This window comes from Acinetobacter sp. P1(2025) (assembly GCF_051390655.1).
In the GTDB taxonomy this organism is placed as follows: domain Bacteria; phylum Pseudomonadota; class Gammaproteobacteria; order Pseudomonadales; family Moraxellaceae; genus Acinetobacter; species Acinetobacter junii.
The window spans coordinates 1-46,647 of the sequence record NZ_JBPKBJ010000026.1; the positions used below are offsets into that span (position 1 = coordinate 1).

General features: G+C 39.0%; 40 protein-coding genes and 4 pseudogenes. 22 read left to right on the plus strand and 22 right to left on the minus strand.

Annotated features, from left to right (window positions below):
* Positions 1-135 precede the first annotated feature (135 nt).
* From cybC to dnaA, 5 genes are all read right to left on the minus strand, one after another.
* Positions 136-525: a cytochrome b562 gene (cybC, locus tag ACSC97_RS08290; protein WP_004914578.1), complete on the minus strand. Its 390-nt coding sequence runs from the start codon at positions 523-525 to the stop codon at positions 136-138.
* 21 nt (positions 526-546) lie between these two features.
* Complete coding sequence (gyrB, locus tag ACSC97_RS08295) at positions 547-3,015, minus strand: DNA topoisomerase (ATP-hydrolyzing) subunit B (RefSeq protein ID WP_004950013.1); 2,469 nt, start codon at positions 3,013-3,015, stop codon at positions 547-549.
* Positions 3,016-3,064: 49 nt separating this feature from the next.
* Positions 3,065-4,147: a DNA replication/repair protein RecF gene (recF, locus tag ACSC97_RS08300; protein WP_004914572.1), complete on the minus strand. Its 1,083-nt coding sequence runs from the start codon at positions 4,145-4,147 to the stop codon at positions 3,065-3,067.
* 27 nt (positions 4,148-4,174) lie between these two features.
* Entirely contained in the window at positions 4,175-5,323 is a 1,149-nt protein-coding gene (gene dnaN, locus ACSC97_RS08305) for a DNA polymerase III subunit beta (protein WP_436660390.1), read from the minus strand.
* 90 nt (positions 5,324-5,413) lie between these two features.
* The gene (gene dnaA / locus ACSC97_RS08310; protein WP_004914566.1) at positions 5,414-6,808 is read right to left on the minus strand and encodes a chromosomal replication initiator protein DnaA; all 1,395 of its coding nucleotides are present in this window, start codon (positions 6,806-6,808) and stop codon (positions 5,414-5,416) included.
* Between the two features lie 672 nt (positions 6,809-7,480).
* Between dnaA and rpmH the strand changes: the two genes are divergently transcribed.
* From rpmH to ACSC97_RS08340, 6 genes are all read left to right on the plus strand, one after another.
* A complete protein-coding gene (gene rpmH / locus ACSC97_RS08315; protein WP_000831329.1) occupies positions 7,481-7,615 on the plus strand; it encodes a 50S ribosomal protein L34 in 135 nt (44 codons plus the stop codon).
* Between the two features lie 28 nt (positions 7,616-7,643).
* Positions 7,644-8,039 (plus strand): ribonuclease P protein component, encoded by a 396-nt coding sequence (rnpA, locus tag ACSC97_RS08320; RefSeq protein ID WP_004950005.1) that lies wholly within the window; start codon positions 7,644-7,646, stop codon positions 8,037-8,039.
* 9 nt (positions 8,040-8,048) lie between these two features.
* Complete coding sequence (gene yidD / locus ACSC97_RS08325) at positions 8,049-8,369, plus strand: membrane protein insertion efficiency factor YidD (RefSeq protein WP_004950001.1); 321 nt, start codon at positions 8,049-8,051, stop codon at positions 8,367-8,369.
* A gap of 5 nt (positions 8,370-8,374) precedes the next feature.
* Positions 8,375-10,132, plus strand: a complete 1,758-nt coding sequence (gene yidC, locus ACSC97_RS08330) for a membrane protein insertase YidC (RefSeq protein WP_112986339.1) — start codon at positions 8,375-8,377, stop codon at positions 10,130-10,132.
* Between the two features lie 90 nt (positions 10,133-10,222).
* The gene (mnmE, locus tag ACSC97_RS08335) at positions 10,223-11,578 is read left to right on the plus strand and encodes a tRNA uridine-5-carboxymethylaminomethyl(34) synthesis GTPase MnmE (RefSeq protein ID WP_436660418.1); all 1,356 of its coding nucleotides are present in this window, start codon (positions 10,223-10,225) and stop codon (positions 11,576-11,578) included.
* Between the two features lie 139 nt (positions 11,579-11,717).
* Positions 11,718-12,518, plus strand: a complete 801-nt coding sequence (locus tag ACSC97_RS08340) for a GNAT family N-acetyltransferase (protein WP_436660394.1) — start codon at positions 11,718-11,720, stop codon at positions 12,516-12,518.
* Between the two features lie 52 nt (positions 12,519-12,570).
* Here ACSC97_RS08340 and ACSC97_RS08345 read toward each other — a convergent pair whose 3' ends face one another.
* Complete coding sequence (locus ACSC97_RS08345; protein WP_004914541.1) at positions 12,571-13,746, minus strand: PilT/PilU family type 4a pilus ATPase; 1,176 nt, start codon at positions 13,744-13,746, stop codon at positions 12,571-12,573.
* A gap of 379 nt (positions 13,747-14,125) precedes the next feature.
* On the opposite strand from ACSC97_RS08345, the gene ACSC97_RS08350 reads away from it, so the two are divergent.
* A complete protein-coding gene (locus ACSC97_RS08350) occupies positions 14,126-14,824 on the plus strand; it encodes a DsbC family protein (RefSeq protein ID WP_039047176.1) in 699 nt (232 codons plus the stop codon).
* Between the two features lie 49 nt (positions 14,825-14,873).
* On the opposite strand, the gene ACSC97_RS08355 is transcribed toward ACSC97_RS08350, so the two are convergent.
* The 3 genes from ACSC97_RS08355 to guaD form a co-directional block, all read right to left on the minus strand.
* On the minus strand, positions 14,874-15,125 hold the full coding sequence (locus ACSC97_RS08355; protein ID WP_004949988.1) for a GlsB/YeaQ/YmgE family stress response membrane protein: 252 nt from the start codon (positions 15,123-15,125) through the stop codon (positions 14,874-14,876).
* Positions 15,126-15,353: 228 nt separating this feature from the next.
* A complete protein-coding gene (hpt, locus tag ACSC97_RS08360; protein ID WP_004914531.1) occupies positions 15,354-15,881 on the minus strand; it encodes a hypoxanthine phosphoribosyltransferase in 528 nt (175 codons plus the stop codon).
* Positions 15,882-16,097: 216 nt separating this feature from the next.
* Positions 16,098-17,423, minus strand: a complete 1,326-nt coding sequence (guaD, locus tag ACSC97_RS08365; protein ID WP_436660397.1) for a guanine deaminase — start codon at positions 17,421-17,423, stop codon at positions 16,098-16,100.
* A 185-nt stretch (positions 17,424-17,608) separates the two neighbouring features.
* On the opposite strand from guaD, the gene ACSC97_RS08370 reads away from it, so the two are divergent.
* Positions 17,609-18,082, plus strand: coding sequence for a hypothetical protein (locus tag ACSC97_RS08370; protein WP_004914520.1), 474 nt, complete (start codon positions 17,609-17,611; stop codon positions 18,080-18,082).
* A gap of 61 nt (positions 18,083-18,143) precedes the next feature.
* On the opposite strand, the gene ACSC97_RS08375 is transcribed toward ACSC97_RS08370, so the two are convergent.
* The 3 genes from ACSC97_RS08375 to ACSC97_RS08385 form a co-directional block, all read right to left on the minus strand.
* On the minus strand, positions 18,144-19,304 hold the full coding sequence (locus tag ACSC97_RS08375; protein WP_325802190.1) for a glutathionylspermidine synthase family protein: 1,161 nt from the start codon (positions 19,302-19,304) through the stop codon (positions 18,144-18,146).
* A gap of 14 nt (positions 19,305-19,318) precedes the next feature.
* Positions 19,319-19,693: a hypothetical protein gene (locus ACSC97_RS08380; protein ID WP_017397592.1), complete on the minus strand. Its 375-nt coding sequence runs from the start codon at positions 19,691-19,693 to the stop codon at positions 19,319-19,321.
* Positions 19,694-19,882: 189 nt separating this feature from the next.
* On the minus strand, positions 19,883-20,839 hold the full coding sequence (locus ACSC97_RS08385; RefSeq protein WP_004914511.1) for a TerC family protein: 957 nt from the start codon (positions 20,837-20,839) through the stop codon (positions 19,883-19,885).
* A 392-nt stretch (positions 20,840-21,231) separates the two neighbouring features.
* Between ACSC97_RS08385 and ACSC97_RS08390 the strand changes: the two are divergent.
* Positions 21,232-22,394: pseudogene (locus ACSC97_RS08390) on the plus strand (low temperature requirement protein A).
* Positions 22,395-22,454: 60 nt separating this feature from the next.
* On the opposite strand, the gene ACSC97_RS08395 reads toward ACSC97_RS08390, so the two are convergent.
* On the minus strand, positions 22,455-23,369 hold the full coding sequence (locus tag ACSC97_RS08395) for a LysR family transcriptional regulator (RefSeq protein ID WP_436660401.1): 915 nt from the start codon (positions 23,367-23,369) through the stop codon (positions 22,455-22,457).
* A gap of 106 nt (positions 23,370-23,475) precedes the next feature.
* On the opposite strand from ACSC97_RS08395, the gene ACSC97_RS08400 reads away from it, so the two are divergent.
* The 4 genes from ACSC97_RS08400 to ACSC97_RS08415 are packed head-to-tail and all read left to right on the plus strand — an operon-like array spanning position 23,476 to position 27,298.
* Positions 23,476-24,705 carry an acyl-CoA dehydrogenase family protein gene (locus tag ACSC97_RS08400; protein WP_020899676.1) on the plus strand — a complete coding sequence of 410 codons (1,230 nt, stop codon included), beginning with the start codon at positions 23,476-23,478 and terminating at the stop codon, positions 24,703-24,705.
* A gap of 13 nt (positions 24,706-24,718) precedes the next feature.
* Positions 24,719-25,840: a phosphotransferase family protein gene (locus tag ACSC97_RS08405; RefSeq protein ID WP_436660403.1), complete on the plus strand. Its 1,122-nt coding sequence runs from the start codon at positions 24,719-24,721 to the stop codon at positions 25,838-25,840.
* Positions 25,837-26,535: a histidine phosphatase family protein gene (locus tag ACSC97_RS08410; RefSeq protein ID WP_436660405.1), complete on the plus strand. Its 699-nt coding sequence runs from the start codon at positions 25,837-25,839 to the stop codon at positions 26,533-26,535. The genes ACSC97_RS08405 and ACSC97_RS08410 overlap by 4 nt, the downstream gene beginning before the upstream one ends.
* A gap of 19 nt (positions 26,536-26,554) precedes the next feature.
* Positions 26,555-27,298, plus strand: a complete 744-nt coding sequence (locus tag ACSC97_RS08415; protein ID WP_436660407.1) for an SDR family oxidoreductase — start codon at positions 26,555-26,557, stop codon at positions 27,296-27,298.
* A gap of 259 nt (positions 27,299-27,557) precedes the next feature.
* On the opposite strand, the gene mpl is transcribed toward ACSC97_RS08415, so the two are convergent.
* Both mpl and ACSC97_RS08425 read right to left on the minus strand, forming a co-directional pair.
* Entirely contained in the window at positions 27,558-28,919 is a 1,362-nt protein-coding gene (gene mpl, locus ACSC97_RS08420; RefSeq protein ID WP_436660409.1) for a UDP-N-acetylmuramate:L-alanyl-gamma-D-glutamyl-meso-diaminopimelate ligase, read from the minus strand.
* A 153-nt stretch (positions 28,920-29,072) separates the two neighbouring features.
* Complete coding sequence (locus ACSC97_RS08425; protein WP_125299712.1) at positions 29,073-29,600, minus strand: hypothetical protein; 528 nt, start codon at positions 29,598-29,600, stop codon at positions 29,073-29,075.
* Positions 29,601-29,672: 72 nt separating this feature from the next.
* Here ACSC97_RS08425 and ACSC97_RS08430 point away from each other — a divergent pair, with 72 nt between their 5' ends.
* The 4 genes from ACSC97_RS08430 to ACSC97_RS08445 all read left to right on the plus strand — a co-directional run bounded on the left by ACSC97_RS08430 (position 29,673) and on the right by ACSC97_RS08445 (position 33,707).
* On the plus strand, positions 29,673-30,029 hold the full coding sequence (locus ACSC97_RS08430; protein WP_436660420.1) for a DMT family protein: 357 nt from the start codon (positions 29,673-29,675) through the stop codon (positions 30,027-30,029).
* 136 nt (positions 30,030-30,165) lie between these two features.
* Positions 30,166-30,678: a 5-(carboxyamino)imidazole ribonucleotide mutase gene (gene purE, locus ACSC97_RS08435; RefSeq protein WP_004914484.1), complete on the plus strand. Its 513-nt coding sequence runs from the start codon at positions 30,166-30,168 to the stop codon at positions 30,676-30,678.
* 11 nt (positions 30,679-30,689) lie between these two features.
* Positions 30,690-31,811, plus strand: a complete 1,122-nt coding sequence (locus ACSC97_RS08440) for a 5-(carboxyamino)imidazole ribonucleotide synthase (RefSeq protein ID WP_112986349.1) — start codon at positions 30,690-30,692, stop codon at positions 31,809-31,811.
* 603 nt (positions 31,812-32,414) lie between these two features.
* A complete protein-coding gene (locus ACSC97_RS08445) occupies positions 32,415-33,707 on the plus strand; it encodes a lytic murein transglycosylase (RefSeq protein ID WP_436660412.1) in 1,293 nt (430 codons plus the stop codon).
* A 54-nt stretch (positions 33,708-33,761) separates the two neighbouring features.
* Here the strand turns inward: ACSC97_RS08445 and ACSC97_RS08450 are convergent, their stop codons facing one another.
* The 4 genes and pseudogenes from ACSC97_RS08450 to ACSC97_RS08465 form a co-directional block, all read right to left on the minus strand.
* Positions 33,762-34,133 (minus strand): hypothetical protein, encoded by a 372-nt coding sequence (locus tag ACSC97_RS08450; RefSeq protein ID WP_004914476.1) that lies wholly within the window; start codon positions 34,131-34,133, stop codon positions 33,762-33,764.
* Between the two features lie 128 nt (positions 34,134-34,261).
* A pseudogene (locus ACSC97_RS08455) lies at positions 34,262-35,157 on the minus strand (matrixin family metalloprotease).
* Positions 35,158-35,490: 333 nt separating this feature from the next.
* Positions 35,491-36,405 (minus strand): matrixin family metalloprotease, encoded by a 915-nt coding sequence (locus ACSC97_RS08460; RefSeq protein WP_151690745.1) that lies wholly within the window; start codon positions 36,403-36,405, stop codon positions 35,491-35,493.
* Between the two features lie 324 nt (positions 36,406-36,729).
* Positions 36,730-37,641: a matrixin family metalloprotease gene (locus tag ACSC97_RS08465; protein ID WP_404490681.1), complete on the minus strand. Its 912-nt coding sequence runs from the start codon at positions 37,639-37,641 to the stop codon at positions 36,730-36,732.
* 174 nt (positions 37,642-37,815) lie between these two features.
* Here ACSC97_RS08465 and ACSC97_RS08470 point away from each other — a divergent pair, with 174 nt between their 5' ends.
* Complete coding sequence (locus tag ACSC97_RS08470) at positions 37,816-38,700, plus strand: MBL fold metallo-hydrolase (protein ID WP_436660415.1); 885 nt, start codon at positions 37,816-37,818, stop codon at positions 38,698-38,700.
* Positions 38,701-38,745: 45 nt separating this feature from the next.
* Here the strand turns inward: ACSC97_RS08470 and dnaK are convergent, their stop codons facing one another.
* From dnaK to ACSC97_RS08485, 3 genes and pseudogenes are all read right to left on the minus strand, one after another.
* A complete protein-coding gene (dnaK, locus tag ACSC97_RS08475) occupies positions 38,746-40,689 on the minus strand; it encodes a molecular chaperone DnaK (protein ID WP_004949942.1) in 1,944 nt (647 codons plus the stop codon).
* A gap of 187 nt (positions 40,690-40,876) precedes the next feature.
* Positions 40,877-41,422: a nucleotide exchange factor GrpE gene (gene grpE / locus ACSC97_RS08480; protein ID WP_005158808.1), complete on the minus strand. Its 546-nt coding sequence runs from the start codon at positions 41,420-41,422 to the stop codon at positions 40,877-40,879.
* Positions 41,423-41,581: 159 nt separating this feature from the next.
* A pseudogene (locus tag ACSC97_RS08485) lies at positions 41,582-42,474 on the minus strand (LysR family transcriptional regulator).
* Positions 42,475-42,582: 108 nt separating this feature from the next.
* On the opposite strand from ACSC97_RS08485, the pseudogene ACSC97_RS08490 reads away from it, so the two are divergent.
* The 4 genes and pseudogenes from ACSC97_RS08490 (at position 42,583) to ACSC97_RS08505 (ending at position 46,168) form a co-directional block, all read left to right on the plus strand.
* Positions 42,583-43,436 (plus strand): annotated as a pseudogene (locus tag ACSC97_RS08490) (MBL fold metallo-hydrolase).
* A gap of 388 nt (positions 43,437-43,824) precedes the next feature.
* Complete coding sequence (locus ACSC97_RS08495) at positions 43,825-44,061, plus strand: hypothetical protein (protein WP_004914451.1); 237 nt, start codon at positions 43,825-43,827, stop codon at positions 44,059-44,061.
* Positions 44,062-44,418: 357 nt separating this feature from the next.
* Entirely contained in the window at positions 44,419-45,489 is a 1,071-nt protein-coding gene (locus ACSC97_RS08500; RefSeq protein ID WP_205673191.1) for an alpha/beta hydrolase, read from the plus strand.
* 130 nt (positions 45,490-45,619) lie between these two features.
* Positions 45,620-46,168 carry a peptidylprolyl isomerase gene (locus ACSC97_RS08505; RefSeq protein ID WP_039909150.1) on the plus strand — a complete coding sequence of 183 codons (549 nt, stop codon included), beginning with the start codon at positions 45,620-45,622 and terminating at the stop codon, positions 46,166-46,168.
* Positions 46,169-46,647: the final 479 nt, after the last annotated feature.

Below are 46,647 nucleotides of genomic sequence, written 5' to 3' on the forward strand. Positions count from 1 at the left end.
ATATAAATGGGTAATGTACAAGTTGCTGTAGAAGCATGTTTAGTTCGTCTGATCACAGATACTTTATAAACTATTTTAATACTTTTTTGAATCCGTCAATGCGTAAGTCCTATGATCTTAAAGTTAATCTAAGTATCATTTAAATTGTTGGTGATACTCATTGCGCAATTTAACCAACTCTAGTGCCTGTACTTTGGCTTGTTCGAGCTGCCCCTTTTCAACCAAAGCATTGACTGAATCAATTTGAGCTAACAATAGATCTAAGCCATGTTGATATGCTTTAAGCTGTTCATCATCTTTAGACACACCTTCAAGCTTATGCGGTGAAGAAGCCTTTGATGCAACAGCTGCTTTGCGCATAAGCATCAATTGTTTCTTCGCTTCTGCTAAATCCTGAGTTTGAGCAAAAGCCGTCATACTTTTAGCCAATACTCGCATATCTGTTTCAAGTTGATGAGCAGATACGCCTTGATTGAACATCAACACACTTGCAAATAAAGTAGCTAAGCAAAATCCTTTTTTCATTGAAAATATCCTTTTTAGCGCTTAAGCATCAATATCTGCATTCAAGGCATTCTCTTCAATAAATGCACGACGTGGTTCAACATCATCCCCCATTAAACAAGAGAACATACGATCAGCTTCAATGGCATCATCAATCGTCACTTGGAGCATATGACGGTTTTCAGGATCCATCGTGGTTTCCCAAAGCTGCTCAGCATTCATCTCACCCAAACCTTTATAGCGTTGGATCATCATGCCGCGACGAGAATCTTGCAAAATATGCTGCCATACTTGATGGAAACTATTCACCTGAATACGACGATCGCCCTTCTGCAAATAAGCGCCCGTTTCGAGCAACGTAAACCAGCTCTTCGCATTCTTCAGTAAGCGTGCATACTCAGCAGAGTTTAACAATCCTGCGTCAAGCAAATATGAATGTGGCAAGTTATGTACATACACGGTGACACGTGGCCAATAATGAGCTGATTTCTCGCCGTGTGAGTTCTCACGTTCAAATGATTCTAAAGAAATCTCTGGACGTAAACTTGGTTGGAGTTTCTCAATTGCAGCACGTAATTGTTCTGCCCAAGACTCCACATAATCACGCTCGTGATTGTGATCCGCTTTAAAAGCTTCTAGTTCAAGCAGACCATCTAACAAACTCGCAGGATAACGTAGTGTTAAACGCTGCAAGCTTTTTTGCGACACTTGATAATCTGCAATAACTTTAGCTAAAGCTTCACCCGTAATCGCAGGTGAATCTGCACTTATATGCAAAGCAAGTTCATCAATCGCATTCGAAATAAGGTAGGTTTCTAATGCATCATTATCTTTGATGTATTGCTCCTGCTTACCTTTCTTTAATTTATACAAAGGTGGCTGAGCAATATAAATATGACCACGCTCTACCAATTCTGGCATTTGACGGAAGAAGAAAGTCAACAACAAGGTACGAATGTGTGAACCATCAACGTCCGCATCAGTCATGATAATTATTTTGTGATAACGTAATTTATCAGGGTTGTATTCTTCACGACCGATACCACAGCCTAAAGCTGTGATCAGCGTTCCGACTTCCTGACTTGAAATCATCTTGTCAAAACGTGCTCGTTCAACGTTCAGGATTTTACCTTTCAACGGCAAAATAGCCTGCATCTTACGGTTACGACCTTGCTTGGCACTACCGCCCGCAGAGTCACCCTCGACTAGATACAGTTCAGACAATGCTGGATCTTTTTCCTGACAGTCGGCTAATTTCCCTGGCAAACCTGCAATATCTAAAGCGCTCTTACGACGTGTCATTTCACGCGCTCGACGAGCTGCATCACGAGCTCGAGCCGCATCAATAATTTTGCCCGCGATTGATTTTGCTGCTTGAGGGTTTTCAAGCAAATAAGCTGAAAACTCTTTATTCATTGCTTGTTCAACAGCAGGTTTAACCTCACTCGAAACTAACTTCTCTTTGGTTTGAGAAGAGAATTTTGGATCAGGAACCTTTACTGAAATAATTGCAGTCAAGCCTTCACGAGCATCATCACCTGAAACAGCCACTTTCTCTTTTTTGAGTAAGTTTTCATTTTCCATGTAGCTATTTAAACCACGGGTCAAAGCCGCACGGAAACCTGCTAAGTGAGTACCACCATCTTTCTGTGGAATATTGTTGGTAAAGCAACGAACATTCTCTTGATAGCTATCATTCCACTGCAATGCCACTTCTACACCAATGCCATTGTCAGCATCAGTCGTGAAGTGAAAAATTTCATTGAGATGTGTTTTGCCTTCGTTAATGTATTTAACGAATTCTGATAAACCACCTTCGTAATCATAAACATTTTCGAGATTAACGCGTTCATCACGCAATACGATACGCACACCCGCATTCAAGAAAGAAAGCTCTCTTAAACGACGTGCGAGGATATCCACACTAAAAATGGTCTGACTAAAAGTAAGCTCACTTGGCCAGAAACGAACAGTTGTTCCTGTTTTATCTGTCTCACCCACAACCTTCAATGGATATTGAGGATCGCCATGGCAATATTCTTGCTCATGAATTTGACCTGCACGTTGAATGGTCAAATGCAATTTTTTAGACAGGGCATTTACAACTGAAACACCGACACCGTGTAAACCACCAGAAACTTTATAACTGTTGTCATCAAATTTACCACCTGCATGCAGGATAGTCAGAATCACTTCTGCCGCAGATACACCTTCTTCAGGGTGAATATCTGTCGGAATACCACGACCATTATCAGATACGCTAACAGATTCATCTTCATGAATCGTCACTAGAATTTCATCACAGTGACCTGCTAGTGCTTCATCAATCGCGTTATCCACCACCTCAAATACCATATGGTGCAAACCTGTACCATCATCGGTATCCCCAATGTACATACCAGGACGTTTACGAACCGCGTCTAATCCACGTAATACTTTAATGCTAGAGGAATCATAAGCCTTTTCATTTGTTTGTTCTGTTTGAGAGACTGATTGAGACTCTGAACTCATGGTTACTCCCTAGTTAATATCGAATCTATCCAAAAATGAGGAAATAAAATTATGGTGCAGCAAGACTGACTTGACCGTGTACAACATGGAACAATTGAAAGGAAATCGACAAATCATGTAAGTGTTTTAATACCGACGCATGGTCTAAGGTGGTCAGAAAAACCTGACTTCCTAACTGACTCAGTCGCTCAATTAAACGTTGTTGTGCAGCTACATCTAACTCTGCTGTCAGATCATCTAATAATACCACAGTTTCCTTATTACTCGCATGTAGCATTGCAATTTGTGACAGTTTTAATGCCATGATTAACAACTTTTTTTGCCCTCGAGACAACACATCATCAGCGTTACCTTGTGGGGTTTTTAGACGTAAATCAGCCCGATGCGGACCGTATTCAGTATATCGACGCTCAAGGTCTTTTTGATGTTGTTGAATAAGGTCTTGAAACAAGCCTTGCTCAGTATGAAATCCTGAATAGTATTCGAGTTCAATATCAATATCTGGCAAAAGCTGCTGTAAATCTTCACGAAAATATTGATTCCATTGCTCAACGATACTGATCCGTTGTGAATGTAAAATTTCACCATATTCACTAAGCATTTTGTTCCACGGCTCAAGTTCAGACAAACTGAGATTTCGACGTGTTTTTAATAGACTGTTTCGTTGTTTCAGAGCACGCGAATAATACTGCCAAGCAAAATAAAACTCAGGTTCCACGTGGAACATCAACCAATCCAAGAGCTGACGACGAGGTTTAGCACCATGATCGATAATATCGGTACTTTGCGGATCAATATGCTGCAAAGGGAGCAACTTTGCTAGCTGCCCTTGCGTTGCAATCGTATCGCCATTGACCTTAATTAATTGCTCACCAGAAATGAGTTTTTTCATGCCGACACGCTCAGTTGCGGACTGAGCAAATACGATCGCATCATTACACTGATGCTGAATATAATGTTTTGGAATATGCGTGCGAAAAGAGCGTCCAGTTGCTAACAAATGAATAGACTCTAGAATTGATGTTTTTCCAGAACCATTCGCACCATAGAAAATATTAAACGGCTGCAACTCAGTGAGTGCAACCGTCTTCAAATTTCGTACACGTTCTATATTTAAACGCGTGATTTGCATGATTTAAACCTAATACAACAATGCAAATTAAACTCGCATAGGCATAACAACATAAGTTTGATCAGGATGCGCAGGATCTTGTACCAATACCGACTGATTCGCCTCTGTCATACTCATTCGCACATCATCACCATCAAGAACACTCAACACATCAAGGATATATTGAGCATTAAAAGACATTTCAAGAGGTGCATCTTGATATTGGATGACTAAATCTTCACTCGCCTCGTCCTGTTCAGGGTTATTGGCGCGTAATTGCAACGTATCTTGGCTAAAATTCAAGAAAACACCACGTAATTTCTCATTACTTAAAATTGCAACGCGTTGTAGCGATTGCTTAAACACATCATGTGCAATCAACACATGTTTGTCACCACCGCGAGGAATCACACGACGATAATCAGGGAATTTACCATCAATCAACTTAGTCGTAAAACGAACTGTAATATCACCCTGTTCCTTATCTCGACTTGGCGTATTGATAGTTACATTCAACAACTCACGACCGATTAATAAAGTGAGTTGTTCATCTTCAATACTGAGCAAACGTTGTAACTCCCCTACTGCCTTGCGAGGAACGATCGCTTGAATTGAAGATGTCGCTGTTGATGAAGCTAACACTTCACACAATGCTAAACGATGACCATCAGTTGTCACTGTACGTAACTGATTTTGATCAATTTCTAGTAATGTCCCTGTTAAATAAAAGCGAACATCCTGAACTGCCATAGCAAATGCAGTCTTTTCAAATAAACGTTTGAGTTCACGCTGAGTGACTTGAACTTGCGTGCCTAAACTATTCTCAGTAGAAAGTAGTGGATAGTCTTCAGCTGGAAGAGTACCCAATACAAAACGACTGTTACCTGATTTCAAGATACAACGTTGATCTTCTGTGATTTGTAAATCGATCAAAGCCGCACTAGGGAGTGACTTACAAATTTCGACTAATTTACGCGCAGGAACCGTCGTTTCACCTGCTTCTATACAAGCACCATCAGCTAAGGTCGTACTGGCTACCAACTCAACTTCCAAATCAGAACCTGTGATCGTCAAGGCCTGCTGTGTGGTTTGAATTTTAACGTTTGAAAGAATATTCAACGTATGACGGCGCTCCACCGCACCCACAACGTGTGACAAAACATTGAGTAAACCTTCTTTAGCGATTTTCAAACGCACGATTTTATTCCTCTTACAACGGAAGCCGATAAAAATGTTAGCAGTGTACTATGCTGCACTTAAAACGAGTTTGCAACTCTGAAAATGAGTTTAACTTTGTAACAGACGAAGTAGATTTTTATAATCTTCATTAAAAATCGGATCTTCTTCGCGAAGACTTACAACCTTTTCACAAGCATGCATCACCGTACTGTGATCTCGACCACCAAAGGCCATTCCAATCTCAGGGAAACTATCCCCTGTCAATTCACGTGCTAGCCCCATTGCTAACTGACGAGGGCGAGCATAAATACGGGTACGCTTCGGTCCAACCAATTCTTTTAAGGGAATACGGAAATACTCACTCACGACGCGTTGAATATTCTCAACACTAATCGTTCTCGCTCGAATCGCTAAAACATCTTTCAATGATTCACGTACCACATCAAGATCAATAGAGGTACCTTTAAAGCGAGAAATAGCGACAACCTTATTCAACGCGCCTTCAAGTTCACGAACGTTTGCCACTACTTGTTGAGCGATAAATAAAGCACAATTGCGAGGTAAATCAACACCACTATTTTCAGCTTTTTTAAGCAAAATCTCGATACGAGTTTCAATATCTGGTGGTTCTACACCCACCGATAAACCCCATGAAAAACGAGAAACCAAACGAGGATCCAATTCAGTTAATTCTTTTGGATAACGATCTGAAGTTAAAATAATTTGCTTGGATTCATCTAACAGAGCGTTAAACGTATAGAAGAACTCAACAAGACTTGCTTCTTTACCTGCAAGTAAATGAATATCATCGACCAATAATAAATCTAGAGAACGACAGTTTTTCTTAAATTCTTCAACTTTGCCTTTTTGCAAAGAGCTTACAAAGTCTTGTACAAAACTTTCAGAAGTCATGTACATCACACGTGCATTCGGTTTTGCTTGTAACAGCGCATTTCCGACAGCTTGCATCAAGTGTGTTTTACCCAAACCTGTAGGGCCATAGAGAAACAATGGATTATGTTGCGATGCACCAAGCTGCGTTAAAACTTTTCGACAAGTTTCAGCTGCCATCTGGTTTGAACGACCTTCGACAAATAAAGAAAAAGTGAATAAAGGGTTTAATTGTCTTTTCTTAGGAATTTTAGAAACTGGGGGATTCGCTTGAACCAATTCAGCTTCTTTTTTTACTTTCATTGGGGAAGGCACTGCTGTGCTCAAAGCAGCTGTCGTTGTTGCAGGCTGTTCACTCGAAGATAAAATCGTTCCAGGTCTTGAATCGACCAATATCTCTACTTGACGCACTCGCCCTTCAGACAGTTGTTCAGCCAATATAGAAATCAACTCGAGATGATTATCTTGAATATAACGAGTCCAATAAGGGTTGGGTGCATATAAACGCATCACACCATCCACTTCTTCTGCAACTAACGGGCGAATCCACATCGCAAAGACGTTATCAGATAGCTCTTGTCGCAAGCGAGTTAAGCAGTCTGTCCAGAGCATGTGCATCCCCTATATATCCATTTTTTTAAATTTAAAAGTAAAAAAGCCTATACCCCACCTTTCGAAGGGGTCGCCATTCTAACCAAGTTATCCACATCTGTCAGGCAAATTTATGGGACTTTTGCCGAAAAAGAAAGCGTTTGTTTATAAATTTAAATTTAAAAGCACTTGTGAATAACTTTTAGCACAAGCTGTGGATATTTTTAACACCAAAGTTATCCACAAAGCATAAAACCATTAAAAACACACTTATCCACACCGTAATCTCATGATTAAAAATGAAAATAGTATGATTTCCACAAAAAACCTCAACCCTAATAGTAATAAATTTAAATTTTAAAATTTGAATTTACTTATAAGTGGGATTCTAAATGTGGATAACTAAAATGTTTTAAATTTAAATTCAAAATACCGGAACTAAATTTAAAATCAAAAATGAATTGTTGATAACCTTGTTGGTATGGTGTGAATATAAGGTATTTCATATAAAATTTAAATAGATAGCTTGTGAATAATTATTTTTCTTAATTTCATATATTTAGTTGAGAACAATCAACTTGCTGCAAAACAAAGCAAACAATATGTAAAGTTTTTGCATTTTGATTGACAGAATAAAGATTGCGCAATAAAATCGCGGACCTTTATAGAAAGATCATTTTTGGGAGTTTCGATATGAAACGTACTTTCCAACCATCTGAATTAAAGCGTAAACGCGTTCATGGTTTCCGTGCTCGTATGGCAACTAAAGCTGGTCGTCAGGTTTTAGCTCGTCGTCGTGCGAAAGGTCGTCACAGCTTAACTGTTTAATTACTGTTAAGCCGACCAGACTTGGGTGATGGCACTTTACAGTTTTGGCACTGAATCTCGTATTCGTTGTGCTGCAGATTATAAAAGTGTATTTGATGGTGCGCTTTTTAAAGTGCATCAGCCCCATTTCCTTTTTTTAGCAAAATTAACCGAACAGCCGAATAGCCGTTTGGGTATTGTCGTTGCTAAAAAAAAGGTGCGTCGTGCACATGAGCGAAATCGAATAAAACGTCTTGCTCGGGAGAGCTTTCGTTTACATCAAGCACAGTTTGATGCAGACATTGATATTGTGGTAATGCCTAAAGTGGGTATAGAAGCAATTGCGAATAAAGAATTACATCAGCAATTAGATTTTGCTTGGCAAAAATTACAACGTTTAGCAAAAAAGCATTCTAAAGTCGTTGTGACCTCCCTCCAAAATTAGAGATCTCCAATGGTACGTCTACTGCATTGGTTGATAAGATGTTATCAAATCGCAATCAGTCCATTATTGGGGCCTCGGTGCCGTTATATTCCAACTTGTTCACAATATGCGCTTGAAGCTTTACAAACGCATGGTGCGGCAAAAGGTGTATGGCTTTCTACCAAGCGGATTTGTCGTTGCCATCCATGGGGTGGATCAGGCTATGACCCAGTACCACCCAAAGCACTTCGTTTTATTTCGTTTCATCAAATAGATTCTCAAATGCATCACGTTGCTGTACCCTTTCGTGATCGTTTACTCAAGCAAAATCTCTCTAACCATTTGGGATAATAGATATGCAACAATGGGCCAGATTTGCAATTCTTGGAGCCATGTTTGTTACCGCATATTTGCTAATTTTGGCTTGGCAAAAAGATTATGGTCATGCACAACCTGCTCCGCAGCAACAAGCAGCAGCAGTCACCACGCATGAAGTATCTGCAGATTTGCCAAATGCTCAAAATGCAACAGCGGCTTCAGACTTGCCACAAGCAAATGTGACTGCATCACAAACCACAGAAAAGTCATCTGTGAATCAGCAACTGATTTCTGTTAAAACGGATCTTTATCATCTTTGGATTAACCCAAAAGGTGGGGATATTGTCCGTGTTGAACTACTAAGCCATGATGAAAGCAAAGACAGCGAAAAGCCGTTTGTTATGCTTGAAAGTGATGCGAAACGTACTTATGTCGCTCAATCCGGTTTAATTGGTTTGAATGGTCCTGACAGTAGCCGTAGTGGTCGTCCGACTTATGATGTTGAAAAAACAACATATACTTTGGCTGATGCAAAAAGCATAACGACGCAGGATGGAAAAAAACAACAGGTCTTAACAGTACCTTTAGTTTTCAAAACACCTGAAGGCGTAGAGATCATCAAATCATTCACCTTCACGCAAGGTGATTATCCGATTACAGTCAAGCACCAAGTCATTAACCGTAGTCAGCAAAACTGGCAAGGTCAAATGTTTGGTCAGCTGAAACGTGATAATTCTGATGATCCAGGGAAGTCTTCTCAAGGTATTTTCACACTAGGTACCTATCTAGGTGGAGCATGGGGTACACCTGAAGAGCCGTATAATAAGTTGAAATTTGCTAATTTCTCAGATGAAAAACTGAGTTTAGAAGCAAAAACAGCATGGGTTGCAATGGTTCAGCACTACTTTGTGAGTGCTTGGGTACCAGGTAATTTAAAACTGACACAAGCAGATGGTCAGCCTTATGTTGCTAAGTTAGAATCTCGTCAATCTACCGATAATATGAATATTATTGGCTTCACTTCACCAGTGATCAATGTACCCGCTGGTACTTCAATGGAAGTGGATGCTAAACTTTATTCAGGTCCAAAAATTCAATCAGAACTCAAAGATTTAGCACCTGGTTTGAACCAAACTGTAGATTATGGTTGGTTATGGCCAATTGCTAAATTATTGTTCTTAGGCTTACAGTTTTTCCATAACCTCGTAGGTAACTGGGGTTGGTCAATTATTCTATTGACGATCCTTGTGAAAGCGATTTTATGGCCACTTTCTTCGAAAAGTTATCGCTCTATGGCGAAAATGCGTGTGATTGCACCTGAAATGCAACGCATGAAAGAAGAGTTTGGCGATGACCGTATGCGTTTCTCTCAAGAAATGATGGCATTGTATAAGCGTGAGCAAGTTAATCCGTTATCAGGTTGTTTACCATTACTATTACAAATGCCAATTTTCTTGGCTTTGTACTGGGTATTGATGGAATCTGTAGAGCTACGTCACGCACCTTGGTTAGGTTGGATTCAGGATTTATCTGCGATGGATCCATGGTTTATTCTGCCGTTGATCATGGGTGTCACCATGTATGTTCAGCAAATGCTTAACCCACAACCAACTGATCCAATGCAAGCAAAAGTATTCCGTATCATGCCGATCATGTTTACGGTATTTATGTTGTTCTTCCCAGCAGGTCTTGTGCTTTACTGGATTGTGAACAACAGTATTACTATTTTGCAGCAATCGTTCATCAATAAAAGCGTTGAGAAAGATCGTCTGAACAAGTCAGAGTCAGCGTCTTAATCTCGAACTTTTACTGAATAAATCCGCTTAAGATGGTAATCTTAAGCGGATTTTTCTTTGGCTGTTTTTTGGATTTTTTAGATGAACACTATGCAACATCAAACCACTATTGCGGCGATAGCTACTCCCTTAGGTCGTGGCGGTGTTGGCGTAATTCGTTTGTCAGGACCAAAAGCGTATGCGATCGCTGAACAACTTACAGCGAAAGGTTTACCAGCAGCTCGTATGGCTGGATTTCGTCAGTTCTATGATGCTGATGGTACGGTCATGGACGAAGGAATTCTCTTATGTTTTCCAAATCCACATTCCTTTACAGGTGAAGATGTGGTGGAAATACAGGGACATGGTGGTCCTGTCATTCAAAATACATTACTTGCCCGATTACTTGACTTAGGTGCTGTAGCAGCCAAAGCAGGTGAATTTTCAATGCGTGCCTTTGAAAATGGCAAAATGGATTTAGTACAAGCTGAAGCGATTGCAGATTTAATTGATGCAAGCTCTCAAGCGGCTGCACGTTCAGCAGTTCGTTCACTACAAGGTGCCTTTTCCACCAAAATCAACACCGTATTAGAAAAATTAATTCATTTACGCTTGCATGTCGAAGCTGCAATTGATTTTCCAGAAGAAGAAATTGATTTCCTTGCGGATGGAAAGATTCTAGCGTTGTTGGATGATGTACAAAATTCAGTTAAGGCAGTACAACAATCTGCGCGTCAAGGTCAGTTGTTACGCGAAGGATTACAAGTTGTGATTGCAGGTAAACCAAATGCTGGTAAATCGAGCCTCTTGAATGCGCTCGCAGGACATGAGCGTGCGATCGTTACTGATATTGCTGGTACGACACGTGATGTGTTGCATGAAAAAATTAGTTTAAATGGGTTGCCGATCACATTGACGGATACAGCAGGTTTGCGTGAAACAGGAGATATTGTTGAACGTGAAGGGATCCGCCGAGCAATCAAAGAAATTGAACAAGCTGATCTATTGTTACTGGTTTATGATTTGAACCAAAATGATGATCCATTGTTGTTGGCTCAAGAATATTTTGCTGAACATTTAGAGCCGAAACGTTTACTTTTAATTGGAAACAAATGTGATTTAACAGGTCAAGCGGCCGAATTAAGCGATTATCAGGGCTTCCGTCATATTCGTGTTTCAGCAAAACAAGATATGGGTGTTCAGGCCTTGATAGATGCGATTACAGCGCATGCTGGCTTCCAACCAGAAGAAGATACCTTTATTGCGAGAACTCGTCATTTAGACGCAATGAAGCGTACTCAGCGCTATTTAGCAGAGGCGCGTGAGCAACTCGTTGTGTTTAATGCAGGAGAATTGGTTGCTGAATCATTAAGACTTGCTCAAAATGCCTTAGGCGAGATCACAGGTGATTTTAGTGCCGATGATTTGTTGGGTAAGATTTTCGGTTCATTTTGTATTGGAAAGTAATCACATTTACAAATCTAAGAGGTAAAATAGATATCATAAAAAGCATTAAATTCCATTTATTTAGTGTTTTTTTATTAAAATATTGATTTGGATTTGGTGTAGCAAAAGCCTAATAATCAAAAAATGCAGTGGTATAATAATGATTATAATCGACCCGATAGCATCTCAGTCTGAGAATGATTTTATATACCAATGGCTTGATGCACGATTCTATAATTCACTCGGCATCACGTTCTTTCTTGAGAGAACAAAAGACAATCATGCTAAATGGGAGCTCTTACGTGTATATGATCTAGATGTTTCGGATTTACTACTAGGTATTGCTATTATTTCTATTGAAGGAACTTGTTTTTGGTTACCTGATGAAAGAGATGTAAATAGATTACTTTGTTCTACTCTTTTGGAGCGCCGTCCTAAGCGTATCGTAACGAATACAATTGGACATGATTTACTGCATCGTTTTATCGGTGAATGGGGGCATATAACACGGGAGTATGATCAATGGATCATGGTATGCTCAAAACATGTTCCTAAAGCAACAGGACGTTTGGCATTGGTATCAGATATTGACCAACTCGTCGAATATCAAGCTTTGTATAATCAAGAACGTGCAGTTAAAGAAACACCTGATTGGATGTTACTAATTAAACAAAGAAAAATTGCAGTCTATGAAGTGGATGGCAAAATTGTCTCTATCATTAGATTTGGTATCGAAACTAATCGTTTAGTGAGCATAGGAGGAACATACACATTCCCTTCTTATCGTCGGCAAGGTTTTGCTCAGTGTGTTCTAGCGTTTGTGGTTAATCATATTGTAGATCATGGGCGAATAGCACATTTAATCGTTGATAAAGAGAATAATCCCGCTGTTGAACTTTATAATAAGATGGGCTTCGAATATGTCGGTTCGTCTTATACTGTATACCCCGATTATTTATAACAACAAAAATTTTAAATAGCTTAGATCAATAAAATCTAAGCTATTTTTATATTTAAGCCTCTTCTTGCTCCTCAACTTCCTCTTCTTTGACCATATTCAGTGAAGTGGTTGAAACGGGCATCCCATCTTGGCGTGAACTTTTTAATTTAATTTGCAAGCGTAATTCATTGACAGAGTCGGCGTTACGCAATGCTTCATCGTAACTAATTGCACCTTCGTTATATAGATCAAACAAAGCCTGATCAAAGGTCTGCATACCTAACTCGCGAGATTTGGTCATGATCTCTTTGAGCACATGGAATTGCCCTTTCAAAATATTGTCTGCGATTAATGGCGTATTGAGGAGGATTTCAATGGCAGCTCGACGACCTTGACCATCTTGAGTTCGTACGAGACGTTGAGAAATAATCGCTTTCATATTGGATGAGAGATCCATCAACAATTGATTGCGACGTTCCTCTGGGAAAAAGTTAATAATACGATCCAGTGCCTGATTGGCATTGTTGGCGTGCAGTGTTCCTAAACATAGATGCCCTGTTTCAGCAAAAGCAATCGCATGTTCCATCGTTTCAGTATCACGTATTTCACCAATTAAAATCACATCTGGTGCTTGGCGTAGCGTATTTTTCAACGCGTGATGCCATGTATGACAATCAACTCCAACTTCACGGTGTGTGATCATGGATTTTTTGTGTTTATGGACGTATTCAACAGGATCTTCAACGGTAATGATATGTCCAGCAGAGTTCTCATTTCGATGATCAATCATGGCTGCTAAAGAGGTTGATTTTCCTGATCCTGTTCCGCCAACCACCAGTACCAAACCACGTTTTTCCATAATCACATTTTTTAGTGATTCTGGGAGTTTTAGTTTTTGAAAGGTTGGAATTTCAGATGTAATGGTTCGAATCACCATGCCTATTTGTAATTGTTGTTTGAATACATTGACCCGAAACCGTGAAACATTCGGGACATTAATGGCAAAGTTACATTCCCAATCATTTTCGAAGTCTAGACGTTGTTTGTCATTCATTAAACTATAAGCAAACAACTTAGTTTTTTCTGCGGTAAGCGCTTGTTGTCCTAAAGGGCGCATTAAACCCTGTAGCTTAATGCTAGGTGGGAAATCTGCGGTAATAAATAAATCAGATCCCCCGTACTCAACTACTTTAGTGAGCATATGAAACATAAAGGTTTTGGCTTCTTCTAATAATTCAGTGGTATACATGGGTCAACCTAACGTAAAAACGAGACTTATGAGTGTTGTTTGTTGGAAAATGGTTCATCAAAAGAAAACATCTCCTTGTTTCTTTTAAATGAAGGACAACACGGTTTTTTGAATCATCAGATTATTTCAAAAAGCGACCAAACGTTCTACTTTTAATATATTTTTTGTTTTTATATCAATGTGCTGTGATAATTTTTGTCGCTTTTTTACTTCGCGTGTTTGTAAAAGTGTGATCCATTTCAAATCGAATTTAGCGCTATGATGTTCCACGTGAAACATTGCTGTATTTAGTTCAAGTTTGGTTGTATCTCAGTAAGCTCAGCTACCCCTTAAACATGATATGCGTACAATACGGAAAACCTTTTATTCGAGTTGCACTATGCTAAAAAAAATTGGAATGCTGGCTGTGTTGGGAGGAGTGTCTACTCTAGCAATGGCGAATGTTGAGACATTGAAAAGCAATTTAAGCAAACAGTATCCAAATATGGAGATCACAAATATCCAAAAAACAGAAATGTCAGGCTTGTATAGTGCCAATCTTGATAATCAAATTATTTACTTGGATGAAAATGCACAACATATGTTCATAGGATCTATGATTCGCCTGCAAGATCAGAAAAATCTGACTAAGGATTTAGTGCTCAAACAAAACTCTATTGATTGGAAACAACTTCCTTTTCAGGATGCAATTAAAACGGTAAAAGGTAGTGGTAAACGTCAGTTGGCTATTTTTTCAGATCCGAATTGCCCGTACTGCAAACAGCTAGAAGCAGAACTTGATAAACTTAATGATGTGACTATCTATACATTTATTTATCCATTAAAAGCACAATCACTCACTGTATCTAAGCAGGTCTGGTGTGAGCAAAATCAAAGTGTAGCGTGGAAAAACTTATTGCAAAAAAATGTTCAGCCGAAAGCAAAAACATGTGAAAACCCAATTGAGAGAAACCTGAGCTTAGGACGTAAATTGGGTGTGAATGGTACACCAACGTTAATCTTTTCAAATGGTTTAAAAATGGTGGGTGGGCGAAGTGCCGCTGATATTCAAATGATTTGGAAAGAACTAGGTTTATAACATCAGATGCTCCCAATTCAAGTTAATGATTTGGGAGCTATCAGATTGATTAGGTCTTTTTCATAATTAAATTATAAATAAACAGAATAATCACTGCCCCTATCACAGAAGCAATAAATCCTGCTGCTGAATTTTCACCATAAAGACCCAACAGTCGGCCACCATAAGTCGCGAGTAAAGAACCTGCGATACCAAGCGCAGTCGTCACTATAAAGCCTGCTTTATCATTTCCTGGATGCAAAGCGCGAGCAATCAAACCCGCAAAGAAACCAACGACGATTGCTACAATCAGAGACCACATTGTATTTTCTCCTTGTTTTAACATTAGTATTTTGTCTTATCCTGCTAGATTTCACCTTGAAATGTCTGTAGTCAATTGCCCACTTATGTCGTATTTTTGTGCAAAATTGAACAGTGTTTGATGAAAGCTCAAGTATAAAAAAAGGTACGCAAGCGTACCTTATCAATATTTAATCTGCTTTTAGTTATGACAGCATCGTTATCAAAAAATGCTAAGAACCTATGGCAATTAAAGACCAATTTCTCCAATGAATGGGAGATGACGGTACTTCTGATCGTAATCTAGGCCGTAGCCGACAATAAAACGATCTTCGACTTCAAAGCCTAAGAATTTCACTTCTAAATCAATTTCACGGCGTGATGGTTTGCTCACCAGAGTACATAGTTCGATTGAATTTGGATTACGTGTTTTGAGCATTTCAACAACTTTGCTCAAGGTATTCCCAGAGTCAATAATATCTTCGACAACGAGGACATCTTTGCCGTTAATCTCACCATCGAGATCTTTTAATATTTTGACATCACGCGTGGAAACCGTACCACCGCCATAACTTGAAACCGTCATAAAGTCGAGTTCATGTGGCTTTTCAATTGCACGGCATAAATCTGCCATGAAAATGACTGAACCACGCAATAAGCCAATCAATACCAGTTCTTTATCACTTTGAGCATAGTGTGCGTTGATTTTGTCACCAAGTTGTTTCACTTTGGCTTGGATCTCTTCACTGGAAATCATTACGCGCATTGCAACAGTCATCGATAGATTCCTAAAACTTTAAAAATGGGAAAATAAAAAAGGTGTTGACCTGCAACACCTCGAAATCTTGAGTTAATACGAGAATTTTAAAACAAAATGAATTTTCATGCATCTTTTGATGCCGATGAAAATGTATCATTTTGAGAGGAATGACTGTCTCGTCGAAGTAAGACAGCACATCCGATCGCCAATAAGAGGAGTCCTAAGCTTTTTGAATTAAATGCTTTGGTTTTGCTGATAGGCTTTTTGTCCATAAATATAGGTCGCTTCAATATTGCGGTCATCGCCCATGGTAAATAGTGCAAACAAACTGTCTTCGATGGATTTAGCACGTGATTGACGCAATAGTTGTAATGCCGTTGCTTTAAGATCAAGTACTACAAAATCCGCTTCTTTACCGACATTAAAGTTACCCAGTTTATCATCTAAATCCAGCGCTTTTGCACCACCTAAAGTGGCATGGTACAACGATTCATATGCGGATAATTTATCGCCTTGTAGTTGTTGTACCTTGTAGGCTTCATTGACTGTTTGCAATAGGCTAAACGAAGTTCCTGCACCAATATCTGTACCGAGTCCAACTTTGACTTGCTGATCCCATGTTTTCTTTAAGGGAAATAAGCCACTGCCTAAGAACAAGTTTGATGTTGGGCAAAAAGCAATTGCTGAGTTTGTATCATGCATACATTTCCACTCAGTATCTTCTAAATGTACACAGTGTGCGAAAACGGAGCGCTGACCTGTTAAACCATAGTGATGATAAACATCAAGATAACCATTTTGATGAGGAAATAAATCTTTCACCCATGCAATTTCATCTTTATTTTCACTTAAATGCGTGTGCACATACACATCAGGGAACTCTGCTTTAAGTTGCCCTGCTCGTTCAAGTTGTTCTGGTGTCGAGGTTGGTGCAAAACGTGGGGTAATCGCATAAAGTGCGCGACCTTGACCATGCCACTTCTGTATTAACGCTTTAGAATCAACATAAGCGCTTTCTGCGCTATCACATAGCGCTTCAGGTGCATGACGATCCATCATTACTTTGCCTGCGATTAAACGCATTTGGTGCTGTTCTGCGGCTTCAAATAAGGCATCAACAGACTCTGGATGTACGGTACAAAAAACTAAAGCTGTGGTCGTACCATTTTTGAGTAGTTCATTAACAAAAAATTTGGCAATTTCTTGTGCATAGGCTTTGTCTTTAAACTGGATTTCTGTTGGAAATGTATAGGTATTTAACCAACTTAATAATTGTTCACCATAAGCACCCACCATTTCAGTCTGTGGGAAGTGAATGTGCGTATCAATCATTCCAGGAATGATCAGTTGTTCTGGGTAATGTTGAATCTCAACATCTGTAGGAAGATGATCTTGAGCAGCTTCCCAAGGGCCAAACCAGCGAATTTTGCCCTGTTCAGTGATTAGAACACCATCCTCAATATAACGAACCTGCTCTGCGATCTCTGTCGCGTGTGAAACTATGTTTTGAATATCTAAGAAGCGACCACGAACAACCGTGATGGGAGTAGCCAAAGTCATAACAACCTACAATTTTACTTTTTTCGATTGATTGTACCTGATTTTGATCATTTTACTGGATTGTTCTCATATTTTGACGCAGTAAAATGGATTGAAGTGAACTAATCATCTGAATCAATTCACTTTACTTTTAAGCTCAAATGAGTAAATTGTCAGCAATAATTATACTTTTTGGAAAAATAAGCATGTATTTTTGGAATACCAAAGCACTTGCACATGAACTTGCCGAAGATACTTTGAGCAAACAGCATTATAAAAATTATTATTTAGCTGCGGCTTTGGTCGTGAGTGTGGTGTATTACTATGGGATGTATTCTCCTTATTATGATGTACGTGTGATTAGCCTAGAAGCTATTTTAACTTTATTGATTATGCTGATTGGTATTCAACGAACCTATCAAGCCAATGGTGCTGATGAGGGAATCAATTTTTTGAATCGGATCACCGCCCTCTCCTTTCCGATCTTGATTCAAACCACGGTTGCTGGTGTGGTTTTTGGAGTTGTTCTTTTGCTGATCTATCAATATTTTGGATTGGCTCAGACTGCATTTGCAATATGGTATGAATGGTGTGTGTCAGCCTTTACAATTTTTCTGCAAATTTTATTTTTTACACGTTTAGTGTCTTATATGAAACGTGTGGCAGCACATACGATTTAAACTTGATACGGTCAGAATGTATGTCATTAAATCCTGACCGATTGATGATTGTTATCTAGATTTACTCTATAAAATAATGCGCTGCGAAATGTGCATCATTGCCAATAATGTCATAACAGTCTTCACGAATCGACATGCCTGCGCATTGATGTCCGACCATCCATAACCCCAGTGTCGGTAACTGACCAGAAAATAACGGCGTGTCGACCCACTTCTGAATCACATAACCATATTTGTCATAGTCATCAAAATAAAAACTACCTGAAGCAGCGCCCTGATCCTGACCATCTTGCAAGACACGGATATTTGCCCCTTCTCTCGCCAAGATTGGTTTTTTTACCCATTTTCCACTGAAGTGTTGTTCAGGGTCATAGGCATAGGTTTCAACCAACAGTGGGTGATTTGGATACCGCTTCCATAGCTCAACTAAAATCGCTTTATTGGAGAGCAACATTTTCCAACACGGTTCGATCCAGTTCGTTTCTGGCTGAAGATACTGGGCAAATGATTCTTCCCAAATCCATTCCCACGGATATAACTTAAATAGATTTTGAATCGGTCGATTGTTTAGATCTACAAAACTCTGACCATTCCAACCAATATTTTCCATCGACAGTTCAGAGACCTGTAAATGAGCTTGAAAGGCAGTATCCATTAAGTATTCTAAATTGCCCCAATCTTCTCTCCCTGCTTCCTGACAAGCTGCAAAGTGGAGATGGCTCCCGCGAGGTAAAATAGTTTTCCAACGCTTAATCAGGTCTTCGTGAATGCTGTTGAATTGATCTCGATTTGCAATGCCTGAGACTTGTTCGATCCATAGCCATTGCGCTACAGAGGCTTCCAATAACCCCGTGGGTGTATCAGCATTGTATTCCAGCATTTTGATCTGCAATCCATCATAGGCGAAATCAAAACGTCCATAGAGCATCGGACTATTCCGTCGCCATGAATGCTCAATATGTGGAATAGCAGCCTGTGGAATCTGGAAATAATTGGGATAATCACCACGTTGAATTAAATCCCCTACTACAGCTAAACACATTTGATGAAGTTCGTTTGCTGCATCTTCCAACTGTTCGATTTGTTTTAGCGTGAACTCGTAGGCGACACCTTCCGACCAATAAATAGAACCGTCCAATGACGGTAGATTAAAATAATCGAAACCAATCTTTTGGTGTTCAAGCTGCCAATCGGTACGTGGGGAAAATAGTTTTCTTTTCATGTTGTTTTTCTAATTTAACCACCGAAGGACATGCCACCACGTCCAAATCCGCCACGGATTGGAGAAGACAATGAAGAGCTTTTCAGCGTAGTTGAAACAGTGGGTTGTCCCACACTAAGATTGCTTCTAGGTCGTAAAGTATGACCTCTAAACGAGACCTCACGATTATTTTGGTAGTATTGTGGTCCTAGATAACGGTTTGATCCATAACTACCTGCATAATAACCACTACTCGCGTTGTTATTCTCTTCTTCACAAGTGTCAGTATTCCAGTCAGCTGCGCAGTCATATTGGTTGTTGTAAACATCTTGAACCAATGGACCATCATTATGGCTACATGCAGTTAATAATAGCGGGACGACAACGAGATTGATTTTTTTAGAACGCATAATCTGCCACTCATTTAATTCAGTTGTAAGCGCCTTCATGGCGAAGTAACTTTGTTTATTATGTTTCTAATCATAAAGATAAAAGCGTAAAGCCGACATATAATATTGATCTGTTTTTTTAATGTACAGTCTAATTTTTAGTTTTTAAATCTCAAGACATCTGAAGCTCAGATGTCTTGAGTGATTCGCTTATGATTGTAGCTGTTTTTTGTTATGACGCAGAGAAAGGTAAGCTGTAATGCTTAAGACGAGGACGATGAAGCCTAATGAAATCCAAATCGGCATATGGAACACGTCGAGCATTAGCATTTTTGCACCAATAAACAGTAAGATAATCCCTAAACCGTATGGTAAGTAATGCAATTTAGTTGCCGCACCAGCCAACAAGAAGAACATTGCGCGTAAGCCTAAAATCGCCATTAGGTTTGCAGTCAAGACGATAAATGGATCACTTGTTACCGCAAAAATCGCTGGAATTGAGTCGACCGCAAAGATAACGTCGGAACCTTCAACCAAAATCAGAACTAAAAATAATGGTGTCGCCCACAACAAACCATCACGGCGAACAAAGAATTTTTCACCTTCAAGTTGTGGCGTGATACGCATATGTTTGCGTAACCATTTTAAGGTTTTGATATCTTCGATATTGGTTTCTTCGTCTTGTCCTTTTAGGAATTTGAAACCTGTATAGACCAAGAACGCACCGAAGATGTAAAGAACCCATGAAAACTCTTGAACGAACCATGCACCGATAAAAATAAAGATGGTTCTTAATACGATGGCACCTAATACGCCGTAGAGTAGGATTTTACGTTGCAGTGCAGAAGGAATCGCAAATGCAGAGAAAATCATTAACCAAACAAAAACGTTGTCAATCGCTAAAGATTTTTCTAACAAATAACCTGCAAAGTATTCCATGGTTTTTTGGTTGGCTATACCTACCCCAACAGTTTGTTGTAAATAGAACCACAAACCACCACCAAACATTACCGCAACTGAAACCCAAGCAATACTCCAATAAGCCGCTTGCTTAATTGGAACATCCTGATTTTGCTTTTGTTTAAAGCCCAAAAAATCGATCAGTAGCATCACGATGACGATGCCAAAGAAGATGGCATATAGCCATATATTACCGATAGTGTCCATCACAACTCCCTATCTGGCAAATGGGCATAAAAAAACCTTGACCAGTTGCCAGATGAATAAAAAAACATCTGTTTCAACATGATCAAGGTCTTGCCTACATCACAATGTACTGTGATGCTCAGAGTCCGACTTTTTGCAAAGTGTAATGACGAAACTCTGACACCGAAGGCATGATATGCACTTGGGCTTGGAGGAGGCTACTCCCCTTGTCAAACTAATTCTGTATGGACGGTAACATCCAAATATGTATATAGGATTACATAATTTGTGTGTTTGTGCAATTTTTGAATGAATAAATTTTCAACAATATTTTATCATGCTCGTTGTTGCCCTTTCATTCTGAAGGATTTTCTTTGCAATGATGAACAAAATACAGCGTAGAGAAAAAACATATGAGTGCTGAAAAACTTCACCACACAACATTAAAGGCATTTGCCCCACGAGATCCCCAAGAATCACATCGTGCGGCTACCCCTTTGGAGTTGTTATTTGATTTGGTTTTGTTGTTGCGATTGCAACTGCAGGTCAACAACTGCATCACGCTATGATCGAAGGTCATTTGTGGCATGCTTTACCAACCTACTTTATGGTGTTTTTTGCACTTTGGTGGGCATGGATGAACTTTTCTTGGTTTGCTTCAGCATATGACAATGACGATACGCTGTATCGTTGTTTGACCTTTGTGCAAATGGCTGGTTCTTTAGTCATGGCGGCAGGTATTCCTGCGGTATTTCAGCAGCATAATTTTGACATGATCATTATCGGTTATGTGATTATGCGTTTGGCTTTGGTGACCCAGTGGATTCGTGTCGCTAAACATGATCCTTTACGAAAAGTAACCGCCTATCGATATGCCATCGGCATTGTATTAGTTCAATTCATCTTGGTCCGTTGCTCTTTCTAGTGTTGGTGATATGTGAATTAGCAGTACCATTCTATGCCGAAAACATGCGATCACACCTTGGCACCCACATCATTTTGTGGAGCGTTATGGCTTGTTGACGATTATCGTATTAGGTGAGTCGATTATTGGATGTTTTGCTGCTACTCAAGATGCATTTTCGAATCAGGTATTGAATCTTGAAGAGATTTTTCTGATTGTAGATGGGCTATTGATGATGTTTGCGATGTGGTGAGTTTATTTTGATCGCAGTCATCACCACCATCAACGCCGTGGTGTACAACCATTTTTATGGGGTTATGGGCACTTTCTCATTTTTATTAGTATTGCTGTGTTAGGGGCTGCATTAGCCGCTGCGGTCGATGTTTCAACGAAACATGCCGAAATTTCAGCTCAAATGATGGGTTTGATTATTGCCGCAAGTTTAGTTGTTTATAGCACCTGCGTATGGCTATTTTATGAAGCGTTTTATTTAAAGGGATGGAGACGTTAGATTTATCCAATCACGGTTTTTATTCTATTGTGTATGCCATTTATCTTTAATCAGATTGGACACATTGTGTTTGGGATTGCGATTGTCTACATCCTTCGTCTTATGTTGTCTAAAGCTTTTTGATGAATTGTGATGATGAGCAAAGCATCACAACGCATTAAGCTTCCTTTCCATTTGAACTACCACCAAGTTTGGCGTTTTAATACGCTAACTTGGTAGGCTCAAAAAATTTTCAAAATTTCATTTCGAAGAAACTGATGGCGAGGATTCTTTCTGACGTGTTCGTGCCAATACATCCCCATTTTAATTTTAGGCAGCTCGATGGGTAACTGATGTATTTTTAAATCTTGCGCATAATGCAGATGTTTTAAAATACTGTGAGGAATGGTGAGAATCGCCTTGGGATACTGAGCCAAGACTTGTAAGGCAGTGGAATAGTGCTGACAGCGCATAAAAATTTGTCGAGAAAGTTGCTGTCGATTGAGATAAATATCTTCAAGCAATAATCCTGTTCGCCGAGAGGACACACCGATATGTGGTGAGGATAAATAGAGCGATAAATCCATCTCTGTTTGAAGTGTACACGCCACAAAATGATCTTCAATCAAGTTTTCAAACTGTAAATTTTCTTGATAGGGTTGTACTAGATCAATCACAAAATCAATTTGTTGTGCTGAAAGATCAGCCAGCATATTTTTTCGATCAAGTTTGGAACTCAAAAACTGAATATCGAGATTGAGTTGACTAAAATGATGCACTAATTGAGGAAAAATAATCGGTTCAATTTCATCATGAATTGCGATTTTCAAGCTTTGTAGCATGCTAGGATCAAAGTCGTGTTGTGGAATCGCAATATTTTGAATCGTTGATAACGCCGTTTGAATCGGTTGATAAATTTGTTCGGCAAAAGGTGTGGGAAGCATTTTTTGTCCACTGCGCACAAATAATTCATCTTTAAGTTGCAGACGCAAACGTTGTAAAGCATGACTGACCGCAGATTGACTAATACAAAGAATTTGAGCGGCCTTAGAAATGCTTTTTTGCTCAAAAATCGCAATAAAAAGTGGATACAGATTGATATCAATACGAAGGAAGTTACCCACTTCCAATGGATTTGTATTATGAATCTGATTCATAGTTTTGCATAAAATAAAATCATTTCATTCATAATAAGTTTTCGCTTAAGGTGATGTAAAGCAGCGAATTCAGTTTCGCCACATATTTACCTTGAGGGAAATGATGATGTTTGCATTATCTGAACGTGCACAGGATTTTATTGCTCGCACACAGGCGTTTATCCAACAAGAAATAGAACCAATAGAAAAAGCATTTTGGGATGAAGTGCATCAACTCAATGTCGATGGTGACTGGACGAAATGGCAGTGGCCAGCTCAACTCGAACAACTCAAAACCAAAGCCAAAGCAGCAGGCTTATGGAATATGTTCTTGCCTGATAGTGAACTGGGTGCAGGTTTATCGGTACAGGAATATGCACATATTGCTGAATTGACGGGGCGTAGTTTACTGGCTCCGACAGTATTCAACTGTAATGCGCCTGATAGTGGCAATATGGAGCTGCTATGGCGTTATGGCAGTCAGGAACAAAAACAACAATGGCTGCAACCACTACTGAATGGTGAGATTCGGTCTGTATTCTGCATGACTGAACCTGCGGTCGCGTCAAGCGATGCGACTAATATGCAAGCCACGGCAGTGATTGATGGTGATGAAATTGTTCTGAATGGGCGTAAATGGTGGTCATCTGGCTTGGGTGATCCGAATGCAAAAATCATTATTTTTATGGCTTATACGCCAGACCCCAACAAAGATCGTCATCATCAACACTCAATGGTATTGGTACCGATCGACACGCAAGGCGTAACGATTGAACGGATGTTGCCTGTGTTTGGTGATTACGATGCACCGCATGGACATGGACAGGTCAGTTTTGACAATGTGCGTGTACCTGTGAGCAACTTTATTGGTGGTGCGGGTCAAGGATTTGAAATTGCTCAAGGGCGCTTAGGACCTGGTCGTATTCATCACTGTATGCGTTGTATCGGTGCAGCGGAAAAAGCGTTAGAACTCATGATTGATCGTGGCATGTCACGCAAGGCATTTGGTAAAGAAATTCTTAAACTTGGCGGCAATTTAGAACGTGTCGCGGAAGCCCGTGTGCAGATCGATCAAGCTCGCTTATTAACGCTGTATGCTGCTTATAAGATGGATACCTTAGGTAATATGGCAGCACTCACCGAAATTTCTGCAATCAAAGTCGTTGCACCGACTGTATTGCAAAACGTCGTTGATATGGCGATCCAAATTCACGGTGGTGAAGGTGTGTCACGCGATACTCCGCTGACAGCATTTTTCAATCAAGCACGCAGTTTACGTTTAGCTGATGGACCTGATGAAGTGCATAAGGGCATGATTGCTAAATTAGAATTGAAAAAACGTGGCTATGGTCGTTAATAAGGATAAAAAAATGACAATGATTGATATCGGCGGTCAGGTTCGTCACGGTGAAGAATTGGATATTTCCGCTGTTGAAAAGTGGTTAAAGGATCAGGGTGTTCAACTGCAAGGTCAAGCACAAGTCACTCAATACTCAGGTGGCGCTTCGAATTGGACCTATCGTTTGCAATACGATAATCAAGATTTAATCCTACGACGTCCACCGAAAGGCACTAAAGCCAAATCAGCGCATGATATGGCTCGTGAATACAATGTGCAGAAGCATCTTGCACCGTTCTACCCTGTCTTGCCTGAAATGGTTGCATTGTGTCAGGACGAGAACGTAATAGGTTGTGATTTCTATGTCATGAAACGGATTGAAGGCATCATTCCGCGAGCTAATTTACCCAAAGAATTACAATTGAATCAGTCACAAGTTCAACAGTTGTGTCTGAATGTTTTGGATAAATTAATTGAATTGCATCAAGTGCCATATCAAGGTACAGAACTGGAAAAACTGGGCAAAGGCGAAGGCTATTGCCGCCGTCAAGTTGAAGGTTGGGATGCACGTTATAGTAAAGCGCTTACGCCAAATGTACCTGATTTTAGCTTTGTGCGGAAATGGCTACAGCAACATATTCCAGCGGATTCTAAAACTTGTGTCATTCATAATGATTGGCGTTTTGATAATGTCATTTTAGATCCACAACAACCAACTACAGTGATCGGAGTACTGGACTGGGAAATGGCGACTATTGGTGATCCGCTGATGGATTTAGGCAGTGCTCTCGCCTACTGGATTCAAGAAGATGACGATGCTTTGATGAAGTCTAGTCGTCGTCAACCGACCAATCTACTAGGCATGCTGACACGTCAACAGGTGGTGGACTACTACTTGGAAAAAACTGGTTTGCAACCTGCCAATTGGGCATTTTATGAAGTATTTGGTTTGTTCCGTTTGGCGGTGATTGCTCAACAGATTTATTATCGTTATTACCACCAGCAAACCGATAATCCTGCCTTTAAGGATTTCTGGATTTTGATTCATGCCTTGCATATTCGGGCGTTAAAACTGATTGCAGCAAACAATGCTGAAGCACAGCAATTGATTCCTGAATATGGCGCAAAACTACAGGATATTTTAAAACGATGAGCACAATTTATCTGGTGCGACATGGGCAAGCCTCATTTGGTGCGGCAAGTTATGATCAGCTTTCGGCCAAAGGTGAACAGCAGGCACAGGTGGTGGGTGATTTTTTTAAGCAAACCCTGAAACATCCCCCACTGGTGGTTGCAGGTTCAATGCAGCGTCATCAGCAAACAGCGCAATTGGCCTTGTCAAAAAGTTTCCATGATGTACCGATTCAAACCCAATCATCATGGAATGAGTTTGATCACCAGCATGTGTTTTCCCAATACGAACCACGGTTTAATCAACCTGAATTGCTGAAACAGGATGTTGAACTGGTTGCCAATCCTCGGGCCTATCTGGGCAAAATTTTTGATGGTGCGATTGACCGCTGGATTGGAGCGCAATATGACCATGAATATCATGAGACTTGGTTAGGCTTTCAGACCCGTGTAGAAACTGCTTTGCAAACCCTGTGTGAGCATCTTGATGCGACACAACAGCGTCAAGCCGTGGTATTTAGTTCAGGCGGCGTGATTTCTGTGGCGGTTGGCAAGGTTCTAGGTCTGAATGCTAAACAGATTTTTGCGCTCAATTGGTCGATTGCCAATGCCAGTATCACCACATTGCGTTGGACAGATGGTCGTTTGCAATTACTCAGTTTCAATGAGCATCACTATTTGAAAGCGCGTGATGCTGAACTCTTAACATGGATATAAATTAGAATAGGTGAAGGAAATGACAAAGACGATTTTAATTACAGGTGCAAGTTCAGGTTTAGGCGCTGGGATGGCACGTGAATTTGCAGCCAAAGGATACAATTTGGCATTGTGCGCACGCCGTTTAGATCGTTTGGAATCTTTACAGCAAGAATTACAAAGTCAGTTTGCAATTCAGGTCAAAATCAAAAGTCTTGATGTGACCCATTACGATGATGTTTTTACGGTTTTTAAAGCTTTTCAGCAGGAATTTGGGACAATTGACCGAATTATTGTCAATGCAGGTGTTGGTGATGGTCGTCGTATTGGTAAAGGGCATTTTGAAGTAAATCGTGCCACAGCGGAAACCAACTTTATTTCAGCATTGGCACAGTGCGAAGCAGCAGTTGAAATCTTCAGAGCGCAAAACAAAGGTCATTTGGTAGTGATCTCCTCAATGAGTGCAATGCGCGGTTTACCGAAGCATTTGTCGACCTATGCTGCGAGCAAAGCAGCAGTGGCACATTTAGCGGAAGGCATTCGTGCAGAGTTGTTGGATACGCCAATTAAAGTTTCAACCATTTTCCCTGGCTATATTCGTACTGAAATGAATGAGGGTGCGAAAAAACTACCGTTTGAAGTGGATGAAAAGACAGGTTGCAAGGCGTTGGTGAAAGCCATTGAGAAGGAATCAGTAAAGGCTTATGTTCCGCAGTGGCCGTGGTTGCCAATGGGCATAGCAATGAAGATTTTGCCTTTAAAGTTTGTGAATAAGCTCAGTTAATTACTATTCAAAATAGATCGGAGATATCTCTATTTGGAAAGTTTGACAGCCTCATATAGGCTGAATCATTGACCTGTTTGGATATAGGCGTTTCCTTACTTTTCAGGGATGAAGAGTTTACTCCGCAAAGTAACAAAAATCCTTTGTTGGACTGATGGTATATCCCTATACCACAGTCCAACGGGCGGCATCCATGCCGCCTGTCACGATAGTGAATACCGTGACAAAATTAGATGATTAAAATAGGCTATTGGCTAAATTACGACAAAGCCGTAATCAATTTTTGGTGTAAACCACCAAAACCACCATTGGACATGATCACCACAGCATCACCCTCGCCTGCTTCATTCACTACACGGGCAATGATGTCATCCAAAGAGCGGCTGACTTCAGCCTTGTTTGAAGATGCTGAGATTACAGGTTGTAAATCCCAGTCTAAACCTTCTGGTTGATACCAAATTACCTCATCCGCTAAACGTGCAGAGTGCGCCAAACCATCTTTATGACTGCCCATACGCATAGTGTTAGAACGTGGTTCAATGATTGCCCAAAGTTTACGTTCACCAAGACGTTTACGTGCGCCGTCGAGTGTAGTTTCAATCGCAGTTGGGTGATGGGCAAAGTCATCATAGACTTCGATGCCACGCACAGTACCTAACAGCTCCATACGGCGCTTTACACCACCAAAGTTAGATAATGCTTCACAGGCTTGTTCAAGGCTGACACCGACATGCTGAGCAGCAGCAATCGTTGCCAAAGCATTGGCTACACTGTGCTGTCCTGTCATATTCCATTTTACTTCCCCGATTGCCTTGCCATTTTCAAGGACTTTAAAATGACTACCATCGGCACTGATCAGATCCGCTGATAAAGCAGCTTGGTCATTAGGTTCAAGACTGGTGCGAACTACAGGCGTCCAACAGCCTTGTGCTAATACTTCATCAATATTGGTTTCAGTTATTGGCGCAATAATACGACCTTCGCTTGGAATGGTACGTACTAAATGATGAAACTGTTTTTGAATCGCAGCAAGATCATCAAAAATGTCTGCATGATCAAATTCAAGATTGTTTAAAATCGCAGTTTTGGGATGATAATGGACGAACTTAGAACGCTTATCGAAGAAAGCAGAATCATATTCATCAGCTTCCACACAGAAATATTTGCCACCACCTAAACGTGCGCTTTCGCTAAAACCAAGCGGTACACCACCAATTAAGAAACCTGGATTTAAACCTGCTTGATCGAGTACCCACGCCAACATTGTAGTCGTCGTCGTTTTTCCATGTGTACCCGCGACACCTAGGACATGTTTACCTTGTAGCACATGATCAGCTAAGAATTGTGGGCCTGAAATATAAGGTAAACCTTCATTGAGCATATACTCGATGGCATCAATACCACGTTTCATGGCATTGCCGACGATTACAAGATCGGGATGTGGTTGCAAATGGCTACGATCATAACCTTGCATCAGTTCGATGCCTGCATTTTCGAGTTGAGTCGACATCGGTGGATAAACATTGGCATCTGAACCTGTGACTTTATGTCCTAAATCTCGTGCTAATAGAGCCAAAGACCCCATAAATGTGCCACAAATACCCAAAATATGCAGATGCATAACTCGCCTACTCCACTGCTTTGCATACAGCACGGAACACGTGTGTATGATTGTCGTTATCAATAAAATTCAATCGCAACGATAGCAAGGCTTGCAGTGAAAAGATAGTCAAAATTCGTTGTTGTTCTTCACTTAAAATTCAAGCGAGAAGTGTCAAAATTTCATCGCTGTAGTCGCAAAAAAATATAAACTATCTTCTTCACCATTTTTTAGAAATTTAACAACTTTATTCAGTGGAAAGATGAAATGTTCACCATCTGTTAGTACTGCAGCAAGTTCAATTGAGTGATCCAAATTATTAAAAAGTTCAGGATTTAATTCCTTAGCTGTTTCATAATCAACCCAATGCCAATTTGTATTTTTATCATTTTTTCTGATCGTTTCTCCTACATATGCACCTGTACGTAGAACAGTTTTAAATCTTTGATCATCAGAAATTTGATCTAAATTATTTTTCTTTAAATCTAACAAATATTTATCTATAAATTTCAAACTTTCTACAGAATAATCTAGTTTTTGAGGATCTAAGGCTTCAAAACGATATACAGGGTCATTTTTTTCACTATAGAACATGTTGGCTAAATCAGATAGGGCTTCATTTTGGTTATCTAAATCTAATTCTATCGCGTGGTTTGTGCTCATCGAAAACAGTAAAATAGTCAGTAGAAATAACTTTTTCATAATCCTTATGTTTCTCAAATCTTATTCAAAAACGGATTTTACTATAAAATTATTACAAAATTTTTAGAGTAAATACAATTGAGCCCGACGCTTTTAGCCCTGTGTTTATTGATTATTTCAAACTGTTTTATGACCTTGGCATGGTATGGACATCTCAAAATCTTACACGATGCTCCGCTATGGCAAGCGATTCTATTTAGTTGGTGTATCGCTCTACTCGAATACAGTTTTATGATCCCCGCAACGAAATTATTAAATCAATATGGCTGGAGCTTGGGGGAAATGAAAATTACCCAAGAAGTCGTGACACTATTGGTTTTTGTTCCGTTCATGATTTTTTTATTTAAACAGCCATTTAAATTAGATTATGTCTGGGCAATTTTGTGTTTGCTTGGGTGCGTCTACTTTGTTTTTCGTAATCAGAGCTAGTTTTTCTATGCGATGCTTAATCGTTTCTGTAGTTGGGGATGCCTGAAAAAAACGCTATAATATCCCCCAATTTATTCCTTTGTGCTTGGCGCAAGTCGAGACACTCTCCTCTTTTTATCTTGTTTTGGAAAAGCCAATGAATGCGGTCGCAACAGATAACCAACCTTTAGTCGGGATTATCATGGGTTCTCAATCGGATTGGGCAACACTTGAACATACCGCAAACATGCTCAAACAGTTGGGTGTGCCTTTTGAAGCTGAAGTGGTTTCTGCGCACCGCACACCAGATCGTTTATTTGAATATGCTGAAACAGCACGTGATCGTGGTATCCAAGTGATTATCGCGGGAGCTGGTGGTGCTGCACATTTACCAGGAATGTGCGCAGCAAAAACTGATTTGCCAGTGCTTGGCGTGCCAGTGAAATCTTCGATTTTAAACGGTGTTGATTCGTTGTTATCGATTGTGCAGATGCCTGCAGGTATCGCGGTAGGCACATTGGCAATTGGCCAAGCTGGTGCGACCAATGCAGCCATCATGGCAGCTCAAATTCTAGGTTTAACACGTCCAGAGATCGCAAAAAATGTTGCAGATTTCCGTACTGCACAAACTGAAAAAGTATCGAGTAATAACATTCCTGGTCAAGTATAACGAGGTTGATCATGAATAAAACCATCGGTATTTTTGGTGGCGGACAGCTTGGACGCATGATGGCGCAAGCCGCTTTACCACTCAATATTCAATGTAGCTTTTTCGAAGCAGAAACAGATTGCCCTGCGGCTATTCTAGGTCCTGTATTTTCAAGTAAAGATCCACAAGCGCTTCAAGCTTTCATCGCAAGTGCTGAAGTATTCAGTCTTGAGTTTGAAAATACGCCTGTAGCTGATGTGGATGTTCTGACTCAGACCAAAACATTACACCCTCCTCGTCTTGCTTTAGCGACGGCTCAGAACCGTTTAGCTGAAAAAGGCTTGTTTGATGAGTTAGCTATTCCTGTTGCGCCGTATCGCGCAGTGGATAGCTTGCAAAGTTTAAAGCAAGCTGTTGATGAATTAGGCTTACCGATCGTATTAAAAACCGTAACAGGTGGCTACGATGGTAAAGGTCAGTTCGTATTGCGTTCAGAAGATCAAATTGATACAGCTTGGGCTGAACTTGGACCTGCAAAAAGTCTAATTGCTGAAAGTTTTGTGAAATTCAGTCGAGAAGTATCGATTATTGCAGTACGTGGACAAGATGGCGATGTCAAAACGTGGGCATTGGCAGAAAATCATCATCACAATGGTATCTTGTCACACTCGATTGTTCCTGCGCCAAACAGCACAGATCTACAGCCTGTTGCACAAGATTACATTACCCGGTTATTGAACCATTTGAATTATGTGGGTGTGCTTACGCTTGAGTTATTCGTAACTGAGCAAGGGCTTTATGCCAATGAAATGGCATGTCGTGTACACAACTCAGGACATTGGTCGATTGAAGGTGCGATTTGTTCGCAATTTGAGAATCATATTCGTGCAGTTGCAGGCTTACCACTTGGTGCAACAGATGTTGTTCGTCCAACTGTGATGGTAAATATCATCGGGCAACATCCTAAATCTGAGGACATTTTAGCGCTGAAAGGTGCTCATTTACATCTTTATAATAAGTCTGAGCGTGCTGGTCGTAAGTTAGGACATATCACTTTGATGCCGAATAATTCTGATGAATTAACAGATTTATGCCGTCAATTGGCTCAAATTTTACCTGTGCCTTTAGCTTTGACGACTGATATGAATATCTAAGTTATCCACAATGCAACGAAAAGCGATCTTCGGATCGCTTTTTTATTGGCTTAATGTTTTTGAATTTAAAAATGTATAATGAATTTGGTTGTGGATAACTCTTTCTGGTGTTTTGAATTTAAATATGATGTCCTTAATTTGAATTTAAAACTGAGTTTTGGTTGTTAGGTTACTTTTAAATTCAAAAGTATGGGGTGAGATTTAAATTTAAACTTGATGATTTAAGTTGTTTTGAATTTAAATTTTAGTGGTGTGTATCAATGACTATATGCTGATTTTAAAGAGAAAATTGGCTTAATTCATCTTCATGATAGTTTTAGGATGATTGCTAAGGAAATAAATTTAAATTGAGTGGTTTTTTTGAATTTAAAACAAGTTGTATGACTTGGATTGTGTTTTGAATTCAAAAAGATGTGCTGATTTGAATTTAAAAAAAGATAGGTCAAGTTTTAAATTTAAAAATCGCAAGTTTTATGAATTTAAAATATTCATTTAAATTTAAAAGACAAAAAATGAATTCAAAGTTACGATTCCAAACGATACATGCTGTTGCTGCATGCTATCTTGAATATGAAATTTAAATTTAAAAATTCTGGTTAAGACATGAAACATTCTTTGCGTTTTTTTCTAGGCACTGCCTTATTCACTTTATTAAATCAAGCTCATGCGGAACTGGTGATTAATGGTGCTACCATTTCAGCTACCACTGTAACGCCAACTAGCAACGTTTATTCTCCAAGTTCAAATTTTCAGGGATGTTTGGCAAATTTACGTTCTCAAGCCATCGCATCTGGTGTTTCTGCTTCGACCTACGATCGTTATACGCAAAATCTAACGCCAGATTATTCAGTGATTGATAAATTAAATTATCAACCTGAATTTTCGACGCCGATTTGGGATTATTTATCAGGTTTGGTTGATAACGAGCGTGTGCAAGCAGGTCAACAGAAACTTACACAGCATCAAGACGTACTACGCCGAGTAGAACAAGCCTATGGTGTTCCAGCAGAGACAGTCGTTGCTGTTTGGGGAGTTGAGAGTAACTATGGTGACATTTCAGGTAAATATCCTTTATTACAGGCTTTAGGCACTTTGAGTTGTGAAGGACGTCGCCAAGGTTATTTCCGCGGTGAGTTTTTTGCAACAATGCGTATTTTACAGCGTGGAGATTTAACCCAAGACCAACTTTATGGTTCATGGGCTGGAGCATTTGGACATACGCAATTTATGCCATCAACCTATGAAAGCTTAGCTGTAGATTTTGATGGAGATGGTCGCCGTGATTTGGTTTCTAGTACAACCGATGCGTTAGCCTCTACAGCAAATTTCTTGAAAAGAGCAGGTTGGCAAACAAGAATGCCATGGGGATTTGAAGTCAAAATTCCTGATGGAATGTCGATTTCAGGAGAAAGTCGCCGTAATAAAAAATCACTTAATCACTGGATTGCACAAGGTCTTACACGTGCCGATGGTACCGCTTTAATTCAAGGAAATCTCTCTGGTAGTACATTGGCAGGTTTAATGGCACCAGCAGGTTCAAATGGTCCAGTATTTTTGGTCTTCAAAAATTTTGATGCGATTTATAGTTATAACGCTGCGGAAAGTTATGGATTAGCGATTGCTCATTTATCTGACCGATTACGTGGAGGTACGCCATTTTTAACTTCATGGCCGACGGATGATGCGGGTACTTCACGCGCGGAACGCCGCGAAATTCAACAATTTTTACTTCAGCGTGGCTATGATATTGGTGCAGTAGATGGGCTAATAGGTGATAAGAGTCGTCAAGCTATTCGACAAGAACAAACACGACTTGGCTTAAATCCAACTGGACGCGCAGGGCAGCAGATATTACGAGCTTTCCGTCAAGAACAAGCAAAACAAATGATGCAATAAATCATTTATCAATAATTTAAAAATAAAAAGGTCTACTTAAAGTAGACCTTTTTCTTAGGGTTCAACGTCTAATTTGACTGCTTCTAAGATATCAAAAATTACCGCAGTCACATCTTGGCTCAAATCTCGATCATTAAAGATTTCATAAGCAGTAATAGTGACATCTGTATCGCTTGGTAATTGTTTTTGTTCTTCTTCAATCAGATGTTCGATAGGTAATAGCGTTTGTTTTACTTCCAGATGAAGAATCTCATCATAAGTCACATTTTCATCTTCAAGTTCAACGATTTGTTCATTGAAATATGGAATCAAAATCGAGTGGAGATAAGGGCTAATATCTTGAATATTCAAGATCTCAATATCACGAGTTTGTTCAATCGTACTGATGTGGTCGTTCACTTCAATGAGGATATGATAATAACTCATGTTGATCTCCGTTAAGACTAAGATGATGTTTTATCAACACAATAACACGAATAAATCCAAAGAATCGACCTATTCTTGTTACCTGAATAGAAATGTAGATTTCATGTGATTTTATAGAGGGATCATCATTAATTTGTATGATTTAACAGTGCTAGATCAGTTGCTGTTAGTTGGAAGTTTTTGGGATCTTGCTCCTTAATTCGTGGATACATCAATGATTTAGGATTATGTGTATGTTTCAATCCCAAAGCATGTCCAAATTCGTGGGCTAGGGTTAAGCGTAAATCATCAATCGAAGAAAACTCATAAATAAAGATCTGTTTTCCTTTAAATTGCCCTTTATGAACGAGTTGAGGCGCAAAGTTTTGATTAAAGCGATCAACGGACTGAGTTAGCTGTTCATGAAGTTATTTAATTCATCTGTTTTAACCTGAATTTGTTGATGGTTAAGATCATGGTCATTGATCAGGATTTGTAAGACATCTCTTTGCTGATTGAGTAGTTTCGTGCGCTCTTGAAGTAAGTTTAAATTTTTTGTATTTGATTTATTGAGATATTTATTCTGAGCGCTTGCATAAGCATTGAGTTGGGCCTGATATTTAATTTTTTGTAATTCTAATTGGGTGTGTAATTGTTGAGAGTCTTGCTTCAGTTTTAGCAGTTTTTGATTCTCATCTAACCAGAGCTGCTTTTCCTGTTCTAAATTTTTGAGATTTTCAGTTCGTTTCATACTACGAACTTGACGCTGATCAAAGACCAAATTTACAGTAAATGTTGCTTTGGGATCATAAACAAAATAGCGTTTTCCCGTACCTCGTTCCCAAATAGCAGCGGCCTCTTGACTAATTTCAATCATTTTTTGCTTACTAATGTTTAAGCGAGGATTAAGGTCTGCAATACGATAGTGTAGAGGCGAATCATCATCTTCCGCTTCATCCAGATGTTGTGACACAGGGTGAGCATGAATATGGATTGAGGTAAATGCTGAAATAATGATAAACAACAGCCAAGATAATGGATGCATATACAGGAGATAAACTGGAAAAAGGCCGTATTTTATTCAGTTAAAATGATCAGTCAAATTTCTTAAAAAACCATTTTTACTATTTTTTCTTAATAATGGAGTTCTAAATAAAATAGGGAATTGGCTTTAAAATTGCCATTTTTTGTGTTTTTTATGCACAAAATTTGAATATTAAAAATAATTACAGCATGTTAGATTTAATAATAAACTTTGAATATTATGTGAAATTAATCTTAATATTTGCTTTCCTATTCATCTAATAAAAAAGTTTGTTTGTTTAATGAATATACCAAATGGTTAAATTGATCGGTGCAAATCAAGTTCTTAATATGATTAATTGACGGCACGAACCAACTCTTGTTGATCTGCATGTGCTAGTGCAAATCGTTCCATATTTTGTTTTTGAATGACAGGATACATTAATGACGTTGGATCATCAGTATGATCTAAACCTAAGGCATGACCGAACTCATGTGCAAGAGTCATACGTAAGTCATCTTTGGAAGAGAACTCATACACAGAGATTTGTTTTCCATTAAATTGACCTTTGTGGAAAAGGCGTGGTTGGAACGTTTGGTTAAACTGATTTGCTGAAAGTGCCAATTGTTGATTGTTTTGGTTTAACCCTTTGATTTGTTGATTTAGTTGTTGCGTTTTTTGACTGTGTTGTTGGATTGCTTGTTTCAATTCAGCAGATTGTTGCTGTAGTTGTTTTTGACGTTGTGCTAGTTGATCTGCCCATTCTTTAGAGGAAGATCGCATTTGATTGAAGCGTTGTACATCTGCATTGTATTGTTGGAATTGTGCAGTGAGTTGGCTTTGTTTGCTTGCAATTGAGGCAGTTGCACGTTGTATCTCATCTTTAACTTGTTGTATTTGTAGAGAGTCGATTTCCCATTGCTGCTGTTGTTGCTTAAGTTGATTGAGACCTTGTAAGCGATTTGAAGTGTGTTGTTGACGATCATCGTAAACTAGATTGATTGTAAATTCAGCATTTGGATCATAAATGAAATGCTTTTTACCCGTTTCTTCTTCCCAAATTTTTGCAGCCTGCTGAGTCAGTTCTAGGACTTGTTTGCTACTCAAATTAAAACGAGGATCTATTGGAGCGATACGATAGCGTAGGGGCATGTCAGCAACTTGATGCTGATGCGGAGTTGCATTGTGCGGATTATTTTGAGCATGGCTTAAACTGCTAATATTTAGACTCAAACACGCAACAATAATGGACAAAGCTTGATAACGCATGAGCAACATCCCCCCAAATAATATTCATTTTTGAGCAAAATTTTGATGTCGTCAAAACGCTATCTAATTAATAATTAATATGAAAAAGTGTGATTTTTTTCCTTAAAATAAAAAAAATAATGCGATTCATAGCATAACGAAATAAAAGAGAGATGGAGTCTATACTGTTGTTTTTTTATTCATAACATTAGATTAATCAATGATTTAAAATTGATCAATTGACCGAAAGTGCATAACTTAAGCTTCTTTTTAGTTAAAAATCAACTTGTTATTTTTTGTAATTTAATTTTTTAATGAGATGTACTTCACATTCTATAACTTTCTCTATTGCACGCTTTGAAGTAACTCCAAATCAGCAGGTTTTAAACGGAAATTATTGAGGTCTTGATCTTGCATTAATGGATACATCAATGCTTGTGGATCATTATGATGGGAGAGCCCCAGCGCGTGTCCAAATTCATGAGCAAGGGTGAGCCGTAGGTCATTTTCAGATTGGAATTCATATATCAAAATCTGTTTCCCGTTAAATAACCCTTTGTGAAAAAGGCGTGGCTGAAAGCGCTGTCGATATAATTTTACAGAACTATCAAGTTGTTGATCTAGCGAATTTAAGCTGTCAATTTTTCTATTCAGTTCGACAATGTTCTGATTAAAGTTATCAATCTCAAGCCTGAGTTTTTGTACAAGTTGTTGTAATTCGTATTGTTGCTGTTGGAAATATTGGCGATCATGATCAGTAGCATTTTGTTTAGCCAAAAGTACTTGATGGTTATAGTTGTCAATTTGTTGATTTAGTTCTTGTTTTTTTAGATCTAGACTTTGTTTATTGAAGGCCAATTGCTGTTCCATTTGATCTAATTCTTGTTTTTTATTGATCCATTCTTGTTGATTCATTTTGAGTTGATTGAGATGAGCGCGTTGTTGTTCACTCTCAAATTGACGCTCATCATAGATCAAGTGAATTGTGAGCTGAGCATTTGGATCATAAACAATATATTGCTGACCTGTTCCATCGTTCCAAATCGTCGCTGCTTGTTCGCTAATTTGTCTTACTTGTTCGATGCTGAGTTTAAAACGTGGGTCAACATCGCCGATACGATAACGTAGGCGGGTATCAAAAGGATGAAGCACTCGATCTGAAAGCGCATTAAATTTGAGTTGTGGATGTTCTCGACTTTGATAATTTAGCCAAAATACAGCAATCAGTATAAATATAACAATCAGAAGGCGGGGCATTTTTTGAATATTCTTGTCTAAGCTTACATTGCATCAATGTTGTAGAAGCATATTATCTTCATACATAAAGTAGCACTACTGTAAAAGAGTGGATTAAGAAAATATATCATTGTGTTTAGGCTTTTGCTTTAATAACGCAATACTTGGAATGATAAAAATAATCAAGGAATGCAGATGCGCAACTATTTATTAAAAGTACCTGATCACCAGTGGAATGCGAGTTCACCAGCAAAAAGTAGTTTCCAAAATTTAAAGATTCAATACTTGGGAACAGCAGGATTTATCCTTTCAGATCAACATCGAACTATAGTTTTGGATCCTTTTATTAGTCGTCCGAATTTTTGGCAAACATTCACGCAACCTTTACTCAGTGACCCAACTTTAGTCAAAAAATATATTCCAAATGCCGATGACGTGTTAATTGGGCATGCGCATTACGATCATATCTTGGATGCACCAGAGGTATGTAAACAAACAGGTGCACGCCTAATTGGTTCGAAGGCTGCTTTGATGTATGGGAGATCGGCAGGTTTGTCTGAATCACAAATGCTGGAAACCAAAGGCCGGGAAATTATTGAATGTGGGCAATGGCAAGTTGTTGGGCTGCCGTCGATTCATGGCAAAGCATTGTTTGGTCGGGTGCCATTACCAGGGGATATGACCACACCGCCACCTTATCCACCGAAATTTCATCACCTACGGCATGGTCAAGTGTTTAATTGGTGGATTAATACGGGGCATCTTCGCGTTGTACACATTGATTCAGCTGATTTTATTGAACAAGAATTACAAGGTAGGCAAGCAGATATTGTTTGTCTATGTGCGATTGGACGCAAATATCGCCCGAACTATGTCAAAGATGTCGTGCGCTTGCTGAAACCTAAATACATTATTCCATGTCATTGGGATACGATGCTCACGCCTATTGATCAACCACCAAAATTATTACCTGGTGTGAATATCCCTGAATTTTTAGAAGAAATAAAAGCTTCTGGAGTCGAACCATTATTTATGCCGATTTTAGGTGAAATATATTTCGACCAAAATAATGAATCTTAAAATAAAAAAACCGCGCTTTCGCGCGGTCTTTTTTAAAGAGACAAATTATTTTTTATCATCTTTAACTTCTGTGAACTCAGCATCTACAACGCCATCGTCCGCTTTTTGTTGTTGACCCGCATCACCACCTTGGAATGCATTTGGATCAAAACCTTCTGCGCCGCCAGCACCTTGCGCTTGTTCATAAGCACGTTGAGTGATTGGCATCAAGATGTTTTGTAAAGCTTCAGTTTTTGCTTTGATGTCTTCAACATCATTTTCTTTAGTTGCTGCTTCAAGCTCAGAAACCGCAGTAGCGATTGCAGTTTTTTCATCTTCAGTCACTTTGTCACCTAGATCTTTAACTGCTTTGTTTGAGCTAGATACTAAAGCATCTGCTTCGTTACGAGCTTTCGCTAACTCTTCAAATTTGCGGTCTTCTTCAGCATTCGCTTCAGCATCTTTAATCATTGCTTCGATTTCAGCATCAGACAAACCTGAGTTCGCTTTAATCTGGATTGATTGCTCTTTACCAGTGCTCTTATCTTTAGCCGATACTTTTAAGATACCGTCAGCGTTGATGTCGAACGATACTTCAATTTGCGGTACGCCACGTGGAGCAGGTGGGATATCGCCTAATTGGAAGTTACCCAACAATTTGTTTTGTTGAGCCATTTTACGTTCACCTTGGTAAACAGAAATATCTACAGCAGGCTGGTTGTCAGCAGCAGTAGAGAACACTTGTGATTTCTTCGCAGGAATCGTAGTGTTCTTCTCAATGATTGGTGTTAATACACCGCCCATTGTTTCGATACCTAAAGTTAATGGTGTTACGTCTAATAAAAGAACGTCAGTTTTGTCACCAGACAATACTGCACCTTGAATCGCAGCACCGATTGCAACTGCTTCATCAGGGTTCACGTCTTTACGTGGCTCTTTACCAAAGAATTCTTGTACTTTTTGTTGTACAAGTGGCATACGAGACTGACCACCAACTAAAATTACGTCAGAGATGTCTGAAGTCGAAAGACCAGCATCTTTAAGCGCGATTTTGCAAGGCTCGATTGTACGAGCAACTAAATCAGCAACTAAACCTTCAAGTTTTGCACGCGTTACATTGATCACTAAGTGTTTAGGACCAGTTGCATCAGCGGTGATGTATGGAAGGTTGATTTCAGTTGCATTTGATGAAGAAAGCTCGATTTTTGCTTTTTCAGCAGCTTCTTTCAAACGTTGTAACGCAAGTGGATCATTTTTCAAGTTCACACTTTGTTCTTTCTTAAATTCTTCAACCAAGAATTCAATTAACGCGTTATCAAAGTCTTCACCACCAAGGAAAGTATCACCATTTGTTGATAACACTTCGATTTGTTGGTCACCATCAAGGTCTGCGATTTCAATGATTGATACGTCGAATGTACCACCACCTAAGTCGTAAACTGCAACTTTACGGTCGCCTTCTTTTTTGTCCATACCGAACGCAAGTGCCGCAGCAGTTGGTTCGTTAATGATACGTTTAACATCAAGACCTGCAATTTTACCCGCATCTTTAGTTGCTTGACGTTGAGCATCGTTAAAGTAAGCAGGAACTGTAATCACCGCTTCAGTAACTGTTTCACCTAAATAGTCTTCTGCAGTTTTCTTCATCTTTTTCAAGATTTCAGCAGAGATCTGTTGAGGCGCTAATTTTTTGTCGTTTACTTCAACCCAAGCATCGCCATTGTCTGCTTTGATGATTTTGTAAGGTACAAGACCGATGTCTTTTTGTACTGCTTGATCTTCATAACGACGACCGATTAGACGCTTGATTGCGAATAATGTGTTTTTCGGGTTTGTTACAGCCTGACGTTTAGCGCTTTGACCAACTAAGATTTCACCATCTTTATAAGCGATAATTGATGGAGTTGTACGTGCGCCTTCAGCGTTTTCGATTACTTTTACTTTATCGCCTTCAAGTACAGCAACACATGAGTTGGTAGTACCTAAGTCAATACCAATAATTTTTGCCATTTGGGATGTTCCTCTAAAATTTTGTGAACCCCCTGATTTCCTATTTAATAAATGGAATTTAAAAGGGGATTTGCTTGTTATTCGATATGAGAGTCAATCGGTTTTTTTCAAGCATTTTTATGAAAAAAAATCAAAAAACTCTCGAATTATTGTGTTTTGAGCAAAATTTTAAATGCTCAACATCAATTTATTGACCTACCATCACCATTGCTGGGCGGAGTAGGCGACCATTTAAGGTATAACCTTTTTGCAATACGGTGCCGATTTGGTTCGCTTGAGCATTTGGATCGATACCGACTGCTTGATGAAGGTCTGCGTTGAAACCATTTTGTGTATCTGCTTCAACCACACCAAATTTTTCAAGTGTTGTCAGTAGCGATTTCAAAGTCAGTTTTACACCTTCAAGTAAAGGTGTTTGTTCGTCGCCAGCGGCTTGAATCGCACGTTCAAGATTGTCGACTGAATCCAACAACTCTTTAGCAAATTTCTCAAGAACGGTATCTTTGTGTTTTTCAGATTCACGCTGGATACGTTCAACACTCTTTTGTGCTTCGTACACGGCATTTGCGGTACGGGCTTTTTCAAGTTTCAAGCTTTCTTCGAGTTTGGTGATTTGCGCTTGTAAATCTTCAACGCTAAGCTCGTTTGCTTGCTCTACACCTTCAGCTTGAGTTTGTTCAGTTTGTTGCTCATTTTGAATGTCTTGAGCTTGCTCATTTTGCTCATTAGCCATTGATGATCTCCGTTGAAAAAAGTTCTTAAACATGTACAGTCCTTTTGGCGTGAATGCTCATAGGGTTAAACCCGAACTGCCACATCTTGGTCATTCATAGATAGGGATGAAGTATGGGCAAGGCGACAAAATTCAAGCGTTCAGGTTGATTTAAATCTTTTAATTTTGCTGATTTAAGTAAAAATTTAAGTTTTCGATGACAAAAGCAATAAATTCTTGTGTGATTTTCGGTAAATGTTGTCTTGATGCATAGACTAGCGACAAGGTTAGGTCAGGTGCAGAAAAATCTGTAAATACCTGTTGCAAACGTTGTTCCGCAATATCCTGACGCACCAATAGCGTTGGTAACATGGCAATGCCTTCTGCTTTGAGACACATTTGATACAGCGCAATCACATCATTACTTTTAAACGTAACATTTAATGGATAATTCTGAGGTTGTTGATCTGTATCAAACAAAGTCCAATACTGATTATGCGTATGGTGGGCTATACATTCATGCTGAATCAGTTGGCTTGGGTGTGAAAGGGGAGTGTGATCTTGTAAATAATGTGGATGCGCACAAAAGATATATTCAATATCACAAACAGGCCGAGTAATTAAACCATCAGCAACTTTTTGTGTAATTCTGAGTGCAAGATCAACCTGAGCATCCATCAAATCAACAGTATTTTCAGTTAAATACACATCAAAATGAATGTGTGGATATAATTTTTTAAATTGCTTAATGCATTCATTTACCCCTAGTTGAAACAAAAACAAACCACAAGTAAAACGGATCGTACCACTATGTTGTTCAGGTGCAGCCAAACCTTCAAGCAACTGTTGCTGCTGTAAAATATTCTCACAATAGATCAAGGCTTTTTCACCCGCAGGGGTAAGAGAAACTTTACGTGTATTACGCTGAAATAGACGAGTAGAAAAGGTTTGTTCCAAGTGTTCAAGATAGCGTGACACCATCGCTTTCGAATAGTCTAAATGTTCTGCTGCTTTACTCAAATTGCCTTGTTGAGCAATACATACAAAACCTGAATGGCTTTTAAAGTATCCATATAGAATTCTTATTGTTGCAATTTATGCAACATTTTATCTTAATTTAGGGTGTTTATTTGGCAATAATTGCAACTTAAAGTGTTTTTTATCAAATAGGAGACATATTAATGAATATCAAATCATTCACACTTGCACTTACTGCATTAGCGGCAACATCAACAAGCTTTGCACAGGATTTAAAAATTCAGAACTTCCTAGCAAAGCCTGAACATTTTGGCGTAACTTCAACATTAATCGAAGGTGACAAAGAAGTCTTACTGGTCAATGCGCAATTTTCTAAATCTGAAGCTTTACGTATTGCGGCAGATATTTTAGACAGCGGTAAAACTTTAAAAACAATTTTTGTCAGTTACGGTGACCCTGACTTCTATTTTGGCTTAGATGTATTTCAACAATATTTCCCAAATGTGCAAATCATTCCAACCCCTGAAACGGTAAAACATATTCAAGATACGCAGGCTTTAAAAGTTGCTTATTGGGGACCCAAAATGGGAGCCAATGCACCGAGTCAAATTATTGTTCCGCAAGGGTATACGGCTAAGATCTTAAAATTTGAAAATGAAAATATTGAGATTAAGGAAAAAATGAGCTGACTTATTTGTGGATTCCAAGTGCTAAAGCCGTTGTAGGCGGTATTCCAGTCTCTTCCGGGATTCATTTATGGATGGTAGACACCCCAACAACAAAAGATCGTAACGAAGTGGTACTGGCATTAGAAAGTATCAAATCATTAAAACCGAATGTTGTTGTTCCAGCACACATGAAAGCGGGTGCAGCAGAAGGATTGGATGCAGTTAACTTTTCTATCGATTATTTGAAGCAATATGAGAAAGCAGCAAAAGTTACGAAAACATCGACTGCTTTAATTCAAATGATGCAAAAAGAATATCCAACTTTAAGCGAATCAAGCAGTCTGGAATTTGGTGCTAAAGTGGTTAAAGGTGAGATGCAGTGGCCTTAAATTCGCTGTAAACGAAGAAAACCGTGATTAATTTTCACGGTTTTTTATTTTTAATACATCTATTGTTAACTCAAACTTTTTAATTGTAAGTTTTTAGCAGTGTTAATAGCACTTTGTATAAATGATAAATATTGAAGATAAGACTATATTTGTATGATCTGATCCGAATCGTATTGCAGAAAAATAATAAATTATAAATATTTAATCTAATTCAAAGAATTGCAAAATTAAGTGAATGCTCATCTAAACTGGTTTAATAAAAATTGCAAAACAATACGGCTTAAACAACAAACTGCAACCAATCCTCACCACGTTCATCGAAAAAATTGTGAATCATAAGCAACGCAAAGACAACTTTGCTTTTTGTCATAATGAAAGGAAATACACAATGAAAAAGTTAGCCCTAATCTCTATGGTTGTATCTGGTGTTGCATTCACAGCTGTAGGTTGTTCAACACAAGGTGGTCTTGATGCTTCTGGTTCAGCACAAACTAGTGTTAGCCCTTCAGGCGTACAAGGTGGCGTAGGTGTACAAGCGGGTTCATCTGTTGATGTTCAACCTGGTGGCGCTTCAGCAGGTGTTTCTGGTTCTGTTTCAGGCTCAGCAGATGCTTCGGCACAATAATTTCTTCGTTCTTGAGTAAAAGATATGATTAATTGGTGCGATAGATGCCCAATCCAATTGATCAAAATGTACTGCTATACATTGCATCAATTTACTCGTTAAGCACAAATGGATCTTGATCCAGAGGATGAGAGTGAATAGAAAAAACTCTCATCCTTTAATGACGCTCATGAAGCATTTTTTGACATAGATTGGCAAAATAATCAGTTTGGATTAAGCAGAATAGTTAATGACTTTTTAAGCTTAGCTCTTTAGCGTACATCATATTTTTGAAATCTTGATCTTGATCTCTGGCTTTATAAAAGCATATAGTCGGAAAGAACAAGAATTATGAACAGTGCGATAAAGGGGACAAACGTGACAGCATTACCTCAGAAAATTCAAACGATTTTAGATAAAGGACAAGGTACAGCTGCACGTGCATTAGATAAACTTCCCAAAATAGTTCAAGAATCTCTCGCAAAAGTTTTAGGTTATCCTTATCAATATCCTGACTTAGACGCCTTTACCAAGTGCTTAATGGCGGTGCAAATTAAACAAGGGCGTATAGGGTTTATCGGGGAAGATCCAATTGAATCACGCCGCCAGTTTGATGCACAAATGTTGGCTATCCTAAACAAAGCGACACAGATTGAATCGGTAGAAGACATTCGATTACCTTTACAAAGTGGAACAGTCTTCGCTAGACATTATCATCCTGCACCCAATAAAAAACTACCTATGATCTTGTTCTATCATGGTGGTGGTTTTGTGGTTGGTGGATTGGATACTCATGATGAGGTGTGTCGACTCATTGCCAAATATGCCAAAGTACAGGTATTAAGTATCGATTATCCACTTGCACCTGAAGCTTCTCCGCAACTTTTAATCAAATCATGTGAAGATGCATTAGCATGGGTCTATCAGAATCGCCGACAATTAAAGATTTATAAAAATAGAATTGCTGTTGCTGGTGATAGTGCCGGCGGAAATATCAGTACAGTCGTTGCACAACACACAGCTGGTAAATCTTATGCTCCACAAGCTCAATTACTTATATATCCAGTTGTAGACTTCAAAAGTAGACATCCATCATTTTATGCATATGGTGAAGGGCTAGTATTGACGAGTAAGGATGTTGATTATGTTACTCAGTATTATGCGACTCAACACAACATCGCTTTGGATAATCCACTGATCTCTCCAACCTATGGTAATTTGAGAAAGCTAGCACCTGCGTATGTTATTACAGCTGGGCATGACTTGCTTCATGATGAAGGGGAAATTTACAGCCATAAATTGAGACAAAGTGGAGTCAAAGTTCAATATGTAGATTATCCAGATCAAACACATGGATTTATCAATTTGACACCTATTTCTAGTAAGGCTAAGCGCAATACAATCGAAATAGCCAAGAACTTTAGAAAATTTTGGGATAAGCATAGCTGATTCAAAAAATGCCGATGTTTCACGTGGAACATCGGCATGCTTTAATTAACAATTAGAAATAGCAAAATTATAGATAGAAAACTAAAATCAATACCTATTCTAAATAGACTTTAAATTGAGAACAGTAATCATGAAAAAACTATTCCTCGCAACCAGTTTGGTTTTAGCAAGTGGTCAGTTATTTGCAAATACAATTATTGATATGAAAACCTCAATGGGGAATATTGAAATTGAACTTTTTAATGATAAAGCACCCGTATCAGCAAAAAATTTTGAGAATTATGTAAAAAGTAACTTTTATGCTGGAACCATTTTTCATCGAGTCATCCCAGGATTTATGATTCAAGGTGGGGGAATGGATGCCAATATGATTGAGAAGGCAACTAAATCTCCAATTATTAATGAGGCAAATAATGGTCTCAAAAATGCACGGGGAACTTTAGCAATGGCACGCACGAGTGATCCTAATTCTGCCACGAGTCAATTTTTTATTAATGTTGCTGATAATAGCTTCTTGAATCGTTCAGCTATGGATGCAGGTTATGCCGTATTTGGTAAAGTCACCAAAGGAATGAATGTTGTTGATAAAATCGTAAATGTGCCTACAGGTAATTATGGAATGCATCAAAATGTACCAAAGCAACCGATTAAAATTATCAGTGTGCAAATAAAGAAATAACGAATAAATTAAAAGAATATTTAATTTATTTGTTTAAATTCAATATTTTAATGTGATTTTTTCTGTATTTTTATGGGTGTTGTGGATAAAAAAACAACACTCGTCACAATCTTTTTCTAAAAACACTTGCGCACCAAAAAAAACCTCCTATAATGCACACATCCCGACGCAATGAAGCAAATAACTTAGCTTTAAACGGTTAAGTTGATTGAATTTATTGTGTTGAATTTTTCACTGACGAGGTGAAAAAAGATCATTAAGAGAATAGAAGAACAACTTGTGTGGATTTTTACTGGTTGATCGATCGAAATAATTTTCATTGATTGATTGGTTTAAATTACTCGAAGTTTATTTGAGCGAAATTTAAGTCAGAAAATTGATGAGCCAGAATTAGCACCTTGTCTTAACTAAGGTGCAAAATGATTTTAACTGAAGAGTTTGATCATGGCTCAGATTGAACGCTGGCGGCAGGCTTAACA

Bases quoted from the DNA above. Each gene is read 5' to 3' on its own strand.
- cybC (WP_004914578.1), bottom strand. From the start codon at position 525: ATGAAAAAAGGATTTTGCTTAGCTACTTTATTTGCAAGTGTGTTGATG.
- gyrB (WP_004950013.1), bottom strand. From the start codon at position 3,015: ATGAGTTCAGAGTCTCAATCAGTCTCTCAAACAGAACAAACAAATGAA.
- recF (WP_004914572.1), bottom strand. From the start codon at position 4,147: ATGCAAATCACGCGTTTAAATATAGAACGTGTACGAAATTTGAAGACG.
- dnaA (WP_004914566.1), bottom strand. From the start codon at position 6,808: ATGCTCTGGACAGACTGCTTAACTCGCTTGCGACAAGAGCTATCTGAT.
- rpmH (WP_000831329.1), top strand. From the start codon at position 7,481: ATGAAACGTACTTTCCAACCATCTGAATTAAAGCGTAAACGCGTTCAT.
- rnpA (WP_004950005.1), top strand. From the start codon at position 7,644: ATGGCACTTTACAGTTTTGGCACTGAATCTCGTATTCGTTGTGCTGCA.
- yidD (WP_004950001.1), top strand. From the start codon at position 8,049: ATGGTACGTCTACTGCATTGGTTGATAAGATGTTATCAAATCGCAATC.
- yidC (WP_112986339.1), top strand. From the start codon at position 8,375: ATGCAACAATGGGCCAGATTTGCAATTCTTGGAGCCATGTTTGTTACC.
- mnmE (WP_436660418.1), top strand. From the start codon at position 10,223: ATGCAACATCAAACCACTATTGCGGCGATAGCTACTCCCTTAGGTCGT.
- ACSC97_RS08340 (WP_436660394.1), top strand. From the start codon at position 11,718: ATGATTATAATCGACCCGATAGCATCTCAGTCTGAGAATGATTTTATA.
- ACSC97_RS08345 (WP_004914541.1), bottom strand. From the start codon at position 13,746: ATGTATACCACTGAATTATTAGAAGAAGCCAAAACCTTTATGTTTCAT.
- ACSC97_RS08350 (WP_039047176.1), top strand. From the start codon at position 14,126: ATGCTAAAAAAAATTGGAATGCTGGCTGTGTTGGGAGGAGTGTCTACT.
- ACSC97_RS08355 (WP_004949988.1), bottom strand. From the start codon at position 15,125: ATGTGGTCTCTGATTGTAGCAATCGTCGTTGGTTTCTTTGCGGGTTTG.
- hpt (WP_004914531.1), bottom strand. From the start codon at position 15,881: ATGACTGTTGCAATGCGCGTAATGATTTCCAGTGAAGAGATCCAAGCC.
- guaD (WP_436660397.1), bottom strand. From the start codon at position 17,423: ATGACTTTGGCTACTCCCATCACGGTTGTTCGTGGTCGCTTCTTAGAT.
- ACSC97_RS08370 (WP_004914520.1), top strand. From the start codon at position 17,609: ATGTATTTTTGGAATACCAAAGCACTTGCACATGAACTTGCCGAAGAT.
- ACSC97_RS08375 (WP_325802190.1), bottom strand. From the start codon at position 19,304: ATGAAAAGAAAACTATTTTCCCCACGTACCGATTGGCAGCTTGAACAC.
- ACSC97_RS08380 (WP_017397592.1), bottom strand. From the start codon at position 19,693: ATGCGTTCTAAAAAAATCAATCTCGTTGTCGTCCCGCTATTATTAACT.
- ACSC97_RS08385 (WP_004914511.1), bottom strand. From the start codon at position 20,839: ATGGACACTATCGGTAATATATGGCTATATGCCATCTTCTTTGGCATC.
- ACSC97_RS08395 (WP_436660401.1), bottom strand. From the start codon at position 23,369: ATGAATCAGATTCATAATACAAATCCATTGGAAGTGGGTAACTTCCTT.
- ACSC97_RS08400 (WP_020899676.1), top strand. From the start codon at position 23,476: ATGTTTGCATTATCTGAACGTGCACAGGATTTTATTGCTCGCACACAG.
- ACSC97_RS08405 (WP_436660403.1), top strand. From the start codon at position 24,719: ATGACAATGATTGATATCGGCGGTCAGGTTCGTCACGGTGAAGAATTG.
- ACSC97_RS08410 (WP_436660405.1), top strand. From the start codon at position 25,837: ATGAGCACAATTTATCTGGTGCGACATGGGCAAGCCTCATTTGGTGCG.
- ACSC97_RS08415 (WP_436660407.1), top strand. From the start codon at position 26,555: ATGACAAAGACGATTTTAATTACAGGTGCAAGTTCAGGTTTAGGCGCT.
- mpl (WP_436660409.1), bottom strand. From the start codon at position 28,919: ATGCATCTGCATATTTTGGGTATTTGTGGCACATTTATGGGGTCTTTG.
- ACSC97_RS08425 (WP_125299712.1), bottom strand. From the start codon at position 29,600: ATGAAAAAGTTATTTCTACTGACTATTTTACTGTTTTCGATGAGCACA.
- purE (WP_004914484.1), top strand. From the start codon at position 30,166: ATGAATGCGGTCGCAACAGATAACCAACCTTTAGTCGGGATTATCATG.
- ACSC97_RS08440 (WP_112986349.1), top strand. From the start codon at position 30,690: ATGAATAAAACCATCGGTATTTTTGGTGGCGGACAGCTTGGACGCATG.
- ACSC97_RS08445 (WP_436660412.1), top strand. From the start codon at position 32,415: ATGAAACATTCTTTGCGTTTTTTTCTAGGCACTGCCTTATTCACTTTA.
- ACSC97_RS08450 (WP_004914476.1), bottom strand. From the start codon at position 34,133: ATGAGTTATTATCATATCCTCATTGAAGTGAACGACCACATCAGTACG.
- ACSC97_RS08460 (WP_151690745.1), bottom strand. From the start codon at position 36,405: ATGCGTTATCAAGCTTTGTCCATTATTGTTGCGTGTTTGAGTCTAAAT.
- ACSC97_RS08465 (WP_404490681.1), bottom strand. From the start codon at position 37,641: ATGCCCCGCCTTCTGATTGTTATATTTATACTGATTGCTGTATTTTGG.
- ACSC97_RS08470 (WP_436660415.1), top strand. From the start codon at position 37,816: ATGCGCAACTATTTATTAAAAGTACCTGATCACCAGTGGAATGCGAGT.
- dnaK (WP_004949942.1), bottom strand. From the start codon at position 40,689: ATGGCAAAAATTATTGGTATTGACTTAGGTACTACCAACTCATGTGTT.
- grpE (WP_005158808.1), bottom strand. From the start codon at position 41,422: ATGGCTAATGAGCAAAATGAGCAAGCTCAAGACATTCAAAATGAGCAA.
- ACSC97_RS08495 (WP_004914451.1), top strand. From the start codon at position 43,825: ATGAAAAAGTTAGCCCTAATCTCTATGGTTGTATCTGGTGTTGCATTC.
- ACSC97_RS08505 (WP_039909150.1), top strand. From the start codon at position 45,620: ATGAAAAAACTATTCCTCGCAACCAGTTTGGTTTTAGCAAGTGGTCAG.